Genomic DNA, 41,285 nt, shown 5'->3' with positions numbered 1-41,285 from the left:
CGGCGTCGAACGGGGACAAAGCGCGTGTATTGCCCATTGGCCCGCGCCCTCGGCGGCCGGTTTCTCCCGAAAGGGATCGAGACCGGGTCCGGCTAAGCCTCAACAGGGCTGCCCACCGGATGCTGGCGGATAACGATGGCGCGGAGCGATCGGCTTCGTCGAAACGGTATTTATTCAAACAACTCCGGACGTCGTCCGGCGCTCCGCGACCCTTTCCATTCCCTCTCACAGCCGAAGGCGTGGGATCACACCTACTTGCCCCCACCTGACCGCTTCGCGGTCTGTCCGCCCCCATAGGGGGCGGAGGACGCGCGCGCGGCGCCGGCGGCGGTTCCTCTTCCCCCTGTGGGGGAAGACGACCGCGAAGCGGTCCGTAGGGGGCAAGTGTTCGCCGCACTGTCCCAGAAAAGGAGCCCCTCAATAGCTCTTCGGCAGACCCAGCACCCGCTCGGCGATGAAGTTGAGGATCATCTCGCGGCTGATCGGCGCGATGCGGGCGATCATCGCCTCGCGGAAGTAGCGCTCGACGTCGTATTCCTTGGCGTAGCCCATGCCACCGTGGGCCAGGACCGAGCTCTCGCAGGCGGTGAAGCCGGCCTCGGCGCCCAGGTACTTGGCGGCGTTGGCCTCGGCCCCACAGTCCAGGCCGCGGTCGTAGAGGGCGGCGGCCTTGAAGGCCAGCAGGTTGGCGGCCTCCAGCTCGGCCCACGACCTGGCCAGCGGATGGGCCACGCCCTGGTTCTGGCCGATGGGCCGGCCGAACACCACGCGCTCCTTGGCGTAGGTGGTCGCCTTGGCCAGGGCGGCGCGCCCCAGGCCGATGGCCTCGACCGCGAACAGCACCCGCTCGGGATTGAGGCCGTGCAGCAGGTAGGCGAAGCCCTTGCCCTCCTCGCCGACCAGGTCGTCGGCGGGCACGAACAGGTCCTCGATGAACAGCATGTTACACTCGACCGCCTTGCGCCCCATCTTGGGGATCGGCTTGGCCTCGATCTTCTCGCGGTCGGTGTAGAACAGGGACAGACCCTGGGTGGGCTTGGCGCACTGGTCCTTGGGCGTGGTGCGGGCGATGATCAGGATCTTGTTGGCGCGCTGGGCGCCGGTCGTCCAGATCTTGCGGCCGTTCAGCACATAGCCGTCGTTGGTGCGCTCGGCCCGGGTCTCCAGGCTGGAGGTGTCCAGGCCCGAATTGGGCTCGGTCACCGCGAAGCACATCTTGTCCTCGCCGGAGATCAGCCGCGGCAGGTGCTTCTGGCGTTGGGCGTCGGTGCCGAACTTCACGATCGGCATCGGGCCGAAGATGTTCAGGTGGATGGCGCTGGCGCCCGAAAAGCCCGCGCCCGACTGGGCCACGGTCTGCATCATGATCGCCGCCTCGGTCAGGCCCAGTCCCGCCCCGCCGACGCTCTCGGGCATGGCCACGCCCAGCCAGCCGCCCTCGGCGATGGCGGCCACGAATTCCTCGGGGAAGATCCCCGTCTCGTCGGTGCGGCGCCAGTACTCGTCGTCGAAATCGGCGCACAGCTTGGCGACGCCTTCGCGGATGGCTTCCTGTTCGTCGGTCAACCAGAATCCGCTCATTCGCCCCTGCCCTGCCGTTATCGTTGCGCCTCAGGTCCTCGAGAACCGCCGCGCGTCGAGCAACGCGGCGTCCGGGCCTGGGTTATCACCCTTCAGATACGACGCGGCCAGATCGGCCACAAGCGGGGCCAGCAGCCAGCCGTTGCGGCGGGCGCCCACGGCCAGCATCACGCCCGGCGTCGCGCTCCACCCCACCAGCGGCAAGCCGTCCGGGGTGGCGGCCCGCACCCCGACCTCGGTGGTCAGGACGGCCTCGGCCAGCTCCGGGCGCAGGCGGATCGCCGCGACGCGCAGGGCGTCCGTCGCCGAGGGGTCGACGGTCAGGTCGTCGCGACCGGCCTCCATTGTGGCGCCGATCGCCGGGCTTCCGCCGGGCGCGATATAGACCCCCTCGCCCCGGATCACCGGGCCCGTGGCCGGGCCACGGTCGGCGCGCAGGATCTGGCCCTTGATGGGACTCAGCGCCTTCAGCTCCGGCGCCAGGCCCGAGGCGTCGCCCGCCCCCGTGGCCAGCACCGCGGCGGAGAAGGCCGGCAGGTCGTCGCGGGTGAAGGCGCGGGCCTCGAAGCGGCCGCCCAGGGCCTCGAACGCTGTCCGCAGGGCGGTCAGGGCGGGGCGCGCCTCGATCCGCCAGTCCTCGGCGTCGACCAGGGCGTCGTCCAGGCGCTGGAAGGGGGCGCCCAGGGCGTCGGCGCGGGCGGCGACACCCGCCAGCCAGGCGGCCTCTCCCTCGACCCTCAGACCGTCTCGCAGGATCGTCAGCTCCAGCCCCTCGGCGAAGGCCGGCCAGAGGTCGCGGGCCCGCCGCAGCAGCGCCAGATGCGGGGTCGAGACGGGGTCGAACACCGCTTCGGCCACCGGCGCCAGCATGCCGGCCGCCACCCCGGACGCGTTGTCGCCGGGAGGATTGGGATCGAAAAGCGTGACGTCGAATCCGGCGCGCGCCAGGGTCAGCGCCACGGCCGATCCGATCGCGCCGGCGCCGGCCACCGCCACCCGCGCGCGCAGCTTGGTCTCCATGGGCGGCAAACACCCTTGCTCGCGCCAAACGTCAAGCCCGGCGGGACATTTTGCGGGTTCTACGGATGTGTCAGAGGCGTGACTAACGCAACCGCATGGGTCTATCCTGTGTTAACCAAGCTGGACCACACGCTCTTGCATAGAGCGAGGGCGCGGGGCCGCTGGGAGGAACATGACGCGGATGACCGACAAACCCTCTTCCGACATGGCTCACCCCGTCGATCTCTATGTCGGGGCGCGTCTTCGGATCCGCCGCAAGGTCCTGGGTCTCAGCCAGACACAGCTGGCCGAAGCCCTGGGCATCACCTTCCAGCAGATCCAGAAATACGAGCGGGGCGCCAACCGGATCAGCGCCTCGAAACTGTACGAGGCCGCGCGTCTGCTGCAGTCGCCGGTGTCCTACTTCTTCGAGGGCCTGGACGAGACGGCCCAGGGCGAGGCCGACGACGGTTTCGCCCAGCGCATGACCCAGTTCGTGGCCACGCCGGAGGGGCTGGAGCTGGCCGGGCTGTTCCCGCGGCTGAACGATCGCCGCCTGCGTCGCCGGGTCGTCGACCTGGTCAAGGCGATGGTCGACGACGAGCCGGCGACGGTCGCGCCCTAGGGGATCGCCGATCTGTCCCAGGCGTTCTAGGGGCCGACCGGCATCTGTCGCCGCCGATAGGCCTTCATGCTTCTGATCGTATCGCTGTTCCTGATCTGCGCCGTCGTCATACCGCCGGCCGGCGAAGTCGTTCGCCGCCATCAGCGCGCGATCCAGCGCCGCAAACAGATCGAGGCCTTCCTCCGCTCCAGTCCGGTGGCCGAATACCGTCTCGACGGGTCGTCCTAGCGGGCGGCCGCTCAAGGAGGACGCCGTTTTCGGCGTTTGCCGGGCTCCACGGTCTAGCGGCGCTGTGCCGCACTTCCGCAGAACACCGTTCGGGCGCAACCTCAAGGTCAGGGAGCGGACGCGGAACGGCGCGTCACAGTCGGGAGTCTGAGCGTGAGAGCGTCCTCGAGGACGGCCGTTGGCCGCATTCGATATTGGTGGCAGGCCCATCCGATGGTCGGGCTGGCGGCGGGCTGGATCGCGATCACGCTGATCGGCTGGCGCGTCTGGGCCGCCCTGAACGGCCACCCGGCCTAGACACCGGCTTTGCCGGCCGCCCGCGGCGCAAGGCCGCCGCCCCTTCGTCGCGCCTTCGATCGCTCCGAAACGAAGAGACCCTGGAAAACGAAAAAGCCCTGGGCGAACCCAGGGCTTTTCGAGGTCTGCGATGGTACCGCCTCTCAGGCTTGAACTGAGGACCTCCGGTTCCACAAACCGGCGCTCTAACCAACTGAGCTAAGGCGGCGCATCGCGAGGGAGTGTCTTTAGTCGGACGCGTGAATTGGATCAAGCGTCGAAACGCTGCTTTCCACACGAAAACGCCCCGGAGCGTTGAAGCTCCGGGGCGCTCGTTTCCTGGCCGGTCGTCCGGGTCCCTAGCGGGGGACCGTGAAGACGATCGGGATCGTGATCTGACCACCGTCCACCGGAGCGCCGTCAAGCGTCTTCGGCTTCATGCGGAACAGTCGCGACAGCTTCATGGCCGCATCGCCAAAGCCGTAGTCCGCCGGGTTTTCCGACTGGACCGAGCAGCTTTCCAGCGAGCCCTTGGCCGTGACCGTACATGACAGGACCGCACGGCCGCCCACTTCCATCCGCTGAGCGCGGTCGGGGTAGTAGCGGGCCATGTCCTCACCGGTGGGCTTGCGGGCCCAGTCCGGCTTGGTGATCACCGAAGCCCGAGCCGGCGGGTTCGAAGGAACCGGCGGCACGTTCGAGATCACCGGAGGCGCCGTCTGTTCGACCCGCTCCTTGACGGGCGGGATCGGCAGCGGCGGCGGCGGCGTGATGTCCGGCGGCGGCGCGATCGGCGGCCTCGGCTGCACCACCGCGGGAGGCGGAGGCGGAGCGTTGGTCGGCGGAGGCGGCGGCGGAGGAGGAGGCGGCGGCGGCGGGGGCGGCGGAGGCAGCTCCACGTCCACGGCGTCGTCGTGATACTCCTTCATCACCGCTTCGAACTTCTGCTTTGCCAGATAGGCGAAGAGAAGGCCGTGAACGCCAACAACCACGATGGTCGCGATACCGAAAGCACCGAGACCTTTTTTGCGTCGCGGGCCTTCCGAAGTGAGCGGGTCGTAGTGGCGATGCTCAGGCGCTTGTTGTTCAGCCATGCATCACCCCTAGCTGTTCTGATCCTTGCCGATKAGCGCCACGCTATAGAAGCCGTTATCCTGGAGGGTGTTCATCACCTCCATGAAAGCCCCGTAGCGCGTCTTTTCGTCGGCGCGGATGAAGATACGCTCCTTGGTCGGATCGCGTCTGCCGATGTTCTTAGCGAGGTCCGCTCCCATCGTGTCGACGGTGGTCTCAAAGTCGCCAATGTAGACCGAACCGTCCGCCTTGATGGAGATGTAGACCGGCTTTGGCGGGTTCTGCGATGCTTTCGCGACCGCCGGCGGCAGGTTTACTTCGACCGACACGGAGGCGAGCGGAGCCGCCACCATGAAGATGATCAGGAGCACCAGCATGACGTCCACGAAGGGCGTAACGTTGATGTCGCTGTTCTGTTCGACGTTAAACCTGTCGCCCCCACCGCCTGAGAGTTTGGCGGCCATCGGTCTTAGGCTCCTTTGTCGAGCTGACGCGAGATGGCGTTCATCAGTTCAGCAACGAAACCTTCCGAGCGGGTGCCGTAACCCGAGATGCGGGTCTGGAAGTAGTTGTAGAAGATAACCGCCGGGATAGCGGCGAACAGACCAATACCGGTGGCCAGCAGGGCTTCGGCGATGCCGGGGGCCACGACGGCGAGGTTGGTGGTGTTGGTGTTCGCGATGCCGATGAACGAGGTCATGATGCCGTACACGGTGCCGAACAGGCCGATGAACGGACCGGCCGAACCGACCGAGGCCAGGAACACCATGCCGCCCGACAGACGCTTAACCAGCGAGGCTTGCACCGCGTTGATGGCGTAGGTGGCGCGGGCCAGGGTCGAGTCGCGGTGTTCGCCGGCGACGGCCAGGCCAGCTTGGCGCGACAGTTCGACTTCTTGGGCGGCCGCGGCGGCCATGTCGGCCATCGGGTTGCCTTCGAATTCTTCCGACGAGCCGATGCGGGCGATGTCGGCGATCGAGCGAGCGCCGCGGAAGGCTTCCAGGAACTTGTCCGACTGCTTGTTGAGGGCGCCGAACTCGAAGATCTTGGTGATCAGCAGGACCCACGAGAAGACCGAGGCCAGGATCAGGCCGATCATGACGACCTTAACGACGGCGCCGGCGGCGAGGAACATGCCGACCGGGGTCAGCGAGTGACCTTTCTTCTCGCCAGCGGCGGCGTCTTCGGCCGGCGGGGCGGCTTCGGCGGGGGCGGGAGCAGCGGCCGGAGCGGCAGCGGCGTCGCCGGCCGGGGCGGCCGCTTCGGTGGTGGCCGGCGCAGGAGCAGCAGCGTCCTGGGCGAAGGCCGGGGCGCTCGCCATCAGCGCCATAGCGCCGACGAGAGCGATGAGGGGGGTCTTCCGTTTAATGTCGAGCATCTTTCGCCAGTTCCTGGTTGGTCTAGCACGTTTGGACCGAGGGTCGTCGCGCGAGAGCGTCTCCACCCTAACTTGAATAGTCTGCTCGGCCCCGATCACTCGAACGCCTTGCAGACCCGCTTCGCTGCGCTCGACCCGTTACGCCCCCCAAGCCGGACTCATGCCCAACAAGAAGGATCGTTTCGAAGCGCGTGTGATCGCCGCCCCCGAGGAGGCTTCGATCTTACCGCAATGTTAGAATTGCGGCAGGGGTCCTTTGGCAACCCCTTTTCGTACCGTCAAGGGGTGCGAGGAGGCATAAATTCACCGTCCCTTTGACGCACCCACTACCTTTGCCGCACCGCACAAATGGGAAATCAGGATTTGAGGGCGGTTTTTCCCTACCAAAGGGAATATCGATGTTGCGCCGCAACATGCTTACAAAACGTCGGTCTCGAAGACCTGATCTGAGCGCGTAGCGCGCCGCAGTTCAATCTTACCGGGAAAGATGGTGACCAGAGATCTGACCTCTGCCGCTACCGCCCTATGGCCGGGGAGCTGGTCGGAAGGGCTTTTTGACCGCCGATCGGCCTTTCCGGCGTCCAAAACCGGGGCGCGCCCACCGCTCTCCGGGGAAAACAGAACCCATCCTCGCCGAGAACGAGGCCTGATCCCCACAGCGGCGGCCAAGTCGACTGAGCGTGCTCCGGCCTCGCCCTGCCCGCTGAGATCGGTGAGGACGAGGCTCGGGAATCGACCCCGCTCGCCAGATCCAAAAGGAGGGCGTTCGATTTCGTCGCCACCCAAGCGTCATCGCTAAAATTTCACATCTGCCCTGAGGCGGACGCCGATGATCAAGTTCGCGGCGCCCGGTGGGACATGGCCCGTCGCGTCGCCGGCGACCTTCGACGACGCTGCCCGACCCTGAAGCGATCAAAATACCCGTGTCTGAAAGGAATGGTGCCTGGGGGCGGATTCGAACCACCGACACGCGGATTTTCAATCCGCTGCTCTACCAACTGAGCTACCCAGGCCCTGGGCCTAAGAAGCGGTCGAAACCGCTTTGGCGCCCGCCCTACGGCGGGGAGCCGCGTCTATAGGGGAGGCTAAAAACGAAGTCCAGCCCCTCTTGAAGCGATCTCGAACTATTCCCGACCGAAGTCTGTGGACGGCGGATTCTCCTCGTCCTCGTCGGCCCCGGGCACCACGTATCGGTCCGACAGCCAGCGGTTCAGATCGATGTCGGCGCAGCGCTTGGAGCAGAAGGGCCGGAAGGCCTGCTCGGCGGGTTTCTTGCAGATGGGGCAGGCGCTCATGAGGACGAGACCTCCAGGCGGTCGTTGGGCCAGTCGGCGGCGACGGCCAGGGTGAAGCGACGGCCGATCTTGTCGGCCAGGGCGGCGTCGAGGGCGGCGAAGGCGTCGGCCACAGCCTGGCTACAGCGGCCCGCCAGCTTGCCGCCGGGATCCGCCCTGCCCTCGCGCTCGAAGGCCCGGACCAGGCGCAGGGCGCCGGCGCGGGCCGACAGCCCGCCAGCGTCGTCCAGCAGCCGATCGAGAATCGGCTTGGTCCGGCGCGGCACGATCATCTCGAGCGCTCCGAACTTGCTGATCGGACCCAGGCCCACCCCGGGATTGTCGACGGCGAAGGCGTTGCGGGCCGCCGTGGTCAGGGCTGGGCCGTCGTGGCCGCGGCCGACCAGGTCGAAGACCACCAGCCCGGCCAAGCCCTTCAGGCGCAGGATGCGGGCCGCCGTCGTGAAGGCGGCCATGTTGGCGGCGCGGGCCGCCTTCTTGGAATCACCGTCGCGCCCTCCGAGATCGACGTCGATCGCCACCAGGGCCCGCGTCGCCTCGATGCTGATGTCGCCGCCGCCCGGCAGGGCGAAAACCGTGGCCAGAACCTCTGCCTCGGCGGCCTCGACCGCCTCCAGGGCGGCCAGCCCTTGCGTCGGCGAGCCGGACTTGACCCAGAGGCGCAGCAGTTCGTCGATGGTCGGGGCATGAGCCAGGACGCGCGGCTCGCCCTCGGCCGGGCCGACATAGCGGGCCACGCCGGACTTGTCGCGGCGCGAGGGGGTGCGGACCTCGATCTCGACCACCTGGCCCTCGACCAGTTTGGGCATGTCGGGCTTCAGCGCCAGCAGCAGGCCGGCCCCGCCCGGCAGGGCGACGAAGGCCGAGTTGAAGGCGCGCTCGATCTTCTTGACCCGGGCGACGCCGCGTACGCCCTCCGCGTCCAGCGGATCGTCACCGTCCCATTGGGCGACCAGACGCTCGGGACGGCCGTCCAGGGTGACGACCCCGACGGTCTCGCCGATGCCGGTATAGAGATAGGCGCGCCGTTCGCTCATTTTCGATAGCCCAGGCCGGTCAGCAGGTTCAGCGTCTCGTACAGCGGCAGGCCGACCACCGAGGTGTAGGAGCCGTGCAGGTCGATGATGAAGCCGCCCGCCACGCCTTGCACGCCGTAGCCGCCCGCCTTGCCGTTCCATTCGCCGCCGGCCAGGTAGTCGACCTGCTCCTGGTCGGAGAGGTGCTTGAACTGCACGCGGGTCTCGACCAGCCGCGAGGCCTCGCGCCCGTCGGGAGCGATCGCGGCGACGCCGGTCAGGACGTTGTGATTGCGTCCCGACAGCAGCTTGAGGCAGTAGGCCGCCTGCTCGGGCGTCTCGGCCTTGGGCAGGATGCGGCGGCCGACGGCCACGACGGTGTCGGCGGCCAGGACGATGGCGCCGGGCGAACGCGACGCGACCGCCCTCGCCTTCTCGATCGCCAGGCGCAGAGCATGGCGCCGCGGGGTTTCATCCCGCAGCGGCGTTTCATCGATATCGGCGGGATCGACCCGATCCGGGGCGACGCCGACCTGCGCGAGCAGGTCCAGGCGCCGGGGGCTCGCACTGGCCAGGACCAGCGGCGTCCGCTGGACGACCATCGCCAGCCCTACTTGAAGCGGTAGGTGATGCGGCCCTTGGTCAGGTCGTAGGGCGTCATTTCCACGAGCACCTTGTCGCCGGCCAGCACGCGGATGCGGTTCTTGCGCATCTTGCCGGCGGTGTGGGCGATGATCTCGTGATCGTTCTCCAGCTTCACGCGGAAGGTCGCGTTGGGCAGCAATTCGCTGACCGTACCGGGAAACTCGAGCAGTTCTTCCTTAGCCATCAGGCCTCTCAAAACGGGTGACGCCATGCCGGCAAAGCCCCCGCGACGATTGAGTCGGGAGGGTCATCGCGGCTGCGAGGCGGGGTGTATAGCGCATTCACCCCCCGAACGTCGATGGCGCGCCGAAACGTTGTCGAATCGCCGTGGCCAGAGCGTCACGCACCTCGCGGTAAGCGGCCAACATGGCGTCGCGCGAGCCGTCCGCAAGGGTCGGGTCGTGGGTCGGCCAGTATTCGATGTCGGTGGCGCGGTCCCGCGCCAGCTCGACGGCCCGGTGCTGGGCCTCCGGGGTCAGGGAGATGACGACGTCGAAACTGTCGTCCTCCAGCTGGGCGAAGCTCTTGGGTCTGTGGCCGCTGACGTCCAGGCCCATCTCGTCCATGACCACCGCAACGAACGGATCGACGCCCTCCTCGACCGGGTCGGGCTTCAACCCGCACGAATCGACGAACGCCCGCGTGCCGTAGAAGTGCTTGAACAGCGCCTCGGCCATCGGCGAGCGCACGCGGTTGTAGTTGCAGGCGAACAGCACGGCGTCCGGAAGCGTTCCCGACACCCCTAGAGCCCCTCTCTATCGAAAAGGCTCAACCGCTCCGAAGAGAGGGGCTCTAGATTCCTTGCGTCGGGGCGTGTTCTCATCGCGAAACCGGGGCCACTTTCACGGAACACGCCCTAGCCCCGCCAGTGCAGCGCGCAGATCAGCGTGAAAAGCCGACGGGCCGTGTCGAGGTCGGTCTTCACCTTGCCCTCCAGCCGTTCGCGCAACAGGTTCGAGCCCTCGTTGTGCAGGCCGCGCCGTCCCATGTCCAAGGCCTCGATCTGCTGGGGCGAGGAATTGCGGATCGCCGAATAGTAGCTGTCGCAGATCATGAAGTAGTCCTTGATCACCCCCCGGAAGGGCGACAGGGACAGCAGGTGCCGGCGCTCGGGCACGCCCGGACCGGCGATGTCGAAGGCCAGGCGGTTCTCGACCAGCGACAGCTTCAGATCGTAGGGCCCGCCCTTCGATTCGACCGGCTCGAAATAGTTGCCGTCCAGCAGGTCGAAGATCGCCACCTGGCGCTCCTGCTCCTGGTCGCGCGACGCGGCGGCCAGGCTGTCCTCGTCGATGAGGATGGACTTCAGGAACTGGTTGGCCTGGGGCTCGGACATCGTCGGCAGACTTGCCCCTTACGGCTTGGTTGGCAACCGGATGGCGGCGGACAGGGCGTGGGCCGGCAGGCCCTCGGCCTGCGCCAGGGCCACGGTGTGCGGCCCCAGGATCCCGAACGAGGCCGCGTCGCACTTCACGATCGAGGTGCGCTTGAGGAAGTCGTAGATCGACAGGCCCGACTGGAAGCGCGCCGCGCGGCTGGTGGGCAGCACGTGGTTGGAGCCGGCCACGTAGTCGCCGATCGCTTCCGGGGTCAGGCGGCCCAGGAAGATCGCCCCGGCGTGGCGCACGCGGTCGGCCAGCCGCTCGGGCTCGTCGATCGCGAACTCGACGTGCTCGGGGGCCAGCAGGTCCACCAGGCGCGGGCTGTCGTCCAGCGGGCACAGGATGATCGCGCCGTGGTCGCGCCAAGAGGCGGCGGCGTCGACGCCGGTGGCCAGGGTCTTGAGCAGGGCGTCGACGGAGTCGGACACCGCCTGGGCGAAGGCCTCGTCGTCGGTGATCAGGATCGATTGGGCGGCCGGGTCATGCTCGGCCTGGCTCAGCAGGTCGGCGGCGATCCAGTCGGGATTGTTGTCGGCGTCGGCGACCACGACGATCTCGGACGGACCGGCCAGGGCGTCGATGCCGACCACGCCGTAGAGCCGGCGCTTGGCGGCGGTGACATAGGCGTTGCCCGGGCCGACGATCTTGTCGACCGGCTGGATGGGGCCCGCGCCATAGGCCAGGGCGGCGACGGCCTGGGCCCCGCCGATCCGCCAGATCTCGGTGACCCCGGCCTCCTTGGCGGCGGCCAGGACCGCCGGCTCCAGCTTGCCGGGCGGGGTGACCATGGCGATGCGGTCGACGCCGGCCACCTGGGCGGGCACGGCGTTCATCAGCACGGTCGAGGGGTAGGCCGCCCGGCCGCCGGGCACATAGACGCCCACGGCCTCCAGCGGCGTCCAGCGCCAGCCCAACTGCACGCCGGCCTCGTCGGTCCAGGACTGGTCCTGCGGACGCTGGCGGGTGTGGAAGGCGCGGATGCGGGCGGCGGCGAAGGCGATGGCCTCACGGACCTCGGCCGAGCATTCGGCGGCGCCGGCGGCGATCTCGTCGGACGTGACGCGGATGGTGTCCTCGGTCAGCTCCACGCCGTCGAAGCGGCTGGTGAAGCTGAGCACGGCCTTCAGCCCGTCGGCCTGGACGGCGTCCAGCACGTTGCGCGCGGCCGCGTCGACGTTCTCGGGCGCGCCCCGGCGCTCGTCGAGGAAGGCCTTGAAGGCGGCGGGAAAGGACGGGTCGGCGGAATTGAAGCGGCGCATGGGGCCTAGATGCGGGTTTTTCGACAAGACACAAGAGGTTTGGTGCGGCGAACACTTGCCCCCTACGGACCGCTTCGCGGTCGTCTTCCCCCACAGGGGGAAGAGGGCGCCGTGCGGCGGCGTACACCTCCGCCCCCCATGGGGGCGGACAGACCGCGAAGCGGTCAGGTGGGGGCAAGTGTTCGCGGGCACGGCCTGACCGTTTCGCGTAGAAGCGCGCAAGCAGCCAAGAGACCCCCATGCTTCCCACCGACTCCATCTCCATCACGCCCGCCGACCTCGCCACGTCGCCGGACCTCGCCCAAGCCCTGTTGGCCCTGAACAACGCCCATGCGGTGGAGCTGTCGTGGCTGGAGCCGCCCCGGCTGGCGCGCATGGTGGGCGAAGCGTTCCTGGCCGAGCGGATCGGCCAGGCCGACGCCCTGCTCCTGGCCTTCGACCAGGACGCCGACTACGACAGTCCCAATTTCCTGTGGTTTCGCGAACGCTTCCCGCGTTTCGTCTATGTCGACCGGATCGTGGTGGCCGGCAAGGCTCGCGGCCGGGGTCACGCCCGCCGCCTTTACCAGACCCTGTTCGAACGGGCCCGCGCGGCGGGGCACGAGCGCGTCGTCTGCGAGGTCAACGCCAACCCGCCCAACCCGGCGTCGGACGCCTTCCACGCGGACTTGGGCTTCACCGTGGTCGGGACCGGCGAGATCCATGGCGGGGAGAAGACGGTGACCTATCTGGCGCGGGATTTGGGTTAGGGCGTCGAAACCCCTCTCTCTATGAGAGAGGGAAAACCATCGACGCCTTCGCCCCGCCGCCCGCCCGCATCGCCGCGACATAGACCGCCGCCGCGATGCCTGCCCCGACGAACCACGCGTAGTCGTAGAGGCCCGTCCACGGCGCGCCGATCCCCGCCGCCGACGGCAGGCCGGCCGCCTTCAGGAAGCCCGGCAGGTTGGGGGCGACGCCGATCACGAAGGCCGCGACGGCCGCCAGGTTCCAGCCCTTGAAGTAGGTGTAGCGCCCCGTGCGGTCATACAGCGCCTCGACGTCCAGTCGGGCGCGGCGCAGCAGCCAGTAGTCGGCGATCAGGATGCCGGCCACCGGCCCCAGCAGGGCGCCGTAGCCGGTCAGCCAGACGAAGATGTAGCCCTGGGTGCTCTCCAACAGCTTCCACGGCATGATCAGCACGCCGATCGCCGCGGTGATGTAGCCGCCGGTGCGGTAGCTGATCTTGTTGGGCCACAGGGCCGAGAAGTCGTAGGCGGGGCCGACCAGGTTGGCGGCGATGTTGCACGACACCGTGTCGAGGCTGATGATCAGCAGGCCCACCAGCACCGCGATCCCGCCGATGTTGCCCGACAGCGCCACCGGGTCCCAGATCGGCTTGCCGTAGATCAGCACGGTGGCCGAGGTGACGATCACGCTCATCGTGGCCAGCAGGGCCATCGGACCGGGCAGGCCCACGACCTGGCCGACGATCTGGTCGCGCTGGGTGCGGGCGAAGCGGGTGAAGTCGGGGATGTTCAGGGCCAGGGTCGCCCAGTAGCCGGTCATGGCGGTGACGGCCGGGCCGAAGTCCTTCCAGAACCGGCCGGCCTTGGCGCCGCCCGCGTCGTAGGCGCTGGGCTCGTGCAGGATCGGGCCGATGCCGCCGGCCTTGCTCAGCGCCCACCAGACCAGCAGGCCGCAGACCAGGATCTTGACCGGCGCGGTCCAGGTCTCGAGCTTGCGCACGGTCTCCAGGCCCTTGGTGACGAACAGCAGCTGGATGGCCCAGAAGGCGGCGAACGACAGCAGCTGGCCGACGCCGATGCCCAGCACGGGGACCATCGGCCCGACCAGGCTCTTGCCGATCATCACGCCCAGCAGGGTCAGCAGCGCCCCGCCGCCGATCCAGGTCTGGATGCCGTACCAGCCGCAGGCGACGATCGCCCGCGCCAGGGCCGGAGCCCGCGCGCCGCGCCAACCGAACGAGGCCCGCGCCAGCACCGCGTAGGGCACGCCCCATTTCGCGCCGGCGTGGCCGATCAGCAGCATCGGGACCAGCACGATCACATTGCCCAGGAGCACTGCCCAAACCGCCTGGCTCGCCGACATCCCCTGCTCGATCAGGCCCGCGGCCAGCATGTAGGCCGGCACGGCGATGACCATGCCCAGCCACAGCGCCGCGAAGTGCCGCGCCTTCCAGGTGCGCTGGGCGGCCGTGGTCGGCGCCAGGTCCGGGTTCCAGAGCGTGTTGCTGGCTTGGTCGTGATCCATGTCGCCCCCGCGATCGTGTCGTGGGCGGACCATCGACCGGTGTTCGGCGGAGGTCACGCGGAAAATTCACCCTGGAGCGGTGAAGGCTGAATCGCCCTATGCGGAGGCTTCGTCTTCACGGCTCCATCGGGGGAGAGGCCATGAACGCCCTTATCGATTCCATCCGCAACGGCTTTGGCGGGCTCCTGCGCTTCTCGGGGCGGGACCCGGCTGGACGCTTCTGGCCCTACGCCGGCGTCGTGATCGGCCTGATGTTTTTCGCCGCGTTCGCGACGATGGCGCCCATCATGAGCGGGGTGTTCGCGCGGATGCAGAGCTTCGCGGCCGAACACCCCGACCAGGCCACGGTCACCCGGGGACCGGGCTCCTATTCGATCCAGATCCAGGGGAACCACCCCGAGCTGATGCCCGACGTGACGCCGTTCTTCACGGTGATGCAGGTCGGGTGCGCGGTGGGCGTGCTGCTGCTGGCCGCGGCGGTGACCCGGCGGCTGCACGATCGCGGGCGGCGTGGCTGGTGGGGCCTGGCGCCCTTGCCCTTCCTGGTCGTGGGGATGACCGTCTTCCCACGGCTCTTCAAGACCACCTTGGCGGGCGAGATGACGCCGGACTCGATGAGGCTGTTCGGCCTGATGTTCGCCAACAACCTCCTCTATCTCGGCGCGCTGGGCCTGCTGATCTTTTTGCTGGCGGGCGCGAGCGAGCCGAAGGCGAACCGCTTCGGCCCTCCCGCGCCCTGAAGCGGCTTAGCCCATGCCGGCATAGGCCAGGGTCGCGAGCCCCGCCCCGAACACCAGGACCATGGCCACGATCCCGACCCGGCCCCACTGGATGCAGGGGCCCGCGTGCCGAAGCTCGGCGGCCTCGGGCTTGTTGATGTCGCACTTGTTGAAGAACACGGAACGCGCACGCACACGGGTCGCGAACACGGCGTCAGCCATGGCGATCTCTCCCTAACGAGGCCCGCTCCTCTGACGGGAGCGCAAGGCCACGGTTAACACGAAAACTCGCCTAACGAGCGACTTTCCTCGCGTTTCGGGACGAAAATCGAGCCGGATCGCGCGTTTTCGTCGTCGAAACGACGCTCGAAGACGAAAAACGCGCGATTTTTCGAGAAACGGTCATTTCTCGAAATGGCTACTTCACGATGGTGTCGACCGTCTGCCGGGTGACCGCGTGATAGAGCGGTCGGGTCTTGGCGTAGATCCGCTTGGCGATCGGCTGGCCCCAGTCGCCCTGGGCCATCAGGTCCTTGAACAGCGGCGCGACGAACTTGCGGCGGCCCTGGTCGGTCAGGAAGGCCTCCAGCGACGGCAGGGCCGGCTCGTAGCGGTTGGCGACGGCCAGCTCCAGCCAGACGAAGCGGATCTCGCTGTTGCCCTGGGCCGACAGGCCGAAGGCCTTGTCCAAGGCCGCCAGGCGTTCGTTGGACAGCGCGCGCGGCAGGCTGGCGATGAAGCGGGTGCGCTCGGGCGTGCTCCAGGCCGTCCACTTGGCGGACGGGGCCGGCCCGCCCTTGGCGTAGGCGGCGGCCAGGGCGTCCACCGCCGGGAAGGCGGCCGACTTGATGTGCACGGCGTTGTCCGGCAGCCCGACCTCGTAGACCCACTTGTCGATGCCGATCGCGGCCTCGAGCTTGGGATCGCCCTTGATCAGGTTGGCCCGCAGGTCGGCGACGAAGCCGGCCGTGGTCTGCGACTGGAAGGCGTGGCGGGCGAAGTAGGCCTTCAGATAGGCGTCCCAGCGCTCGCGGCCGACGGCCTTCTCGATGGTGCGCAGGAAGGTCGCGCCCTTCTGGTAGGCGATGTCGGTCATGCCGTCGTCGGGATCGCGGCCGGTCAGGTCCAGATGCAGGCGGGTGTCGGCGCCGGTCAGGCCGCCGGCGTCCTTGATCGCCTCCTGCAGGTCGCTCCAGCCCAAGTCGGCCAGCATGTCGGCGCGTTCCTTGCCGTACAGCTTCTCCATGATCCGGTTTTCGAAATAGTCGGTGAAGCCCTCGTTCAGCCAGAAGTCGGACCAGGTGGCGTTGTTGACCAGGTTGCCCGACCACGAGTGCGCCAGCTCGTGGGCCACCAGGCTGACCAGCGAGCGGTCGCCGGCGATGATCGTGGGCGTGGCGAAGGTCAGGCGCGGGTTCTCCATGCCGCCGAACGGGAACGACGGCGGCAGCACCAGCAGGTCGTAGCGGCCCCAGGCGTAGGGCCCGTAGAGGCTCTCGGCCGCCTCGACCATCTTCTCGACGTCGACCAGCTCATTGGCGGTCTTCTTCATCACCGACGGCTCGGTATAGACGCCGGTCCGCTGGCCCAGCGGGGTGAAGGTCAGGTCGCCGATGGCGATGGCGATCAGGTACGAGGCGACCGGCTTGTCCATCTTGAACCGATAGGCGCGGCCGCCAGCGACCGGTTCGCCGTCCGGGGTCAGCATCTCGGCGCTCATCACCGCCTTCAGGCCTTCCGGTGCGACGATGCGGGCGGTCCAGGTCTGGCGGATGCCGGGGCTGTCCTGGGTGGGGATCCAGGTGCGGTTGAGGATCGCCTCGCCCTGGCTGAACAGGTAGGGCTTGGCCTTGCCCGCCGTCTGGGCCGGGGTCAGCCATTGCAGGGCCGCGCCGCCGGGGGCGCTGTCGTAGCTGATGACGATGCGCCTGGCGCCGTTCAGTTGCACGGTCAGCGGCGCGCCGAGGTTCGGATCGGCCTTGCCCAGGGTCCACGGCAGCGCCGCGCCCCTGTCGTCGGTGATCGCCTTGATCACCAGGCCCTTGCTGTCGAGCACCACTTCCTTGGCGTCCGGCGCGGCGGCGATGTCGAGGGCGGCCGTGCCGGTCATCTTCTGGCCGGCGAAGTCGGCGGTCAGGTCCAGGTCCACATGGGTGACCCGCGCCACCAGCGGCTGGGCGTAGGAGTGGATGTCGCGGGCTTCCGGCGTCGTCAGGATCGCCGGGATCGGCGGCGTGGCCCCTTGCGCTTGAGTTTGGGCCATGGCGGGCGCGGCGACGCCGCAGAGCAGGAGCGCCAGCAAGGCGGCGCGGCCGGTGTTTTTCAGGGTCATGGGAAGCCGGTTCCGTGTTCGGAAATGCGTTGCTTCCGTCTTAACCCAGAGCGTCGTCCGGTCCAGCGGCAATCGGCTAGTTCAGATACTCCAGCAGGCTGGTCCCACCGGTGTTGACGCTGCCGTCGCTGTTGAACAGCGAGGCCAGCTTGTCGGAGAGGTTCTGCACCTCGACCATCTTGTCGTAGAGGGCCGGGGTCCAGCCGGCGGCCTGGCGCTCCTCGTCGCTCATGGCGGCGTACTGGGTGATCAGGTTCTTGCCGAAGGCCGAGGGATCGGACCCCTTGGTGCTGGCGTAGGCGCTGGAGACGCTGTCGCGGTTGCGGGCCTTCACCTCGGCCTCGGCCTGGGTGATCTCGTGCTCGGAGAACTGGTCGCCCTTGTTCAGGGCCACGGCGGCCAGCGAGCGGTCGTCGAACTTGGAGAAGTCGATCTCGCCGTCGTCGGGCGAGGTGGCCATGCCGTCCTTGGTCGCCGAGGCGTACTGCTTGTCCAGCACCGAGCGGACGTCCGAGGCGACCTTGCCGATGTCGCGGGTACGCGGATTGGCGACCACCCCGCCGACGTCCTTCAGATAGGCCGCGACCGGGTCGCCGTCGATGCCGGAGGGCTGGACGCCGGGCTTGGCGGTGGCCTGCTTGAGGCCCTCGGTCAGGGCGGCCTTGTCCTTGGCCCACTGGGCCGTGCCCTTCTCCTCGGCGCCGGCGGCCTCGAGATTGGCCAGGGCCGCCTTGTAGAGCCCGGCATAGTCGCCGGTCACCCGCATGGCCGAGGCCGAGGCCGATAGGGCCGTATCGCGGTTGGCCTTCATCTGCAGGCTGGCGACCACCTGCTCCTCGATGGAGAACTTGCCGCCCTTGTTGCTGGCGATGGCGTAGAGGCTGCGGCGGTCCAGGCCCGACACGTCGATCGTCGCCTTGCCGTCCTTCAGGGCGCTGGTCGCCTTGGCGTCGGCCAGCAGCTTGTCCAGGGCCGAGCGGGCCGAGGCGACCACCGCGTCGGTGGTGCGGTTGTCGGTCTGGGCAGCCAGGGCGGCCTGGGCCTCAGCCGACAGGGTGACCTTGTCGCCGGAGCCGCTGGTCTTGGCCGCGGCGGTGCTGGACGCGTCGCTCGAGGCCGCCGTCGTCGCGGCCGTCGTGCTGGCCGTACTGGTGGCGAGATAGGGGTTCGCCGCATAACCGTTGGTGACGCTGCCGACCATGACGCCCTCGACAAATCGCCGCGAGATTACGAATCGCGACGGCCCTGAAACACCGGGTCAAATGGCGGGAACATGGTTAAGGGCGCATTAACCATGTCGGCAGGAGAGCCCCTACCCCGGCACGCTGACCTGGGTCACGGGCTGGATGTCGGTGAACTTGGCGACGTCGCCCAGCACCTCGGGGGCGCGAGGACCGCCCAGGCTGGCGCCCAAGGCTTCGGGGCTCTCGAAGGTGAAGTTGACGATGACCACGAACGGGGCCGCGCCGCCGTCGGGACCCGGCTGGCCCTTGAGGACCTGCACGTCCGTCAGGCCCGTCGCGGTGAAGGCCTCCTTCACCAGCGGGATGTGGACGGCGTCGTAATAGGCCTGGTCGAACTTGGCGCCGGGCGTCGCGGGATAGAGCACGCTGAAGATGACCATGTCGCTTCCCTGCACTGGCGGCCTCGCCGGTCGCGCGCCGTCCGGAGCTCAGTTAAGCACGCGGGCGACGCGTCGCCACGATCGCCGCGACGGCGCCCGTTCAGGCCTGGACATAGACCCAGGCGCGCAGGCCCGATCGCAGGACCACGTCGACGCGCCTGTAGTCCGAGACCTCGTAGGTGTCGGCGGCCGCCAGTTCCTCGGCCGTGATCTCGAACACCATGCCCTCGACCGAGTCGTCGGGGTCGTCGCTGGCCGCCACGATGGGATGATGGTCGGCGCCGCTGGCGGCGATCACCGCCGGATCGGTGATCCGCACCATCGTGCGGCTGTAGCCGGGCAAGGCGTCGGCCGCGCCGGCCAGAAGCCGGCCGAAGGTTTCCAGCTGCACCTTTTCCAGTTGCAGGGTGCCGTACGAGAAGAGGCGGATCGGGTCGGGCATGGCGCTTCCTGTATCGTGGACGGCGATGCTAGGCGACGCCATCGCCCCGGGCCATGAGCAGCGCGACGAACCGCATCACCGGCTCGGCGGACCGCGTCGCCGGCCTCAGCGCGCGGCCCACAGCGCGCCGGTCGCCGCCTGCAGATCGCCGGAAACGCCGCGTCGCGCCAGGGACAGGCCCTCCAGCTCCACCCTGTCGGCGCGCAGGGTGCGCGGGTGGATGCTGTAGCCCAGCTGGTAGATGGCGCGGTCGGTCTTGGTGACGCCGTCCTCGATGAACACCGTCAGCACGCCGACCGGCACGCGCCCGGTCCCGGCCTTGCCGGCCTTCTTGCGCAGCCCCTTCTCGATCCAGCCGATCTCCAACCGGGGATTGCCGGTGGTCTCGACGCTGTCGGAGCGCAGCTCGGCGGGGAACCAGACGGTCTGGGTCTGGATCACCTGGCCGTCGTTGACCGAGATCAGCCGAATGGTCTCGCCGCCCTTCTCGCGCGTGCCCGTCATCACGAAGGTCATCTTGCGGGCGGCCGCCTGCGCCTCCGCCTGGCGCTCGCTGGCGGCGGCGGCGCGCTCCCGGTCCTCGCGGACCCGTTCGCGGTGGGAATCCCAGAAGCTGAGGCCGGTGATCACCAGGGCGGCCACCGCCACGATCTCGGCCAGGGTCAGCCAGCGGATCGGCAAGCGCTTGGAGGGGGTCTCTTCGGTCATCGGGCCTCCGTTTGCGCGCGGCGGGGATGCAGGCTCATCCCGCAACCTCGCCAAGAGCGCCTGGACGGTAGAGTGGCCGCGCCCGCCCGTGAAGCCGTCAGTTCAGGCCTTGGCCGGCCGGCGACGGCGCGGAACGCGAACGACCGCCTCGCCGTCCATGATCAGGTCGTCGCCGACCAGGCCTTCGCAGCGCAGGGTGACACGCGCGCTGACCTCGTCGATGGCCGACACCGTGACCCGGGCCGTCACCACGTCGCCGATCCGCACCGGCCGATGGAACGCCAGGGTCTGGCTCAGATAGATCGCGCCCGCGCCCGGCAGGATGGTGCCGACCACGGCCGACCCGAACGACGCCGACAGCAGGCCGTGCGCGATCCGGCCGCGATAGGCGGTCTTGGACGCGAACGCCTCGTCCATGTGCACGGGGTTGAAGTCGTCCGAAGCCTCGGCGAAACGCTGGATGCGCTCCTCGGTGATGGGGACGTGCTTTTCCGCGGTCATCCCGACCGAGAGTTCTTCCAGGATATAGCCGCCGGAGGCGTGAGGTTGGATCATACCGCGCCGATAGCCATGATGCGGCGAGATGGCCAGCGAAATACGCATGAACCCGTCCGATCCGACCCCCACGCCCGGGAGAGCGGCGCTCGAAGCCGGCCCGCCGAAACTAAGGTGATTAACCGTTCCGCTTCCCGGACATCGCCCCATCTTCCTCCGCGCCTCGTCATGAGAGTGTAGCCGCACGGCCTTCCAGCCGGTCGGCCTGCGGCTTTTCCGATGGAGACGAAGCATGAGCGCGGACAGCGGTTCTCCGATCACCCCCTCGGCCGAACCCCATGGGTGGCTGTGCACCGAAACCCTCCAGACGCGGTTCGGCGATTTCGCCTTCGAGAACGGCTATCCGGCTGGCGACACCGCCGAGCGCCTGTTCGAGCTGCGAACGCTGAATCGCGCCGTCGAGGTCTACACCACCCAGGTGATGGGGGTCGGCGAGATGGCGTTGAAGCAAGGCCTGCGGACGTTCGGCGCGACCCGGCCCAACCAGGTGGTGGTCTGGGAAAACCTGATGGACTCCGGCACGGTCCTGCTGACCGCCAACACCGAGACCGTCTACGCCATCGTCCATCTGGACCTGAAGGCCGACGGGCCGACGGTGATCGAGGCGCCGCCGCACATGCTGGGCGCGATCCAGGACGGCCTGCAGCGTTACATCACCGACATCGGACCGCTGGGCCCGGACAAGGGCCAGGGCGGCAAGTTCGTGGTCCTGCCGCCCGGTTTCGAAGGCGAGCCGCCGGCCGGTCATTTCGCGGCCTGGTCGCGAACCTACTCGGTCACCGTCTTCATGCGCGGCTTCCAGTCGGAGGGCAAAACCGACAAGCCCGTGGCCCTGATCAAGCAGACCAAGGTCTATCCGCTCGACAAGGCCGACGCGCCGCCGACGATGGAGTTCCTGAACGGTTCGGGCCAGGCCATCGACACCCTGTTCCCCGACAATTTCCGCTTCTTCGAACTGCTGGCCATGCTGGTGGGCGAGGAGTCGGCCGAGAACTTCGACCCGCTGGAGCGCTTCCAGATGCAGGCGATCGGCATCGAGAAGGGCAAGCCGTTCGCGCCGGACACCAAGGCCCGCGACCTGCTCGACGAGGCGGCCCGGCTGGGCGGGGCCATCGCGCGGGCCAACACCTTCGCCTCACCGGTCCCGGGGGTGTTCTACTATCCCGACCGCCAGTGGCAGGGGACGCCGCCGGCCAGACCTACACCTTCACCGTCGACGGCATTCCCCAGGTCGACGCCCGCAACAACGTCTACTACATGGCCGCCGGCAACTCGCCGGCCATGATGGCCAAGAACATCGGCCAGGGCTCGCAGTACCTGTGGACATATCGCGACGCCGACGGCGCCTTCCTGGACGGTGCGAAAGCCTATCGCTTGCGCGTCCAGCCGGGCGTTCCGATAAACAACTTCTGGTCCGTCGTGGTCTATGACGCGCTCAGCCGGTCGGAACTGCAGACCGACAACCCGCTGCCGTCGATCAGCAGCCTGTCCAACCCGATCGTCAACGCCGACGGCTCGGTCGACATCGTCTTCGGGCCCGACAGGCCGGCGGGCGAGGCCAACTGGATCGGCACGGTTCCAGGCCGGGGCTGGTTCCCGATCTTCCGGTTCTACGGCCCCGAGGAGGCGTTCTTCGACAAGACCTGGAAGCTGGAGGACATCGCGGCCGTCGACTGAAACGACGGCGGAGCGCCTATTCCGCGTGACCCGGCCGGCGCGGGGTGGACCAGGCTTCCGAGACGTCGGCCAGGATCACGTCCAGGCAGTCGACGCTGACCTTCAGGTCGCCGCCGCCCGCGAAGGTCAGCAGCACGGCGCCGCCCGGGGCCTCGCCCGGCTCGAAGGCCACCGACAGCAGCTCGACCACCGCGCCCTTGGCGTCGCGACGCAGCTTGCGGGCCTGGACGCCGGTGACGTCGCCCAGTTGCAGGGCCGAGCGGATGCGCTCGCCCTTCCTACCGCCTTTTTGCGCGCCCGACTCCCAGCGGAAGCGGTTGCAGGCCAGGGTCAGGGTGCGGGCCGAGGCGTCCCAGCGGATGTCGCCGATCTTGGCCACGGCGTCCTGCAGGGCGGCCGAGATCACCGCCAGGTCGTCGGCGTCCTGGGCCAGGAGCTTCAGACCCCCGTCTTTCTTGGGAGCCGCGTCAGTCATGGTCGAGGTCGCTTTCGGCTTCGCCCTTGATCCGGCGCACCTGGGCCCCGCAGGCGCCCAGCTTTTCTTCCAGCCGCTCGAAGCCGCGGTCCAGGTGGTAGATGCGGCTGACCGTGGTCTCGCCGCGCGCCACCAGGCCGGCGATCACCAGGCTGACCGAGGCGCGTAGATCGGTGGCCATGACCTCGGCGCCTTCCAGCCGCTCGACGCCGCGTACGCGGGCCTCGCCGCCCGACACCGAGATGTCGGCGCCCAGGCGCATCAGCTCGGGGGCGTGCATGAAGCGGTTCTCGAAGATGGTCTCGCGTATGTGGCTCTCGCCCTTGGCCGTGGTCATCAGGGCCATGAACTGGGCCTGCAGGTCGGTGGCGAAGCCCGGATAGGGCTGGGTCTCGACGTTGACGGCCTCCAGGCGGTGGCCGTTGCGCTTGATGATCACGCCGTCCTCGGTGCGGATCACGCCGCAGCCGGCCTCCTCCAGCTTGGCCAGCAGGCTGTCGATCAGCTCGGGACGGGCGCGGGTCAGCTGGACCTCGCCGCCGGCCATGGCGGCGGCCACGGCGTAGGTGCCCATCTCGATCCGGTCGGGGATCACCGAGTGGGTCGCGCCGTGCAGCTTGGCGACGCCGGTGATGGTGATGGTCGGGGTCCCCGCCCCTTCCACCTTGGCGCCCATGGCGTTCAGGCAGATCTGCAGGTCCAGCAGTTCGGGCTCGCACGCGGCGTTCTTGATCACCGTGACGCCGTCGGCCAGCACGGCGGCCAGCATGGCGTGCTCGGTGGCGCCCACCGAGACGAACGGGAATTCGATCTCAGCGCCCTTCAGGCCGCGCGGGGCCTGGGCGTAGACGTAGCCTTCGTGCAGGTCGATCTTGGCGCCCAGCGCTTCCAGGGCCTGCAGGTGCAGGTCGACGGGACGCGCGCCGATGGTGCAGCCGCCCGGCAGCGAGACCTTGGCCTGGCCGGTGCGGGCGATCAGCGGGCCCAGCACGTTGAACGAGGCGCGCATCTGGCGGACCAGGTCGTAGGGCGCGAAGCCGCTGGTGATCTCGGCGGCGTGCAGCACCGTCTCCGAACCGTCCGGCCCCTCGCGCTCGTCGACGTTCGCGCCGAGGCGCGTCAGCAGCCTGCCCAGGAACTTGGTGTCGGCCAGGCGCGGCATGTTGGTCAGGCGCAGCGGCTGATCGGTCAGCAGGCTGGCCGCCATCAGCTTGATGGCCGAGTTCTTGGCGCCGCTCACCGGGATGATCCCGTTCAGCTGCGCGCCGCCGGTGATGGCGATACGATCCAATGAAAGTCCCTCGTCGCGCGGCCTTCGGGGGGATGTCGCCGCGCGGTCACATGTGAAAGGGCGGTTCTACTGGTTGCAAGGGCCCGCGCAAGGGGCTGCACGGATTCCTCAAGGTTCCTCCTCAGTCGGAGGGTGAATCGTCGTCCGAGCGGGGCGAGTCCAACTTGGACGTCCCCTTGTCCGAGCTCTCCGCCCTTGGGGCGGGCGCGGCTTTCCTACGGCGGAGATTGGTTCGCAGCGCCTGGGCCAGCCGCGCCTCGCGCTCGGCTTTCTCGTTATGGGGCTTGGAGTTCTGGCTCATATGTCCACAGGTGAAATCGCTGCGACGATCGGTCAAGACGATTTTGTCTTTGCCAACGGCGTTTGGTTCGCTATACGCCCCCTCCTCTTCGCCGCGGTAGCTCAGTGGTAGAGCGCATCCTTGGTAAGGCTGAGGTCCAGGGTTCGAGTCCCTGTCGTGGCACCATGGAGACCCAAAGCAAATCAGTGCTTTGGGTCTCCACCACTCGCGAAGAGATCGTCATCGAAATCGCTCCAGTAAGCACATAGTAAGCAAACGTGCGTTTGACGCCGCGTGGGCAGACTTCCACGCACCGATGGTCTCGCGAAGCGCGGGGTAAAAGTTTGCTTTTTCGGACCTTGGTAGGCTCAAGCTGAGTGCATGACTTCGTCCTGCTCCTTGCTCTCGCGAGCCGAGAAGCGAGGAGGCAGAGCTCCCTTATTCAGAGGTCGCCGTGCGTTCCCGAGGACCATGCTCCCGGCCGCGTCGGCGTTGATCCGTCGGGTGCTGGCGGCCGGTGGAGTAGCCGGATAGATCGTCCAGCTCTGCCTCCTCTCACGGCGTTATCGAAGATCACTCATCGACGCTCTTGACGGACGACGACCCGCGCCCCTTTAGCCAGACCATGATCCTACAAGCCACGGCCGCCGCCATCATCGCCTGCACCGCCCCCGCGGTTCATGACGGCGACACGATCCGATGCGGCAAGGAGAGCGTCCGCCTTTTCGGCGTGGACGCCCCCGAAGTTCGTCGTGGCGCGAAGCCAGCCGAACCCTTCGCCTATGAGGCCCGCGACGAGCTCATTCGCCTGACCCGGGGTCGCGTGGGTTGCCGTTTCGTAGAGCGGGATCGATATGGACGCTTCGTCGGCCGCTGCTGGTCGGCCATAACGCCTGACGTCAACGCCGCTGTCATCAGATCGGGTTTCGCCACGGAGTACCGTCGCTACAGCAAGGGGCGGTATAGGGAGGATGAAGCCGAAGCGCGGATCAGCCGGCGAGGCCAATGGCGCTAGTTATAGGATATCCGACCTATCGCACGGCCGGTCCCTAGCCCTCGACGGGCGAAGGCATCGGCGGGCGGTATTTCTCGACGAGATCGGCGTGCTCCTCGTCGCGCGCCGATCGCGCCACATTGAGCCGGACATAAAGCCCCGACGCGCCATAGGCCCTGACGGCCTCGTCCCAGGACCGCACGGCCGCGGTCAGACTGTTGACCGCGCCGCAACAGAAGACTTGCGGAGTCGCGCCACGCCAGCGGACGTAAACGAAGTTTCCCGAGGTGGCCGGCAGCTGGTCCGGATCGGCGATCAACCGGAAACGATAGGTCGCGCCCGAGGCGCCTTGTAAGTCGAGATGTTCTTGCACGCGGCGATGATACCTACGCGTGAAGGGGACGGCGAGCGGCCTGCCGCAACACCCCCGAAAAACCGCGGCCGATTGCGCCAGAAGACCGCCCCTATCCACCGTGGCCGCCCCGCGCCCATCTGCGTCGCCGCAAACGCCTCGAGATCGGCGCGCCTCTGATCGATCTCGGCGCGGACTGACGACCCATCGGTGCCGCTTTTCACGTCCGTCCCCGTCAGCCCCGCGACAATTTGCGCGACTGCCAGCGAGGGCAAAGACCTGGATAGAGGGTCGCAATTTCCTATCTAAGACCCTGTAAACACGGGAGAGATTGGACACGGCATGGCTGGCGGCTGGACGCAAGACGGGGCGGTTCTCGATCAGATCGAAGACACCATCATCGATGGCGTGCTGCATGCTCGCGCCCGTATCGCGGCTGGCGAAGGCACCGCCTTTTGCGTCGAGTGCGGCGAAGATATTCCGCAGGCCCGTCGCCGTGCCCTGCCCAGCGCCCGCACCTGCATCGACTGCCAGTCGGGCCGCGACAAGCGCGTCGTGATCGGCGGCATCAATCGGCGCGGCAGCAAGGACAGCCAACTGCGCTGAAGCGCTTCCGGCGACGGCGCGTTTCACCCGCCTATGCGGCCCACAAACGCCGGCTCGGAACTGACCTGCCGTAAGATCTTGCGCGCGCTTGGAGCCTGCCCGAAGCCTTCGGCGGCGGGAGGCCCAACCCTAGAGGTGGCTATGTCGGACTCGCTTTTGCCTCACGGATGTTCTATCTTCGTTCCCATGAACCACGATCGACCTTTTGACGCCCAGGCGTTGGATGCCGTGGAAATCGACACGGTGCTCGGCGACGACGGCTATCTCCAAACCCACCCTGCGGTGCGACACGTCGCGCCGAGGCGTGATGGCGGCCTGATTGTCTGGCTCGACGCCGCAGCCGAGGATGTTCCGCTGAGCCAAAGCGCGCCCAACAGGCCGCCGGAGGTTGAACTGCATGGACCGGGCGCGCCGTCTTCGGTGCTGACGGCCCACCCGCGCGCCGAGCACGTTCAGCTCTTCATCGACGGCCTGGGTCATCCGATCGCCGCGCCGCGCGGCTGGTGGCATGCGCGTGTTTGGCTGAAGGCCGCCTGAGAGCTTGTTCATCGGCTTTGCAGGGACGCATCTGACCGCTAGCGTCAGGGGACCGCTCGTCAGGGATATCCGCGGATGTGCAATCTCTACGCCCTCATGAAGGCGCGCGCCGAAGTCGCGGCGCTGGCGCGGGCCATGACCGACCTCAACAACAACCAGCCGCCCATGCCGGGGATTTACCCCGACTACGCCGCACCGATCATCACCCATGGCCAGGACGGCCAGCGGGTGATGCGCGACGCGCGGTGGGGCATGCCGTCGTCCAAGCAGGCGCTGTTCAAGGCCGCGACGGAGCGAGCCGACAAGCTGCGCGCCAAAGGCACGGAGTTCGATTTCGCCGAGTTGCTGAAGATGGAGCCCGACAAGGGCACGACCAATGTCCGCAACACGACCAGCGAAAAGACCGGCAAGACCAACGCCCATTGGGCGCCGTGGCTGGGCGCGGGCAACCGCTGCCTGGTGCCGTTCACGTCGTTCGCGGAACCAGACCAAGACCACGAGAGAACCCGCAAGAACATCTGGTTTGCGCTGGATGAGAGCCGGCCCCTGGCCTTCTTCGCCGGTATCTGGGCGCCGCATGCCTGCGTGCGGATGAAGAGCAAGGGGTGGGAGGAGATCGTCGCCTACGGCTTCTTGACCACGGACTCGGCCGAGCCGGTCAAGACCTACCATTCCAAGGCCATGCCGGTGATCCTGACCGAGCCGGAAGAATGGGACCTCTGGATGAGCGACGCGCCTTGGACCGAGGTCGCCAGGCTCCAGCGCCCGCTTCCTGAACGGTTGAAGATCGTCGCCATCGGCGGCAAGAGCGATGACGTCGTGCCGGCCTAGGCTTCAACGATCCGGCGGCGTCCACGACCAGGGCCCATCGTAGAGGTGCGGGAAGACGGCGACGTCCTTGGAACCGCACCCCTCGTCTCCCGTGCACGACAGGCGCGCAGCGATGTCGGCGATCTTGAGGTCGATGCGATGCTCGAACTTTTCGAGCAGGTCGTGCGGCGTCCATTCGATGAGCCGGGGACATTCGCGACAGCAGATCGCCAGAGAATATCCCTTGGTGAGATAGGTCCGGACCGTATCGTCGCCCACCTGGCCAAGGTTAAATCGCCGGATCAGCGCGTCGGGCGGACGCTTCAAGGTCGAGGGTGGGTTGTTCGGCGCCAAAGGCGATCTCCGCTGACCCTTGCGCAAATATCAGATTGTCCGAGGCCCTCCCACCCGCCGGCGGTCGCGATCGGGGCCGGCGCCAGCCCGTCTCGTCTCCGGCGGCCAGGCGTCAGTGCCCGCCCTCGACCCACGGCACGCCAGCATCGCGGAAAGCCTGGGCCAATGCTGCCTCCAGGTCGAGCGACTCCCATTGGCGCATCGGGTTGAGGTGCTCGGTCAGGGCCGGCGTCAGCCGGACGCCGAAGCGCTTGGCCGCGCCGCTGGCCTTGTATCCGGTCTTGTGCTGGTCAAAGCGAAGGTCCGGATCGCGCGAGGTCTGGCCGACATAGAGGCCCCAGGGGTCGGCGCGGCGCGGGTCGTGCAGCAAGACCACATAGACCGAATGCTTGGCCCCCTTGGCCTTACGGGTCGTGGCCTTGAAGGCCTGCGCCGCGCGCTCGGCCTTCGGCCACCAAGATGGGCCGCTGGGTTGAACCATGGCGCCAACCTAGAGGACCCGATGAGCCGGCGCCAACGGGAGGCCGCGCCTCAAGCAAGCCAAGGTTACGTCAGCTTCGGTCGCCGCCAAAAAATTCTGATTCCTCTCAAACCCTTGGCCCGCCGGGATCTTGGCTGTTCCGCGCGCCTGCGCCGCACCCTGGGCTGATTGACTCTCGCTTCACCACGAGAACAAAGATGGAACACATCCATTTTGTCAGCATGACCCTCACACGCACCCCTGCCGCGCTCGACGCGCTCCGCCGCCAGATCCGCGCCCTCGAGATCGAGGGCCAGGCCACGCGCGCGGTGCTGCCGTTCGGCATCGCCGCGATCGACGAGCGTCTGCCTGGCGGCGGCTTGGCGTTCGGCGCGCTGCATGAGGTCGCCGGCGGCGCTGATGGCGCGTTGCACGGGGCGGCGGCGGCTCGGTTCGCCGCTGGCCTGCTGGCTCGCGCCGATGGTCCGGTTCTGTGGTGCCTTCGTCAGCGAGACCTTTTCGCCCCAGCCCTGGCCCAAGTCGGTTTGCCGCCGGAGCGCGTGATCTTTGCCGAGGCCGGCGACGAGGCCGGCGTGCTGGCCTCCATGGAGGAAGGTCTGCGCTGGCCGGGCCTCGCCGGGGTCGTCGGCGAAGTCGCCAAACTGTCGATGACCGCCTCGCGCCGCCTGCAACTGGCCGCCGAGAAGAGCGGTCAGATGGTCATCGCCATTCGAAGATGGAAGCGGGTGGCCGACGCCGCCGATCTTGGCCAGCCCACCGCGGCGGCGACCCGCTGGCGGGTCTCGGCCCTGCCCTCTTCTCCGCTGCCTGTCCCCGGCGTGGGCCGTCCCCGCTGGTTTCTCGAACTTCTCCGCTGCCGCGCCGGCGACGCCTTCGACATCGAGTTAGAAGCCTGTGACGCAAAGGGTCATCTCCGTCTTCCTGCCCCGCTGGCCTACCGACCGGCTGGCCCGGACGCAGGGCAAGAGCGCACCGCCGCCTGAAACGCCGACGATCATGGTCGGGCGCGTTGGCCGTCGGCGCGCGATCGCGCACATGAACCTGGCCGCCGCCCAAGCCGGACTACGGATTGGCCAGCCCGTGGCTCACGCCACCGCCCTGGTCCCTGGCCTTGTCCTTCACGACCTCGATCCAACGGGCGACCAAGCCGCCCTGCATCGTTTGGCCCTATGGGCTCAGCGGCTCTATTCGCCGACCGTCAGTCCGGACGGCGTCGACGGCTTGGTGATCGACGCGACGGGCTGCGCCCACCTTCTCGGCGGCGAAGAGAAGATGTTGATCGACATCCGCGCGCGCTTGGCCAAGGTCGGCTTGTCGGCCCAGGTTGCGATCGCCGACAGCTGGGGCGGGGCCCACGCCCTGGCGCGGTATTCGCGCCGAGCGATCTTCGTGGCCGAGCCGGGCGCCACGGGCCGTGAAATGAAGGACTTGCCGGTCGCGGCCCTGCGGTTGTCGCAGGACCTCGTCAACGGGCTGGCCAAGCTCGGCTTCGACACGGTGGCCGAGCTGGACGCCACGCCCAAGGGTCCCCTGGTCCATCGCCTGGGCCTGGAGCCCGTTCGGCGCCTCAACCAGGCGCTTTTTCGCGAGGCCGAGCCTATCGAGCCGGTCCTGGCGCCGGAGACCCTGCGGGTTCAGCGGGTCTTTGCCGAACCGATCAGCGCGCCCGAAACCATGGCGCGGTACCTGATCGAACTGACCTCTGAAATCTGCCTCGCGCTTGAGGCCACAAGCCAAGGAGCCAAGCGCCTGGACGCCTGGTTCTTCCGCGTCGACAACCGCATCGAGTCCGCCCGCATCGGCATGGCCGCGCCGTCGCGCGACGCCAGGCGATTGGCCAGGCTCTTGTGTGAGAAGCTGGAAAACGTCGATCCTGGTTTTGGGATCGACAAGATGTTGCTGGCCGCGCCCGGCGCCGAGCGCCTGGCCTATAAGCAAGCCGAGGCCTTGTCCGGCCAGACCCCAGCCGCCGACCTGTCGGGCCTGATCGACACCCTATCCAATCGTCTGGGTCCCGAGCACGTCTACCGCTTGGCCAGCGCCGACAGCGACCTGCCCGAACGCAGCGTGCGAAAGGCGCCTGCGCTGGACACGCCCGAAGCGTTTTCCTGGCCGGCCGATTGGCCAAGACCCACGCGCTTCTTCCCGCGCCCCGAACTGATCGAGACGGTCGCCCTCCTGCCCGACGCCCCGCCGGCCTCCTTCACCTGGCGCGGGGTGCGTCGGCGCGTTCGGCGCGCCGACGGTCCTGAGCGGGTGTTTGGCGAATGGTGGAAGGCCGACGCCGAACTGGCCCGCTCACGCGACTACTTCCAGGTCGAGGACGAGGCCGGCGAGCGGTTCTGGATCTTCCGCGACGGTGATGGCGAGGATCTGGAGACAGGCTCCCAGCGCTGGTTCATGGCCGGGGTGTTCGGATGAGCGCCCTGGCCATGACAGCCGACCTTGGCGATTACGTCGAGCTGCAGTGCGCGTCGCACTTTTCGCTGCTGCGAGGGGCCTCCTCCCCCGGTGAACTATTCGATGAAGCCGCGCGCCTGGGCTATCGCGCCCTGGCGATCTGCGATCGCAACAGCGTCGCCGGCATAGTTCGCGCTCACGTCGCGGCCAAGGCTACGGGCGTGCGCCTGATCATCGGCTGCGAACTGGTGTTGCGCGACGGTATGACCGTTCTGGTCTATCCCACCGATCGCGCCGCCTATGGACGGCTGTGCCGCCTGCTGTCTCTTGGCAAGGCGCGGGCCGGCAAAGGCCAATGCGACCTGGATCTGACCGATCTGGCCGCATACGCCCAGGGGCTCATCGCCATTCTCGTTCCAGACCAGGCCGACCCGCTGTGCGCCCAGCAGCTCAAGAAACTGGCGGCGATCTTCGGTCCCGACGCCTACATGGCCCTGACCCTGCGCCGCCGCCCAGGCGACGCCTTGCGGCTCTATGAGCTGGAGCGCCTGGCGCGGGCGGCCGGCGTGATCCCGGTGGTGACCAATCGCGTCCTCTTCCACGACAAGGATCGTCGCTTGTTGCAGGACGTCGTCACCTGCATCCGCGAAGGCACGACCATCGACGACGTCGGGTTCAAGCGCGATCGACACGCCGATCGCTACCTGAAGGCTCCCGGCGAGATCCAGCGGCTGTTTCCCCGTCATGGCGCGGCCGTCGCCGCCTCGGTCGCCATCGCCGCGCGGTGCGGCTTCTCGCTCCACGAGCTGGCCTACCAATATCCCCACGAGGTGACCGAGCCTGGTCGCTCGCCGCAGGAGACCTTGGAACGCCTGACCTGGGAGGGCGCGGCCGAGCGCTTTCCCGACGGGGTCACGCCGGAGGTCGACAAGATCCTGCGCCATGAGCTGAAGCTGATCGGCAGCCTGGGCTACGCCCCCTATTTCCTGACGGTCAATTCCATCGTTCGTTACGCGCGAAGCCAGGACATCCTCTGCCAGGGCCGCGGGTCGGCCGCCAATTCGGCGGTCTGTTACGTGCTGGGCATCACCTCGATCGACCCGGAGCGCAACGACCTGTTGTTCGAGCGCTTCGTCTCCCAGGAGCGCGACGAGCCCCCCGACATTGACGTCGACTTCGAACATGCTCGGCGCGAGACGGTCATGCAGTGGATCTTCGAGACCTATGGCCGCCATCGCTGCGCCATCGTCGCCGTCGTCCAGCGCTTTCGGCCGCGTGGCGCGGTGCGCGACGTCGGCAAGGTGCTGGGCATTCCCGAGGACATGACCAAGGCCCTGTCCAGCCAGGTCTGGAGCTTCTCCCGCGAGGAGATCGAGGAAAAGCACGCCCGCGATCTTGGCCTGGACCTCACCGACCGGCGCCTACGCTTGACGCTGGAACTGGCCCAACAACTGCTCAACACCCCTCGTCACTTTTCCCAGCACCCGGGCGGCTTTGTCCTGACCGAGGATCGGCTGGACGAGTTGGTCCCGATCGAACCGGCCGCCATGGCCGATCGTCAGATCATCGAATGGGACAAGGACGACATCGACGAGCTGAAGTTCATGAAGGTCGATGTGCTCGCCTTGGGCATGCTGACCTGCCTGAAGAAGGGCCTAGATTTCCTGGCGCAGTACAAAGGCGTCACGCTCGACCTGGCCACGATCCCACCGGAAGATCCGCGCACCTACGCGATGATCCGCAAGGCCGACACGCTGGGCACCTTCCAGATCGAGAGCCGGGCCCAGATGGCCATGTTGCCGCGGCTCAATCCGCGCAGCTTCTACGACCTAGTCATTGAGGTCGCGATCGTCCGCCCCGGCCCGATCCAAGGCGACATGGTCCACCCCTATCTTCGCCGCCGCCAGGGCTTGGAGCCGGTGTCTTACCCCAAGCCCGAGCTGGAGAAGGTGCTGGGCAAGACCCTGGGCGTTCCGCTCTTTCAAGAACAGGCGATGCGGGTGGCCATCGAGTGCGCCGGCTTCACGCCAGGCGAGGCCGACCAACTGCGTCGCGCGATGGCGACCTTCAAATTCACCGGCGGCGTCAGCCATTTTCGACAGAAGCTGGTCGGCGGCATGGTTGCGCGCGGCTATGATGAAGCCTTCGCCCTGCAGACATTCAGCCAGCTGGAGGGCTTTGGCTCCTACGGATTTCCGGAAAGCCATGCCGCCAGCTTCGCGCTCCTGGCCTACGCCTCGTCCTGGATGAAGTGCCATCATCCGGAGGTATTCTGCGCCGCCCTGCTCAATAGCCAACCGATGGGCTTCTACCAGCCGGCCCAGATCGTGCGTGACGCCCAGAACCATGGCGTCGAGATCCGGCCGATCTGCGTCAACGCCTCGCGGTGGGACTGCACGCTCGAGCCGGCCGAAGACGGCGCTTTGGCCGTGCGCTTGGGTCTGCGCATGGTTGCAGGGCTTGCCGAAGAGGACGCCGCGCGTCTCGTCGTGGCCCGGGCCGACGACCCCTACCGGTCGATCGACGACCTGTGGCGACGCGCCGGGATCAAGACCGGAGCCTTGTCCCGCCTAGCCGAGGCCGACGCCTTTCAGCCAAGCCTCGAGCTCCAGCGACGTGAAGCCGGTTGGGCGATCAAGGGCTTGCGCGATACGGCCCTGCCCCTGTTCGATCAGCCCGGCGTGTCCGAGCTCAACGAACCGGCACCGGCGCTGAAGGCCATGACCGAGGGGCGCGAAATCATCGAGGATTACAGCCACGTCGGCTTGTCGCTTCGTCGCCATCCCCTGGCGCTGCTACGCCAGGATCTCGCGGGCTTAAATCGCGTGCCCTGTCAGGTCGCGGCCGACGCACGCGATGGCCGCTTCGTGCGCACGGCGGGGCTGGTCTTGGTGCGGCAGATGCCCGGCACGGCCAAGGGCGTCTTGTTCATGACCATCGAGGATGAGACCGGCGCATCGAACCTGGTGATCTGGAAGACCCTCTACGAAAAGCAGCGGCGCATCGCCCTGGGCGCCCACCTGATCGGCGTGGACGGGCGCATCCAGCGAGAGGGCGAGGTCGTCCATCTGGTCGCCTACAAGCTCCACGACCTCGGTGAGCTCTTGGCCACCCTGCAGGAGCGTGGCGCCGACGCCGGCGACCTGTCCTGGGCCCGCCGCAGCCGCAATTTCTGTTGAGGAGGCCTCCCCTGGAAACCCAGCCCTCGTTGTTCGATCTGCCCCTCGCGCCTCGTCGGCCGCTCCCCGAGGGTTTTCGCTATCAGGAAAACCTCATCACGCCGCAGGAGGAGCGCGACCTGGTCGCTCGCTTCCAGGACCTGCCGTTCAAGCCCTATGAGCATCTGGGTTATTTCGGCAATCGCCGGATCGCCGGCTTCGGCTGGCGCCAGGATGACGATGGCAAGATGATCGAGACCGGTGAGCCGATCCCCGCTGTCCTCGCGCCTCTACTGGACAAGGTCGCCGCCTTCACGGGCTTGCCGCGCGAGAGCTTCCGGCACGCCCTGGTCACGGAATACTCGCCCGGCGCCGGGATCGGCTGGCATCGGGATCGTCCGCCGGCCGTGGCGATCGCCGGGGTCTCTCTGGTGTCGCCATGCAGCTTTAGACTGCGCCGCAAGGCTGGCGAACGGTGGGACCGCGCGTCGGTCATCGCCGAGCCGCGCTCGGCCTATCTGATGAGCGGCCCGGCTCGCAGTGACTGGCAGCACAGCATCCCCGCTGTCGAAGCCCTGCGCTATTCGGTGACCTTTCGCACTGTGCGCCGCTAGCCTCGCCAGGCGATCAGGAAAGCCGTGATCAACGGCTTGGCCAGGGTTTCGAACCGGCCGACGGCCGCCACCGGCACGCGGGCGACCAGTCCGCCGGGGAATTTGCCGACGGCGCCGCCCGTCAGCGCCACGACCAGTTGAAGCTGATCGCGCGCGTCGCGCTTCTCGTCGCTCGGTCCAAGGGCTTGAACCGTGGCGCCCTGAGGGATCGCAAACTCGTAGGTGACCACCTGGCTGGCGGCGGCGGCATGGGCCAGAAAGCGTTCGCGCCGTTCGGCGACACCATCCAGCTCAAGAATTTCCGCCTTGTCAGGGGCGTCGACGATCACATCGATCGCTGACGGTGCGGCCATGGCCGCGGATCTTTTGGGCATACCCACGATATAGGAACGAGCCCTACTGTTTTCGAGAGGGTTGGCCGGCCCCGCGGGCGCCAGAGGGCGAACACGACGGACCGACTTGCCCATGCGCCTTACACATGCGGCGGAGCCACGATCCGCGCCTGCACGAACGCTCCCGCACGGAATCCTTTCGGCTGGTCGAGCGTTTGACTGACGACCAGGAGACGTCATGCCCGATACCCAAACCTATCGTGTCCATGCACGCGGTGAGGCCGCCAGCCACGCCCACGCCGTCGACGCTGTAACCTTCGAGGAGGCGGCCGTGGCGTTCGTGGAGTTGTGGCATCCGCCCGTCGACGCCGATGGCGAAGTCTCGGTGATCGTCCGTGCGGCCGACAGCGGCGTAGAGCATTGTTTTCGCATCGATCTGGACAATGGTGACGCCGCGCCCTGCCAATAGGCGGACAGGAGAAACGAATCACCCGCCGCCCCGTTGAGTCGAGTCTTCGCAGGCCAGCGATCCCGCTGGCGCGCACTCGGAGACCGAACATGGCCGGCTACCGCCCCACTTGGCAGGGACACCTTCGTCTGTCGCTCGTCACCTGCCCGGTGGCGCTCTACACCGCGACCAACGCCGGCGGCGACGTCCATTTCAACCTGATCAATCCGGAGACCAACAACCGGATCAAGATGGTCACCACCGACCCGGACACCGGGCCGGTCGACCGCTCGACCCTGGTCAAGGGTTATGAGTTCGAGAAGGGCAACTACGTCCTGCTGACCAACGAGGAGATCGCTGGGGTCAAGCTGGAGAGCACCAAGACCATCGATATCGAACGCTTCGTCCCGGAGGCCGACATCGACCGGATCTATTGGGACAACCCCTACTACCTGGCGCCCGACGGCAAGCTGGCTCAGGAGGCGTTCAGCGTCATCCGCGAGGCCATGGTCCGGTCGGGACAGATCGCCCTCGGCCGCGTGGTGATGTCGACCCGGGAACGCTTGTTGGCGCTGGAGCCGCGCGGCAAGGGGATTTTGGCCTACACCCTTCGCACCGACGCCGAGGTTCGCCAGGCCGACGAGATCTTCGGCGCGATCAGCGACAAGGAGCCGGACGCGGCGATGATCGCGATCGCCGAGAAGATCATCCAGCAACAGGAAGGGCCATTCGACCCCAGCCAGTTCACAGACCGGTATGAAGAAGCGCTCAAGGCGCTCATCGCGACCAAGCAGAAGGGTCACAAGGTGGCCAAGGTCGCCGAACCGGATGACACCAATGTCGTGGATCTGATGGCCGCGCTGCGCGCAAGTCTCGGCGGCGCTCCGGCCAAGGCCTCAAGCAAGTCTGCGGCGACGAAAGCCAAGCCGGCGGCGCGGGCCGCCAAGCCCGCGCCGCGCCGGAAGGCCAGCTAGGACTTCTTGCGGTCGCCCTTGTCGCCTTGCCCACGGCCTGCGTCATGGTCCGAATGCTGACGCTGGTCGGCGGCCGACGAGCGGCCGACATCGTCGGACTCGGAAAACTGGCCCTTGTCGTCGCGCCGGACGTAGCGCTTGTCGCCGGGCGTGGGTTCGATCAATTCGCGGTCGGACATTTGTGTCTCCTTCTGCAATCCGAATCCACGTCGCCGCGATCTGGTTCCGCCGCCCTCGCCTGCCTTAACCGCCGCGAGACTTGCGGCCGCGCGTAAAGCCGCGATCGCTTTCCATGAACCGCCCCACCATCGGCACGATCAACTTGCCGGGCTCGGCGACCTTGGAGTTGGTCTCGGCGGCCAGTTGCTTGCCGTATTCCAGCAGGTCGCGGTGCAAGCTGGCAGGCAGCTCCACCGTGATCTTCACGGGCGTGTCGTCCTCGATGGCGCCCAGTTTCAGCTTGCTCATTGGCGGCTCTCCGCAGTGTAGGGTTCAAGGACGAGGTCGCGGGTCAACAACACACGCAACGGCGCACCGGGGCGAATGGTCAGGGTCGGTGTCAGGGCCAGGCCGCGACCGACAATCTGCTGGCCCACGTCGCTGGCCGTCTGGCTCGCACCGCGACGCACCGCACGGCTGAGATCGTCCTCGCCGGACGTGCCGGCTTCGGCGCCCACCGCCAGCACCGTGCTCAGCCCGGCCGCAGCCCAGACCCGGCTCCAGTGGCGATCGACGCCATCCTGCAGGCCGGCTTGGCCCTGCGGGTCGGCCGCGGGAAGTTTATCCAGCACGATCGAGCGTCCCGACGGTAGGATCAGCCGGGTCCAAGCCACGCCCAGCCGGCTCTGACCATCGACTGTCGCGGTCGCATACTCGCCAATCAGCCGGGCTCCGGCCGGGATCAGCAGGTAGCGCCCGCCCAGGCTGTCATGGACGTCCTGGGTCACCTGCGCGATGGCCACGCCCGCCGCATCCGACCGGAGGCCCGTCACCAAGGCTGCGGGGATGATCGCCCCGGCTTGCAACACATAGGGCGAAGCCGGCGACTGCAGCCGTTCGGGGCTGGTGAGACGCGCGTCCTCGATGGCGCCGCCGCTACTCGACACGCCATCCGTTTGCCCGGCCGTCGGGGTGCCGACGGCCACTGAAGCCTTCAAGAAAAGATTGCTTTGCCGCGCGGCGAGAAGGTTCGCGCGCCGCGCTTGCGCGACGGGATCGATCGGCGCCGGAGTGTGGCCGACAGAGTAAGCTGGCGCCGGAGGCGAACCGGCTGGCGATGTGACGGAAGCGCCCGGCGCCTGGCCGCCTTGGACCTGGGCGCTGAGGATCGGCCGGCCAAGATCCCCTGGAAGTGGCGGCCCCAGCATCGGTGGTTCTCCGCGCTGCAGGTAGTCTTTGGGCAGGGTGCTAACCTTCTCTGGCGGCGGCGGGCTCTGCGGCGCGACCTCCGCCGGCGTCTTCTTTGGATGCTCGGTCAACGACCATCCGATGGCGCCCGCCAGCCCCGCCGACAACGCCGCGCCAGCGACGATCAGGGCCTTGCGCGAGACCCGCGCGACGGGGGCTGGCGCGCCACGCAGGCGAAGATCCTTGGCGATGGCCTGCTGTTCGCGTTCGATCGGCGACTGGGGCGCGCTCATCGGCCCGCCTCCCCGCGCGCGTCCGCCCGCTCGATCCGCACGCGGCGCGCGGCCTTACCCACGCCTAGCCGCAATTCGGCCGTCTGGAAAAGGCGTTCGACGACCAGGACACGGCCATCGACGCGGTAGTTGACGAGTTCGGCGGCCTTGCCGTCGGCGCCAATCAGGAACAGCGGCGGCAAGTCCGAGAGCACGGTGGCCGGCGGGAATTCCAGATAGGTGCGTGCGCCATCATCCCAGACCCGGCTGGGCCTGAACGAACCTCGCCCGTGGAGCCGATAGGCCAGGTTCAGGCGCGGCGCCGGCGACGGCGGCGCGACGGCCACCACCATCGCATCGGAGGGCGTCGGAGCCCGCGCCGGAACGGGCGCTGACAAAGGCGCGGGGTAGCGCCAGCGCACGTGGGTTAGGAAGGCGCGGTTGGAGGCTCGAAGCTCCAGGAAGTAGGTCCGGCGCGTGGTGTTGATGACCAGATTGGTCACAAGGTCGCCGGCCGTCGGCTTGACGAGGATATGGACGCGCAGGCTGTCTCCAGCGCCGCTGACTGTGTCGCCGATGATCCAGCGCGCGGTGTCGCCGGCCGCGATCGGATTGGCCTCGACAAGGGTTTCACCCGGTTCGAGGGCGATGTCGGTCAGCCGTCCCGGCGCGGCGACCAGCGGATAGACGCCGCGCTCGTCGAACAGAAACTCGACCGGGGCGCTGGCCTGCGGTTGCCGCGTCGCCGCGGCCTGGGCCGATGGAGCAACGACCACGGCCGCCATGACAGTGAAAGCCAGGGCTCTCATGCGCCAAACTCCCGCGACCAGTTGATGGCGGTGATCCGCACGCCCAGGCCGTTGGCGAGGATTTCCTTGTCCGTCCGGGGCTTGCGCAGGTCGACGGTAAGGATCGCCGCCCAGTGCTCGGTCGCTTGCAATTGGCCGTTGGCGTAGCGTCGCTCGATCCAGGTCGTGCGGAAGCTTGTCGGCGAGGCGCGCAGAACACTGGTGACCTCGACGCTGACCTGCAGCTTGCCAATCTGGGTCGTCAGCTCGATGGCGTCGGCATAGCCGGTGATGTAGCGGGCGGCATCGCCTTCCGCATAGGCGTAGGCCCGATCCCAGGCCTTGCCGACGACCACGGGGTCGCTGGAGATCGAACGGACGTCCTCGACGAACCGGCCGAGCGCCGCGCGCACCTCGGCGTCGGTCGGCGCGTAACCCTTGGCGGCGGGGCCGACGGCCTGGACCTGCCCCAATCGATCGACTTGGACGACCCAGGGCGTCACGGTTCCTTGAGCGGAGAGCCAGGCCAAGGCGCCGCCTAAGCCGCCGCTCAGCGTGAGAAGGCCCAAGGCCATCAGACGCCAGTTGGCCGCCTGGACGCGGACTGCGCCGTCTCGATCGTCCCACGCCTGGCCGGCGCGTTGGTAAGGCGTTTCAGGCGTGGGCGTCACGCCATATCGCGGCGCGCCCTTGAACGGGTTCATGGCTTTACTCCGAAAGTGAAGGGGATGCGCCGGCGCTATGGTCGTCGCCGCTGGCCAGGGCGTGCGCCGTCAGGCTCGCGCCATGGGCCAATTGTTGGTGGTGCTTCAGCTCGCGAGCCCAGCGCGGCGCGTTGGTAGGCGTCTCGGCCTGGCCATTGGCTTGTGGGCCTGCGTCTTCGCTCGGCGCCGGGTCGCCGCCGCCGCTCCCGCCCGATGCCGCCTTCTTGGCGGTCTTTGCCTCAGGCGCGGCGGCGTCGTTGGCGGGCCCAGGCGGGCTGGCCGGCGCGGACGGCGGGCGCCAGGGCGGAACCGGGTCGTTGGCCGGCGATGGGGCTCCGTTGTCGCCGCCGCCATTGCCGCCCGGCGGAGGACGTCCGCCGCCGGCCAGGGCGGCCTTGGCGGCGAGGCCAGAACCGGCGCCAACCGCCATCTGGGTGACCGCCGCGCCGGCGACGGCCATGCCGCCGATGGTGAGGCCGGTTCCGACCGCAGCGCCGAGGCCCAGCTGCGGCGCGCCCGACATCAGACCCGAGGCGATGCTCGGGCAGAAGATCGACAGGCCCAGGAGCACGACGCTCGCCAGGACCAAGGCCAGCACCTGCTCCAGCGTCGGCTGGCCGCCTTGCCAAGTTTGGACGAACTGATCGAAGAGGGTCGAGCCGATGCCGATGACGACCGCCAGGGCCATGACCTTGACGCCAGTGGCGATCACCGCCCCGAGCACCCGTTCGGCCATGAAGGCGGTGCGGCCGAAGAGGCCGAACGGAACGAGCGCAAAGCCGATCAGCGTCGAGATCTTGAACTCGATGAGGACGACGAACACCTGAACCGCCATCACGAAGAAGGCGACGATCACCAGCAGGAACGCGACCAGCAGGACGAGGATCTGGACGATGTTCTCGAATACGCCCGGCCATCCCGACAGTTCGGCCGCCGCCTCCAGCAATGGTTTGCCGGCGGCGATGCCAAGCGCGGCGAGCCTGCCCGGCCGCAGGATGTCTTCGGCGGAAAGCCCCGAACCAGCGGCCTTCAATCCAAGGCCGGTAAAGCTCTCCAGAACGATAGTCGACAGGGTGTGGAAGTTGCTGATCAGGAAGGCGAAGAACCCGACATAGAGGACCTTGCGGATCAGCCGGGCGAGAACGTCCTCTCCCGCCGCCAGGCTCCACATCAGGGCCGCCAGGGTCATGTCGATGGCGACCAGAATGTTGGCCACCGCGCCGACGTCCCCGCCAAGCAAACCAAAGCCGCTATCGATGTAGCGATTGAAGGTGGCGAAGAAGGTGTCGATGACGCCGGTGTCGTTCATGACGCAGGCCTCCCGAAGAAGCGCGCGCGCGCCATGCGCCAGGTTTCCAGGCACGTGGGGTCCCGGCCTGCCGCCTCACCCGCGGCGCGGCACTTGGCCAGCGCCGGGTCAACGCTCGCGACCGAGGCTGCGGCCGGGTTTTTTGGCGGCGCGGTCTTGGCGGCGCGAAGCGCGAGGAAACCGGCAAGCAGGACCATCCAGGCGGCCAGGCCCCAGACAACCGCCCGTCTCATGGATTGCGCCCCATGAACCTGGAGAACCGCGCCTTGGCGTCGGCCCGTGCGGCCGCCCGATCAGCCGCCTCAAGCGCATCGGCTCGGCCCTGGGCGGCTACCAGCGCCGTCAACTGCGCCAACTGCTGGGCCTGAAGGGCCAGCAACTGATTGCCGGCCTGAGCCGCCTGCAAGGCGCCGCTGGCGCCTTGGCTCGCGCCGACAAGGGCGCTCATCTCGCCGGCGTTGGCGTCCATGCCGCCGATCACGCCGGCCTGAACCTTCAGCGCGTCCTCGAAGCCGGCCACCGAGGTGGCCCAGCGTTCGTCCGCCCGCGCCACCAGGTCGGCGTTGGTCGCCGACAGGCTGGCGGCGCCATAGTTCTGGCTGAAGGCCTGCTGGATGGAGGTGACGTCGTAAGCCAAGCGTTGCGCCTGCCCCAGCAGCGCCTTGGTGCGGGCCACCTGCGCTTGGAGGCT

Annotated in this window: 51 protein-coding genes and 3 tRNA genes (1 of these 54 only partly in view); 18 read left to right on the top strand and 36 right to left on the bottom strand. The window is 67.9% G+C overall.

Annotation, left to right across the window (positions count from 1 at the left end; genetic code table 11):
• Positions 1 to 417 precede the first annotated feature (417 nt).
• Both AC1DMQ_RS15030 and AC1DMQ_RS15025 read right to left on the bottom strand, forming a co-directional pair.
• Positions 418 to 1,581 carry an acyl-CoA dehydrogenase family protein gene (locus AC1DMQ_RS15030; protein WP_477034358.1) on the bottom strand — a complete coding sequence of 388 codons (1,164 nt, stop codon included), beginning with the start codon at positions 1,579 to 1,581 and terminating at the stop codon, positions 418 to 420.
• 30 nt (positions 1,582 to 1,611) lie between these two features.
• Entirely contained in the window at positions 1,612 to 2,601 is a 990-nt protein-coding gene (locus tag AC1DMQ_RS15025) for an NAD(P)/FAD-dependent oxidoreductase (protein ID WP_477034357.1), read from the bottom strand.
• Positions 2,602 to 2,782: 181 nt separating this feature from the next.
• On the opposite strand from AC1DMQ_RS15025, the gene AC1DMQ_RS15020 reads away from it, so the two are divergent.
• The 3 genes from AC1DMQ_RS15020 to AC1DMQ_RS15010 all read left to right on the top strand — a co-directional run bounded on the left by AC1DMQ_RS15020 (position 2,783) and on the right by AC1DMQ_RS15010 (position 3,730).
• A complete protein-coding gene (locus tag AC1DMQ_RS15020) occupies positions 2,783 to 3,205 on the top strand; it encodes a helix-turn-helix domain-containing protein (RefSeq protein WP_477034356.1) in 423 nt (140 codons plus the stop codon).
• A 66-nt stretch (positions 3,206 to 3,271) separates the two neighbouring features.
• The gene (locus AC1DMQ_RS15015; protein WP_477034355.1) at positions 3,272 to 3,433 is read left to right on the top strand and encodes a hypothetical protein; all 162 of its coding nucleotides are present in this window, start codon (positions 3,272 to 3,274) and stop codon (positions 3,431 to 3,433) included.
• A gap of 153 nt (positions 3,434 to 3,586) precedes the next feature.
• A complete protein-coding gene (locus AC1DMQ_RS15010) occupies positions 3,587 to 3,730 on the top strand; it encodes a hypothetical protein (protein WP_477034354.1) in 144 nt (47 codons plus the stop codon).
• A gap of 131 nt (positions 3,731 to 3,861) precedes the next feature.
• Here the strand turns inward: AC1DMQ_RS15010 and AC1DMQ_RS15005 are convergent.
• The 12 genes from AC1DMQ_RS15005 to hisD all read right to left on the bottom strand — a co-directional run bounded on the left by AC1DMQ_RS15005 (position 3,862) and on the right by hisD (position 11,758).
• Positions 3,862 to 3,938, bottom strand: a tRNA-His gene (locus AC1DMQ_RS15005).
• A 130-nt stretch (positions 3,939 to 4,068) separates the two neighbouring features.
• Positions 4,069 to 4,803: an energy transducer TonB family protein gene (locus tag AC1DMQ_RS15000; RefSeq protein ID WP_477034353.1), complete on the bottom strand. Its 735-nt coding sequence runs from the start codon at positions 4,801 to 4,803 to the stop codon at positions 4,069 to 4,071.
• Between the two features lie 9 nt (positions 4,804 to 4,812).
• Complete coding sequence (locus AC1DMQ_RS14995; protein WP_477034352.1) at positions 4,813 to 5,247, bottom strand: biopolymer transporter ExbD; 435 nt, start codon at positions 5,245 to 5,247, stop codon at positions 4,813 to 4,815.
• A gap of 5 nt (positions 5,248 to 5,252) precedes the next feature.
• Positions 5,253 to 6,161 carry a MotA/TolQ/ExbB proton channel family protein gene (locus AC1DMQ_RS14990; protein WP_477034351.1) on the bottom strand — a complete coding sequence of 303 codons (909 nt, stop codon included), beginning with the start codon at positions 6,159 to 6,161 and terminating at the stop codon, positions 5,253 to 5,255.
• Positions 6,162 to 7,098: 937 nt separating this feature from the next.
• Positions 7,099 to 7,174: transfer RNA gene (locus tag AC1DMQ_RS14985), tRNA-Phe, on the bottom strand.
• 111 nt (positions 7,175 to 7,285) lie between these two features.
• Positions 7,286 to 7,456 (bottom strand): DNA gyrase inhibitor YacG, encoded by a 171-nt coding sequence (gene yacG / locus AC1DMQ_RS14980; RefSeq protein WP_165189078.1) that lies wholly within the window; start codon positions 7,454 to 7,456, stop codon positions 7,286 to 7,288.
• Positions 7,453 to 8,493: a ribonuclease E/G gene (locus AC1DMQ_RS14975; RefSeq protein WP_477034350.1), complete on the bottom strand. Its 1,041-nt coding sequence runs from the start codon at positions 8,491 to 8,493 to the stop codon at positions 7,453 to 7,455. Before AC1DMQ_RS14975 ends, yacG begins: the two co-directional genes overlap by 4 nt.
• Positions 8,490 to 9,074, bottom strand: a complete 585-nt coding sequence (locus tag AC1DMQ_RS14970; protein ID WP_477034349.1) for a Maf family protein — start codon at positions 9,072 to 9,074, stop codon at positions 8,490 to 8,492. Before AC1DMQ_RS14970 ends, AC1DMQ_RS14975 begins: the two co-directional genes overlap by 4 nt.
• An 8-nt stretch (positions 9,075 to 9,082) precedes the next feature.
• Positions 9,083 to 9,301 (bottom strand): translation initiation factor IF-1, encoded by a 219-nt coding sequence (gene infA / locus AC1DMQ_RS14965; protein WP_004617696.1) that lies wholly within the window; start codon positions 9,299 to 9,301, stop codon positions 9,083 to 9,085.
• A 97-nt stretch (positions 9,302 to 9,398) separates the two neighbouring features.
• Positions 9,399 to 9,857 carry an arsenate reductase/protein-tyrosine-phosphatase family protein gene (locus tag AC1DMQ_RS14960; RefSeq protein ID WP_477034348.1) on the bottom strand — a complete coding sequence of 153 codons (459 nt, stop codon included), beginning with the start codon at positions 9,855 to 9,857 and terminating at the stop codon, positions 9,399 to 9,401.
• 116 nt (positions 9,858 to 9,973) lie between these two features.
• Positions 9,974 to 10,453, bottom strand: a complete 480-nt coding sequence (locus tag AC1DMQ_RS14955) for a UPF0262 family protein (protein WP_477034347.1) — start codon at positions 10,451 to 10,453, stop codon at positions 9,974 to 9,976.
• An 18-nt stretch (positions 10,454 to 10,471) separates the two neighbouring features.
• Positions 10,472 to 11,758 carry a histidinol dehydrogenase gene (gene hisD / locus AC1DMQ_RS14950; protein ID WP_477034346.1) on the bottom strand — a complete coding sequence of 429 codons (1,287 nt, stop codon included), beginning with the start codon at positions 11,756 to 11,758 and terminating at the stop codon, positions 10,472 to 10,474.
• A 239-nt stretch (positions 11,759 to 11,997) separates the two neighbouring features.
• On the opposite strand from hisD, the gene AC1DMQ_RS14945 reads away from it, so the two are divergent.
• On the top strand, positions 11,998 to 12,507 hold the full coding sequence (locus tag AC1DMQ_RS14945) for a GNAT family N-acetyltransferase (RefSeq protein ID WP_477034345.1): 510 nt from the start codon (positions 11,998 to 12,000) through the stop codon (positions 12,505 to 12,507).
• Between the two features lie 19 nt (positions 12,508 to 12,526).
• On the opposite strand, the gene AC1DMQ_RS14940 is transcribed toward AC1DMQ_RS14945, so the two are convergent.
• Positions 12,527 to 14,011, bottom strand: a complete 1,485-nt coding sequence (locus tag AC1DMQ_RS14940; protein WP_477034344.1) for an NCS1 family nucleobase:cation symporter-1 — start codon at positions 14,009 to 14,011, stop codon at positions 12,527 to 12,529.
• Positions 14,012 to 14,151: 140 nt separating this feature from the next.
• Here AC1DMQ_RS14940 and AC1DMQ_RS14935 point away from each other — a divergent pair, with 140 nt between their 5' ends.
• Positions 14,152 to 14,751: a DUF805 domain-containing protein gene (locus tag AC1DMQ_RS14935; protein WP_477034343.1), complete on the top strand. Its 600-nt coding sequence runs from the start codon at positions 14,152 to 14,154 to the stop codon at positions 14,749 to 14,751.
• A 6-nt stretch (positions 14,752 to 14,757) separates the two neighbouring features.
• Here AC1DMQ_RS14935 and AC1DMQ_RS14930 read toward each other — a convergent pair whose 3' ends face one another.
• The 7 genes from AC1DMQ_RS14930 to AC1DMQ_RS14900 form a co-directional block, all read right to left on the bottom strand.
• On the bottom strand, positions 14,758 to 14,952 hold the full coding sequence (locus AC1DMQ_RS14930) for a hypothetical protein (protein WP_477034342.1): 195 nt from the start codon (positions 14,950 to 14,952) through the stop codon (positions 14,758 to 14,760).
• Between the two features lie 196 nt (positions 14,953 to 15,148).
• On the bottom strand, positions 15,149 to 17,062 hold the full coding sequence (locus AC1DMQ_RS14925; RefSeq protein WP_477034341.1) for a M1 family metallopeptidase: 1,914 nt from the start codon (positions 17,060 to 17,062) through the stop codon (positions 15,149 to 15,151).
• Between the two features lie 76 nt (positions 17,063 to 17,138).
• Positions 17,139 to 18,263, bottom strand: a complete 1,125-nt coding sequence (locus AC1DMQ_RS14920) for a hypothetical protein (RefSeq protein WP_477034340.1) — start codon at positions 18,261 to 18,263, stop codon at positions 17,139 to 17,141.
• Between the two features lie 111 nt (positions 18,264 to 18,374).
• Positions 18,375 to 18,686 (bottom strand): EthD family reductase, encoded by a 312-nt coding sequence (locus tag AC1DMQ_RS14915; RefSeq protein ID WP_477034339.1) that lies wholly within the window; start codon positions 18,684 to 18,686, stop codon positions 18,375 to 18,377.
• Between the two features lie 100 nt (positions 18,687 to 18,786).
• Entirely contained in the window at positions 18,787 to 19,128 is a 342-nt protein-coding gene (locus AC1DMQ_RS14910; RefSeq protein ID WP_477034338.1) for a gamma-glutamylcyclotransferase family protein, read from the bottom strand.
• Between the two features lie 105 nt (positions 19,129 to 19,233).
• Entirely contained in the window at positions 19,234 to 19,836 is a 603-nt protein-coding gene (locus AC1DMQ_RS14905) for a hypothetical protein (RefSeq protein WP_477034337.1), read from the bottom strand.
• Between the two features lie 102 nt (positions 19,837 to 19,938).
• The gene (locus tag AC1DMQ_RS14900; protein ID WP_477034360.1) at positions 19,939 to 20,391 is read right to left on the bottom strand and encodes a MaoC family dehydratase; all 453 of its coding nucleotides are present in this window, start codon (positions 20,389 to 20,391) and stop codon (positions 19,939 to 19,941) included.
• Positions 20,392 to 20,623: 232 nt separating this feature from the next.
• Between AC1DMQ_RS14900 and AC1DMQ_RS14895 the strand changes: the two genes are divergently transcribed.
• A complete protein-coding gene (locus AC1DMQ_RS14895) occupies positions 20,624 to 21,676 on the top strand; it encodes a DUF1254 domain-containing protein (RefSeq protein ID WP_477034336.1) in 1,053 nt (350 codons plus the stop codon).
• Complete coding sequence (locus AC1DMQ_RS14890) at positions 21,565 to 22,068, top strand: DUF1214 domain-containing protein (RefSeq protein WP_477034335.1); 504 nt, start codon at positions 21,565 to 21,567, stop codon at positions 22,066 to 22,068. Before AC1DMQ_RS14895 ends, AC1DMQ_RS14890 begins: the two co-directional genes overlap by 112 nt.
• A gap of 16 nt (positions 22,069 to 22,084) precedes the next feature.
• Here AC1DMQ_RS14890 and AC1DMQ_RS14885 read toward each other — a convergent pair whose 3' ends face one another.
• Together AC1DMQ_RS14885 and murA are read right to left on the bottom strand one after the other, a co-directional pair.
• Positions 22,085 to 22,543, bottom strand: a complete 459-nt coding sequence (locus tag AC1DMQ_RS14885; protein ID WP_477034334.1) for a DUF2948 family protein — start codon at positions 22,541 to 22,543, stop codon at positions 22,085 to 22,087.
• Complete coding sequence (murA, locus tag AC1DMQ_RS14880; RefSeq protein WP_477034333.1) at positions 22,536 to 23,834, bottom strand: UDP-N-acetylglucosamine 1-carboxyvinyltransferase; 1,299 nt, start codon at positions 23,832 to 23,834, stop codon at positions 22,536 to 22,538. Before murA ends, AC1DMQ_RS14885 begins: the two co-directional genes overlap by 8 nt.
• 391 nt (positions 23,835 to 24,225) lie before the next feature.
• On the opposite strand from murA, the gene AC1DMQ_RS14875 reads away from it, so the two are divergent.
• Positions 24,226 to 24,300 (top strand) — tRNA-Thr (locus tag AC1DMQ_RS14875).
• A gap of 403 nt (positions 24,301 to 24,703) precedes the next feature.
• Complete coding sequence (locus tag AC1DMQ_RS14870; protein WP_477034332.1) at positions 24,704 to 25,129, top strand: thermonuclease family protein; 426 nt, start codon at positions 24,704 to 24,706, stop codon at positions 25,127 to 25,129.
• Between the two features lie 34 nt (positions 25,130 to 25,163).
• Here the strand turns inward: AC1DMQ_RS14870 and AC1DMQ_RS14865 are convergent, their stop codons facing one another.
• The gene (locus AC1DMQ_RS14865; RefSeq protein ID WP_477034331.1) at positions 25,164 to 25,427 is read right to left on the bottom strand and encodes a hypothetical protein; all 264 of its coding nucleotides are present in this window, start codon (positions 25,425 to 25,427) and stop codon (positions 25,164 to 25,166) included.
• 375 nt (positions 25,428 to 25,802) lie between these two features.
• On the opposite strand from AC1DMQ_RS14865, the gene AC1DMQ_RS14860 reads away from it, so the two are divergent.
• From AC1DMQ_RS14860 to AC1DMQ_RS14850, 3 genes are all read left to right on the top strand, one after another.
• Positions 25,803 to 26,066, top strand: coding sequence for a DksA/TraR family C4-type zinc finger protein (locus AC1DMQ_RS14860; protein WP_477034330.1), 264 nt, complete (start codon positions 25,803 to 25,805; stop codon positions 26,064 to 26,066).
• Between the two features lie 141 nt (positions 26,067 to 26,207).
• Positions 26,208 to 26,603 carry a hypothetical protein gene (locus AC1DMQ_RS14855; RefSeq protein WP_477034329.1) on the top strand — a complete coding sequence of 132 codons (396 nt, stop codon included), beginning with the start codon at positions 26,208 to 26,210 and terminating at the stop codon, positions 26,601 to 26,603.
• 75 nt (positions 26,604 to 26,678) lie between these two features.
• On the top strand, positions 26,679 to 27,434 hold the full coding sequence (locus AC1DMQ_RS14850) for an SOS response-associated peptidase family protein (protein WP_477034328.1): 756 nt from the start codon (positions 26,679 to 26,681) through the stop codon (positions 27,432 to 27,434).
• Between the two features lie 3 nt (positions 27,435 to 27,437).
• Here AC1DMQ_RS14850 and AC1DMQ_RS14845 read toward each other — a convergent pair whose 3' ends face one another.
• Positions 27,438 to 27,767 (bottom strand): hypothetical protein, encoded by a 330-nt coding sequence (locus AC1DMQ_RS14845; RefSeq protein WP_477034327.1) that lies wholly within the window; start codon positions 27,765 to 27,767, stop codon positions 27,438 to 27,440.
• Positions 27,768 to 27,879: 112 nt separating this feature from the next.
• Positions 27,880 to 28,248 carry a GIY-YIG nuclease family protein gene (locus tag AC1DMQ_RS14840; RefSeq protein ID WP_477034326.1) on the bottom strand — a complete coding sequence of 123 codons (369 nt, stop codon included), beginning with the start codon at positions 28,246 to 28,248 and terminating at the stop codon, positions 27,880 to 27,882.
• 197 nt (positions 28,249 to 28,445) lie between these two features.
• Here AC1DMQ_RS14840 and AC1DMQ_RS14835 point away from each other — a divergent pair, with 197 nt between their 5' ends.
• Genes AC1DMQ_RS14835 through AC1DMQ_RS14820 form a run of 4 tightly spaced genes read left to right on the top strand, consistent with a single transcriptional unit; the run spans position 28,446 to position 34,420 of the window.
• Complete coding sequence (locus AC1DMQ_RS14835) at positions 28,446 to 29,231, top strand: ImuA family protein (RefSeq protein ID WP_477034325.1); 786 nt, start codon at positions 28,446 to 28,448, stop codon at positions 29,229 to 29,231.
• A gap of 13 nt (positions 29,232 to 29,244) precedes the next feature.
• Entirely contained in the window at positions 29,245 to 30,669 is a 1,425-nt protein-coding gene (locus AC1DMQ_RS14830) for a Y-family DNA polymerase (protein ID WP_477034324.1), read from the top strand.
• Between the two features lie 11 nt (positions 30,670 to 30,680).
• Positions 30,681 to 33,827 carry an error-prone DNA polymerase gene (locus tag AC1DMQ_RS14825; RefSeq protein WP_477034323.1) on the top strand — a complete coding sequence of 1,049 codons (3,147 nt, stop codon included), beginning with the start codon at positions 30,681 to 30,683 and terminating at the stop codon, positions 33,825 to 33,827.
• A 29-nt stretch (positions 33,828 to 33,856) separates the two neighbouring features.
• Positions 33,857 to 34,420 (top strand): alpha-ketoglutarate-dependent dioxygenase AlkB, encoded by a 564-nt coding sequence (locus AC1DMQ_RS14820; RefSeq protein WP_477034322.1) that lies wholly within the window; start codon positions 33,857 to 33,859, stop codon positions 34,418 to 34,420.
• On the opposite strand, the gene AC1DMQ_RS14815 is transcribed toward AC1DMQ_RS14820, so the two are convergent.
• Positions 34,417 to 34,749, bottom strand: coding sequence for a hypothetical protein (locus tag AC1DMQ_RS14815; protein WP_477034321.1), 333 nt, complete (start codon positions 34,747 to 34,749; stop codon positions 34,417 to 34,419). The genes AC1DMQ_RS14820 and AC1DMQ_RS14815 overlap by 4 nt on opposite strands.
• Before the next feature lie 241 nt (positions 34,750 to 34,990).
• On the opposite strand from AC1DMQ_RS14815, the gene AC1DMQ_RS14810 reads away from it, so the two are divergent.
• The gene (locus tag AC1DMQ_RS14810; RefSeq protein WP_477034320.1) at positions 34,991 to 35,221 is read left to right on the top strand and encodes a DUF5961 family protein; all 231 of its coding nucleotides are present in this window, start codon (positions 34,991 to 34,993) and stop codon (positions 35,219 to 35,221) included.
• 89 nt (positions 35,222 to 35,310) lie between these two features.
• Positions 35,311 to 36,174 (top strand): non-homologous end joining protein Ku, encoded by an 864-nt coding sequence (gene ku / locus AC1DMQ_RS14805; protein WP_477034319.1) that lies wholly within the window; start codon positions 35,311 to 35,313, stop codon positions 36,172 to 36,174.
• On the opposite strand, the gene AC1DMQ_RS14800 is transcribed toward ku, so the two are convergent.
• From AC1DMQ_RS14800 to trbJ, 8 genes are all read right to left on the bottom strand, one after another.
• Complete coding sequence (locus tag AC1DMQ_RS14800; protein ID WP_477034318.1) at positions 36,171 to 36,353, bottom strand: hypothetical protein; 183 nt, start codon at positions 36,351 to 36,353, stop codon at positions 36,171 to 36,173. The genes ku and AC1DMQ_RS14800 overlap by 4 nt on opposite strands.
• A gap of 64 nt (positions 36,354 to 36,417) precedes the next feature.
• Complete coding sequence (locus AC1DMQ_RS14795) at positions 36,418 to 36,642, bottom strand: DUF2274 domain-containing protein (RefSeq protein ID WP_477034317.1); 225 nt, start codon at positions 36,640 to 36,642, stop codon at positions 36,418 to 36,420.
• The gene (locus tag AC1DMQ_RS14790) at positions 36,639 to 37,814 is read right to left on the bottom strand and encodes a TraB/TrbI/VirB10 family type IV secretion system protein (protein ID WP_477034316.1); all 1,176 of its coding nucleotides are present in this window, start codon (positions 37,812 to 37,814) and stop codon (positions 36,639 to 36,641) included. Before AC1DMQ_RS14790 ends, AC1DMQ_RS14795 begins: the two co-directional genes overlap by 4 nt.
• A complete protein-coding gene (gene trbG / locus AC1DMQ_RS14785; RefSeq protein ID WP_477034315.1) occupies positions 37,811 to 38,578 on the bottom strand; it encodes a P-type conjugative transfer protein TrbG in 768 nt (255 codons plus the stop codon). The genes AC1DMQ_RS14790 and trbG overlap by 4 nt, the downstream gene beginning before the upstream one ends.
• Before the next feature lie 20 nt (positions 38,579 to 38,598).
• Positions 38,599 to 39,285 carry a conjugal transfer protein TrbF gene (trbF, locus tag AC1DMQ_RS14780; protein WP_477034314.1) on the bottom strand — a complete coding sequence of 229 codons (687 nt, stop codon included), beginning with the start codon at positions 39,283 to 39,285 and terminating at the stop codon, positions 38,599 to 38,601.
• 4 nt (positions 39,286 to 39,289) lie between these two features.
• Positions 39,290 to 40,594, bottom strand: a complete 1,305-nt coding sequence (gene trbL, locus AC1DMQ_RS14775; protein WP_477034313.1) for a P-type conjugative transfer protein TrbL — start codon at positions 40,592 to 40,594, stop codon at positions 39,290 to 39,292.
• A complete protein-coding gene (gene trbK-alt / locus AC1DMQ_RS14770) occupies positions 40,591 to 40,827 on the bottom strand; it encodes a putative entry exclusion protein TrbK-alt (protein ID WP_477034312.1) in 237 nt (78 codons plus the stop codon). The genes trbL and trbK-alt overlap by 4 nt, the downstream gene beginning before the upstream one ends.
• On the bottom strand, positions 40,824 to 41,285 hold the 3' portion of the coding sequence (gene trbJ, locus AC1DMQ_RS14765) for a P-type conjugative transfer protein TrbJ (protein WP_477034311.1). It continues 237 nt past the right edge of the window; the window shows 462 of its 699 coding nt (coding positions 238-699); its start codon lies beyond the right edge, outside the window — the gene reads right to left on this strand; the stop codon is at positions 40,824 to 40,826. The genes trbK-alt and trbJ overlap by 4 nt, the downstream gene beginning before the upstream one ends.

This window comes from Caulobacter sp. 05L422, assembly GCF_056397765.1.
Note: the sequence above shows the minus strand (reverse complement) of the source record. Positions and strands in the feature narration are given on the sequence as shown.

What these genes read in the sequence shown, in the direction of transcription:
- AC1DMQ_RS15030 (WP_477034358.1), bottom strand. Translation starts at nt 1,581, where the DNA reads ATGAGCGGATTCTGGTTGACCGACGAACAGGAAGCCATCCGCGAAGGC.
- AC1DMQ_RS15025 (WP_477034357.1), bottom strand. Translation starts at nt 2,601, where the DNA reads ATGGAGACCAAGCTGCGCGCGCGGGTGGCGGTGGCCGGCGCCGGCGCG.
- AC1DMQ_RS15020 (WP_477034356.1), top strand. Translation starts at nt 2,783, where the DNA reads ATGACCGACAAACCCTCTTCCGACATGGCTCACCCCGTCGATCTCTAT.
- AC1DMQ_RS15015 (WP_477034355.1), top strand. Translation starts at nt 3,272, where the DNA reads ATGCTTCTGATCGTATCGCTGTTCCTGATCTGCGCCGTCGTCATACCG.
- AC1DMQ_RS15000 (WP_477034353.1), bottom strand. Translation starts at nt 4,803, where the DNA reads ATGGCTGAACAACAAGCGCCTGAGCATCGCCACTACGACCCGCTCACT.
- AC1DMQ_RS14990 (WP_477034351.1), bottom strand. Translation starts at nt 6,161, where the DNA reads ATGCTCGACATTAAACGGAAGACCCCCCTCATCGCTCTCGTCGGCGCT.
- yacG (WP_165189078.1), bottom strand. Translation starts at nt 7,456, where the DNA reads ATGAGCGCCTGCCCCATCTGCAAGAAACCCGCCGAGCAGGCCTTCCGG.
- AC1DMQ_RS14975 (WP_477034350.1), bottom strand. Translation starts at nt 8,493, where the DNA reads ATGAGCGAACGGCGCGCCTATCTCTATACCGGCATCGGCGAGACCGTC.
- AC1DMQ_RS14970 (WP_477034349.1), bottom strand. Translation starts at nt 9,074, where the DNA reads ATGGTCGTCCAGCGGACGCCGCTGGTCCTGGCCAGTGCGAGCCCCCGG.
- infA (WP_004617696.1), bottom strand. Translation starts at nt 9,301, where the DNA reads ATGGCTAAGGAAGAACTGCTCGAGTTTCCCGGTACGGTCAGCGAATTG.
- AC1DMQ_RS14955 (WP_477034347.1), bottom strand. Translation starts at nt 10,453, where the DNA reads ATGTCCGAGCCCCAGGCCAACCAGTTCCTGAAGTCCATCCTCATCGAC.
- hisD (WP_477034346.1), bottom strand. Translation starts at nt 11,758, where the DNA reads ATGCGCCGCTTCAATTCCGCCGACCCGTCCTTTCCCGCCGCCTTCAAG.
- AC1DMQ_RS14945 (WP_477034345.1), top strand. Translation starts at nt 11,998, where the DNA reads ATGCTTCCCACCGACTCCATCTCCATCACGCCCGCCGACCTCGCCACG.
- AC1DMQ_RS14940 (WP_477034344.1), bottom strand. Translation starts at nt 14,011, where the DNA reads ATGGATCACGACCAAGCCAGCAACACGCTCTGGAACCCGGACCTGGCG.
- AC1DMQ_RS14935 (WP_477034343.1), top strand. Translation starts at nt 14,152, where the DNA reads ATGAACGCCCTTATCGATTCCATCCGCAACGGCTTTGGCGGGCTCCTG.
- AC1DMQ_RS14930 (WP_477034342.1), bottom strand. Translation starts at nt 14,952, where the DNA reads ATGGCTGACGCCGTGTTCGCGACCCGTGTGCGTGCGCGTTCCGTGTTC.
- AC1DMQ_RS14925 (WP_477034341.1), bottom strand. Translation starts at nt 17,062, where the DNA reads ATGACCCTGAAAAACACCGGCCGCGCCGCCTTGCTGGCGCTCCTGCTC.
- AC1DMQ_RS14920 (WP_477034340.1), bottom strand. Translation starts at nt 18,263, where the DNA reads ATGGTCGGCAGCGTCACCAACGGTTATGCGGCGAACCCCTATCTCGCC.
- AC1DMQ_RS14915 (WP_477034339.1), bottom strand. Translation starts at nt 18,686, where the DNA reads ATGGTCATCTTCAGCGTGCTCTATCCCGCGACGCCCGGCGCCAAGTTC.
- AC1DMQ_RS14910 (WP_477034338.1), bottom strand. Translation starts at nt 19,128, where the DNA reads ATGCCCGACCCGATCCGCCTCTTCTCGTACGGCACCCTGCAACTGGAA.
- AC1DMQ_RS14905 (WP_477034337.1), bottom strand. Translation starts at nt 19,836, where the DNA reads ATGACCGAAGAGACCCCCTCCAAGCGCTTGCCGATCCGCTGGCTGACC.
- AC1DMQ_RS14900 (WP_477034360.1), bottom strand. Translation starts at nt 20,391, where the DNA reads ATGATCCAACCTCACGCCTCCGGCGGCTATATCCTGGAAGAACTCTCG.
- AC1DMQ_RS14895 (WP_477034336.1), top strand. Translation starts at nt 20,624, where the DNA reads ATGAGCGCGGACAGCGGTTCTCCGATCACCCCCTCGGCCGAACCCCAT.
- AC1DMQ_RS14885 (WP_477034334.1), bottom strand. Translation starts at nt 22,543, where the DNA reads ATGACTGACGCGGCTCCCAAGAAAGACGGGGGTCTGAAGCTCCTGGCC.
- AC1DMQ_RS14860 (WP_477034330.1), top strand. Translation starts at nt 25,803, where the DNA reads ATGGCTGGCGGCTGGACGCAAGACGGGGCGGTTCTCGATCAGATCGAA.
- AC1DMQ_RS14855 (WP_477034329.1), top strand. Translation starts at nt 26,208, where the DNA reads ATGTCGGACTCGCTTTTGCCTCACGGATGTTCTATCTTCGTTCCCATG.
- AC1DMQ_RS14850 (WP_477034328.1), top strand. Translation starts at nt 26,679, where the DNA reads ATGTGCAATCTCTACGCCCTCATGAAGGCGCGCGCCGAAGTCGCGGCG.
- AC1DMQ_RS14840 (WP_477034326.1), bottom strand. Translation starts at nt 28,248, where the DNA reads ATGGTTCAACCCAGCGGCCCATCTTGGTGGCCGAAGGCCGAGCGCGCG.
- AC1DMQ_RS14835 (WP_477034325.1), top strand. Translation starts at nt 28,446, where the DNA reads ATGGAACACATCCATTTTGTCAGCATGACCCTCACACGCACCCCTGCC.
- AC1DMQ_RS14830 (WP_477034324.1), top strand. Translation starts at nt 29,245, where the DNA reads ATGGTCGGGCGCGTTGGCCGTCGGCGCGCGATCGCGCACATGAACCTG.
- AC1DMQ_RS14825 (WP_477034323.1), top strand. Translation starts at nt 30,681, where the DNA reads ATGACAGCCGACCTTGGCGATTACGTCGAGCTGCAGTGCGCGTCGCAC.
- AC1DMQ_RS14810 (WP_477034320.1), top strand. Translation starts at nt 34,991, where the DNA reads ATGCCCGATACCCAAACCTATCGTGTCCATGCACGCGGTGAGGCCGCC.
- ku (WP_477034319.1), top strand. Translation starts at nt 35,311, where the DNA reads ATGGCCGGCTACCGCCCCACTTGGCAGGGACACCTTCGTCTGTCGCTC.
- AC1DMQ_RS14800 (WP_477034318.1), bottom strand. Translation starts at nt 36,353, where the DNA reads ATGTCCGACCGCGAATTGATCGAACCCACGCCCGGCGACAAGCGCTAC.
- AC1DMQ_RS14795 (WP_477034317.1), bottom strand. Translation starts at nt 36,642, where the DNA reads ATGAGCAAGCTGAAACTGGGCGCCATCGAGGACGACACGCCCGTGAAG.
- AC1DMQ_RS14790 (WP_477034316.1), bottom strand. Translation starts at nt 37,814, where the DNA reads ATGAGCGCGCCCCAGTCGCCGATCGAACGCGAACAGCAGGCCATCGCC.
- trbG (WP_477034315.1), bottom strand. Translation starts at nt 38,578, where the DNA reads ATGGCGGCCGTGGTCGTTGCTCCATCGGCCCAGGCCGCGGCGACGCGG.
- trbF (WP_477034314.1), bottom strand. Translation starts at nt 39,285, where the DNA reads ATGAACCCGTTCAAGGGCGCGCCGCGATATGGCGTGACGCCCACGCCT.
- trbL (WP_477034313.1), bottom strand. Translation starts at nt 40,594, where the DNA reads ATGAACGACACCGGCGTCATCGACACCTTCTTCGCCACCTTCAATCGC.
- trbK-alt (WP_477034312.1), bottom strand. Translation starts at nt 40,827, where the DNA reads ATGAGACGGGCGGTTGTCTGGGGCCTGGCCGCCTGGATGGTCCTGCTT.